Source organism: Geminocystis sp. CENA526 (assembly GCF_050753365.1).
In the GTDB taxonomy this organism is placed as follows: domain Bacteria; phylum Cyanobacteriota; class Cyanobacteriia; order Cyanobacteriales; family Cyanobacteriaceae; genus Geminocystis.
Genome location: NZ_JBLZFY010000002.1, coordinates 57,672 through 115,342, shown reverse-complemented (window position 1 = coordinate 115,342; position 57,671 = coordinate 57,672). Strand labels below are relative to the sequence as shown.

General features: G+C 32.1%; 50 protein-coding genes and 1 CRISPR repeat array (2 of these 51 cut by a window edge). Of the genes, 16 read left to right on the top strand and 34 right to left on the bottom strand.

Annotated features, from left to right (window positions below):
• Positions 1–491: the start of an AI-2E family transporter gene (locus ACN4EE_RS01295; RefSeq protein ID WP_431704586.1), read on the bottom strand. 532 nt of this gene lie to the left of the window's left edge; 491 of the gene's 1,023 nt are visible here — the first part of the coding sequence; it begins with the start codon at positions 489–491; its stop codon lies beyond the left edge, outside the window.
• Between the two features lie 311 nt (positions 492–802).
• Here ACN4EE_RS01295 and ACN4EE_RS01290 point away from each other — a divergent pair, with 311 nt between their 5' ends.
• Entirely contained in the window at positions 803–3,202 is a 2,400-nt protein-coding gene (locus ACN4EE_RS01290; protein WP_431704585.1) for an HD family phosphohydrolase, read from the top strand.
• A gap of 88 nt (positions 3,203–3,290) precedes the next feature.
• Here the strand turns inward: ACN4EE_RS01290 and ACN4EE_RS01285 are convergent, their stop codons facing one another.
• The 18 genes from ACN4EE_RS01285 to ACN4EE_RS01200 all read right to left on the bottom strand — a co-directional run bounded on the left by ACN4EE_RS01285 (position 3,291) and on the right by ACN4EE_RS01200 (position 21,056).
• Positions 3,291–4,091 (bottom strand): YdcF family protein, encoded by an 801-nt coding sequence (locus tag ACN4EE_RS01285; protein ID WP_431704584.1) that lies wholly within the window; start codon positions 4,089–4,091, stop codon positions 3,291–3,293.
• A gap of 5 nt (positions 4,092–4,096) precedes the next feature.
• Positions 4,097–5,810: a CRISPR direct-repeat array (repeat unit 37 nt; unit sequence GTTTCAATCCCTAATAGGTATTAATAATAGTTTAAAC).
• Between the two features lie 228 nt (positions 5,811–6,038).
• Entirely contained in the window at positions 6,039–6,311 is a 273-nt protein-coding gene (gene cas2, locus ACN4EE_RS01280; protein WP_431704583.1) for a CRISPR-associated endonuclease Cas2, read from the bottom strand.
• 22 nt (positions 6,312–6,333) lie between these two features.
• A complete protein-coding gene (gene cas1d, locus ACN4EE_RS01275; protein ID WP_431704582.1) occupies positions 6,334–7,341 on the bottom strand; it encodes a type I-D CRISPR-associated endonuclease Cas1d in 1,008 nt (335 codons plus the stop codon).
• Positions 7,342–7,654: 313 nt separating this feature from the next.
• Positions 7,655–8,245 (bottom strand): CRISPR-associated protein Cas4, encoded by a 591-nt coding sequence (gene cas4 / locus ACN4EE_RS01270; protein ID WP_431704581.1) that lies wholly within the window; start codon positions 8,243–8,245, stop codon positions 7,655–7,657.
• A 175-nt stretch (positions 8,246–8,420) separates the two neighbouring features.
• The gene (cas6, locus tag ACN4EE_RS01265) at positions 8,421–9,239 is read right to left on the bottom strand and encodes a CRISPR-associated endoribonuclease Cas6 (RefSeq protein WP_431704580.1); all 819 of its coding nucleotides are present in this window, start codon (positions 9,237–9,239) and stop codon (positions 8,421–8,423) included.
• Between the two features lie 232 nt (positions 9,240–9,471).
• Entirely contained in the window at positions 9,472–10,071 is a 600-nt protein-coding gene (locus tag ACN4EE_RS01260) for a hypothetical protein (RefSeq protein WP_431704579.1), read from the bottom strand.
• Positions 10,072–10,086: 15 nt separating this feature from the next.
• Entirely contained in the window at positions 10,087–10,836 is a 750-nt protein-coding gene (gene cas5d / locus ACN4EE_RS01255) for a type I-D CRISPR-associated protein Cas5/Csc1 (protein ID WP_431704578.1), read from the bottom strand.
• Between the two features lie 124 nt (positions 10,837–10,960).
• Positions 10,961–11,980: a type I-D CRISPR-associated protein Cas7/Csc2 gene (gene cas7d, locus ACN4EE_RS01250; protein WP_431704577.1), complete on the bottom strand. Its 1,020-nt coding sequence runs from the start codon at positions 11,978–11,980 to the stop codon at positions 10,961–10,963.
• Between the two features lie 50 nt (positions 11,981–12,030).
• Complete coding sequence (locus tag ACN4EE_RS01245; RefSeq protein ID WP_431704576.1) at positions 12,031–12,636, bottom strand: hypothetical protein; 606 nt, start codon at positions 12,634–12,636, stop codon at positions 12,031–12,033.
• 33 nt (positions 12,637–12,669) lie between these two features.
• Complete coding sequence (locus ACN4EE_RS01240) at positions 12,670–12,876, bottom strand: hypothetical protein (protein ID WP_431704575.1); 207 nt, start codon at positions 12,874–12,876, stop codon at positions 12,670–12,672.
• 49 nt (positions 12,877–12,925) lie between these two features.
• Positions 12,926–13,156 carry a hypothetical protein gene (locus ACN4EE_RS01235; protein WP_431704574.1) on the bottom strand — a complete coding sequence of 77 codons (231 nt, stop codon included), beginning with the start codon at positions 13,154–13,156 and terminating at the stop codon, positions 12,926–12,928.
• Positions 13,157–13,176: 20 nt separating this feature from the next.
• Positions 13,177–16,659, bottom strand: a complete 3,483-nt coding sequence (gene cas10d / locus ACN4EE_RS01230; RefSeq protein WP_431704573.1) for a type I-D CRISPR-associated protein Cas10d/Csc3 — start codon at positions 16,657–16,659, stop codon at positions 13,177–13,179.
• Positions 16,660–16,887: 228 nt separating this feature from the next.
• Positions 16,888–17,076 carry a hypothetical protein gene (locus ACN4EE_RS01225; RefSeq protein ID WP_431704572.1) on the bottom strand — a complete coding sequence of 63 codons (189 nt, stop codon included), beginning with the start codon at positions 17,074–17,076 and terminating at the stop codon, positions 16,888–16,890.
• 292 nt (positions 17,077–17,368) lie between these two features.
• The gene (gene cas3, locus ACN4EE_RS01220; RefSeq protein WP_431704571.1) at positions 17,369–19,549 is read right to left on the bottom strand and encodes a type I-D CRISPR-associated helicase Cas3'; all 2,181 of its coding nucleotides are present in this window, start codon (positions 19,547–19,549) and stop codon (positions 17,369–17,371) included.
• A complete protein-coding gene (gene hepT / locus ACN4EE_RS01215) occupies positions 19,542–19,982 on the bottom strand; it encodes a type VII toxin-antitoxin system HepT family RNase toxin (protein ID WP_431704570.1) in 441 nt (146 codons plus the stop codon). The genes cas3 and hepT overlap by 8 nt, the downstream gene beginning before the upstream one ends.
• Positions 19,979–20,431 carry a type VII toxin-antitoxin system MntA family adenylyltransferase antitoxin gene (gene mntA / locus ACN4EE_RS01210; protein WP_431704569.1) on the bottom strand — a complete coding sequence of 151 codons (453 nt, stop codon included), beginning with the start codon at positions 20,429–20,431 and terminating at the stop codon, positions 19,979–19,981. Before mntA ends, hepT begins: the two co-directional genes overlap by 4 nt.
• A gap of 5 nt (positions 20,432–20,436) precedes the next feature.
• On the bottom strand, positions 20,437–20,769 hold the full coding sequence (locus tag ACN4EE_RS01205; RefSeq protein WP_431704568.1) for a HepT-like ribonuclease domain-containing protein: 333 nt from the start codon (positions 20,767–20,769) through the stop codon (positions 20,437–20,439).
• The gene (locus ACN4EE_RS01200) at positions 20,766–21,056 is read right to left on the bottom strand and encodes a nucleotidyltransferase family protein (protein WP_431704567.1); all 291 of its coding nucleotides are present in this window, start codon (positions 21,054–21,056) and stop codon (positions 20,766–20,768) included. The genes ACN4EE_RS01205 and ACN4EE_RS01200 overlap by 4 nt, the downstream gene beginning before the upstream one ends.
• Positions 21,057–21,167: 111 nt before the next feature.
• Between ACN4EE_RS01200 and ACN4EE_RS01195 the strand changes: the two genes are divergently transcribed.
• Positions 21,168–22,040 (top strand): WYL domain-containing protein, encoded by an 873-nt coding sequence (locus tag ACN4EE_RS01195; RefSeq protein WP_431704566.1) that lies wholly within the window; start codon positions 21,168–21,170, stop codon positions 22,038–22,040.
• A 129-nt stretch (positions 22,041–22,169) separates the two neighbouring features.
• On the opposite strand, the gene ACN4EE_RS01190 is transcribed toward ACN4EE_RS01195, so the two are convergent.
• Positions 22,170–23,231, bottom strand: coding sequence for an Mrp/NBP35 family ATP-binding protein (locus ACN4EE_RS01190; protein ID WP_431704565.1), 1,062 nt, complete (start codon positions 23,229–23,231; stop codon positions 22,170–22,172).
• Positions 23,232–23,458: 227 nt separating this feature from the next.
• Positions 23,459–24,232: a type 1 glutamine amidotransferase gene (locus tag ACN4EE_RS01185; protein ID WP_431704564.1), complete on the bottom strand. Its 774-nt coding sequence runs from the start codon at positions 24,230–24,232 to the stop codon at positions 23,459–23,461.
• Between the two features lie 459 nt (positions 24,233–24,691).
• Between ACN4EE_RS01185 and ACN4EE_RS01180 the strand changes: the two genes are divergently transcribed.
• From ACN4EE_RS01180 to ACN4EE_RS01155, 6 genes are all read left to right on the top strand, one after another.
• Positions 24,692–27,859 carry a hypothetical protein gene (locus tag ACN4EE_RS01180; protein WP_431704563.1) on the top strand — a complete coding sequence of 1,056 codons (3,168 nt, stop codon included), beginning with the start codon at positions 24,692–24,694 and terminating at the stop codon, positions 27,857–27,859.
• Positions 27,860–27,958: 99 nt separating this feature from the next.
• Positions 27,959–28,252: a nucleotidyltransferase family protein gene (locus ACN4EE_RS01175; RefSeq protein WP_431704562.1), complete on the top strand. Its 294-nt coding sequence runs from the start codon at positions 27,959–27,961 to the stop codon at positions 28,250–28,252.
• Positions 28,249–28,581, top strand: coding sequence for a HepT-like ribonuclease domain-containing protein (locus tag ACN4EE_RS01170; RefSeq protein ID WP_431704561.1), 333 nt, complete (start codon positions 28,249–28,251; stop codon positions 28,579–28,581). The genes ACN4EE_RS01175 and ACN4EE_RS01170 overlap by 4 nt, the downstream gene beginning before the upstream one ends.
• Before the next feature lie 1,025 nt (positions 28,582–29,606).
• Positions 29,607–33,293, top strand: a complete 3,687-nt coding sequence (locus tag ACN4EE_RS01165; protein ID WP_431704560.1) for a helicase-related protein — start codon at positions 29,607–29,609, stop codon at positions 33,291–33,293.
• Positions 33,294–33,915: 622 nt separating this feature from the next.
• Positions 33,916–35,001, top strand: a complete 1,086-nt coding sequence (gene ruvB, locus ACN4EE_RS01160) for a Holliday junction branch migration DNA helicase RuvB (protein WP_431704559.1) — start codon at positions 33,916–33,918, stop codon at positions 34,999–35,001.
• Between the two features lie 253 nt (positions 35,002–35,254).
• Positions 35,255–36,199 carry a glutathione S-transferase family protein gene (locus ACN4EE_RS01155; protein WP_431704558.1) on the top strand — a complete coding sequence of 315 codons (945 nt, stop codon included), beginning with the start codon at positions 35,255–35,257 and terminating at the stop codon, positions 36,197–36,199.
• A 77-nt stretch (positions 36,200–36,276) separates the two neighbouring features.
• Here the strand turns inward: ACN4EE_RS01155 and ACN4EE_RS01150 are convergent, their stop codons facing one another.
• On the bottom strand, positions 36,277–39,219 hold the full coding sequence (locus tag ACN4EE_RS01150; RefSeq protein WP_431704557.1) for a response regulator: 2,943 nt from the start codon (positions 39,217–39,219) through the stop codon (positions 36,277–36,279).
• Between the two features lie 521 nt (positions 39,220–39,740).
• Between ACN4EE_RS01150 and ACN4EE_RS01145 the strand changes: the two genes are divergently transcribed.
• The 5 genes from ACN4EE_RS01145 to ACN4EE_RS01125 all read left to right on the top strand — a co-directional run bounded on the left by ACN4EE_RS01145 (position 39,741) and on the right by ACN4EE_RS01125 (position 41,313).
• Positions 39,741–40,154, top strand: coding sequence for a hypothetical protein (locus tag ACN4EE_RS01145; RefSeq protein ID WP_431704556.1), 414 nt, complete (start codon positions 39,741–39,743; stop codon positions 40,152–40,154).
• Positions 40,114–40,335 (top strand): hypothetical protein, encoded by a 222-nt coding sequence (locus ACN4EE_RS01140; RefSeq protein ID WP_431704555.1) that lies wholly within the window; start codon positions 40,114–40,116, stop codon positions 40,333–40,335. Before ACN4EE_RS01145 ends, ACN4EE_RS01140 begins: the two co-directional genes overlap by 41 nt.
• Positions 40,336–40,411: 76 nt before the next feature.
• A complete protein-coding gene (locus tag ACN4EE_RS01135) occupies positions 40,412–40,660 on the top strand; it encodes a type II toxin-antitoxin system Phd/YefM family antitoxin (RefSeq protein ID WP_431704554.1) in 249 nt (82 codons plus the stop codon).
• Positions 40,653–41,087 carry a putative toxin-antitoxin system toxin component, PIN family gene (locus ACN4EE_RS01130; protein ID WP_431704553.1) on the top strand — a complete coding sequence of 145 codons (435 nt, stop codon included), beginning with the start codon at positions 40,653–40,655 and terminating at the stop codon, positions 41,085–41,087. Before ACN4EE_RS01135 ends, ACN4EE_RS01130 begins: the two co-directional genes overlap by 8 nt.
• A gap of 55 nt (positions 41,088–41,142) precedes the next feature.
• Positions 41,143–41,313, top strand: coding sequence for a DEAD/DEAH box helicase (locus tag ACN4EE_RS01125; protein WP_431704552.1), 171 nt, complete (start codon positions 41,143–41,145; stop codon positions 41,311–41,313).
• Between the two features lie 7 nt (positions 41,314–41,320).
• Here ACN4EE_RS01125 and ACN4EE_RS01120 read toward each other — a convergent pair whose 3' ends face one another.
• The 11 genes from ACN4EE_RS01120 to ACN4EE_RS01070 form a co-directional block, all read right to left on the bottom strand.
• Positions 41,321–41,518, bottom strand: coding sequence for a DNA cytosine methyltransferase (locus tag ACN4EE_RS01120; protein ID WP_431704551.1), 198 nt, complete (start codon positions 41,516–41,518; stop codon positions 41,321–41,323).
• A 144-nt stretch (positions 41,519–41,662) separates the two neighbouring features.
• Complete coding sequence (locus ACN4EE_RS01115) at positions 41,663–42,847, bottom strand: 5-methylcytosine restriction system specificity protein McrC (protein WP_431704550.1); 1,185 nt, start codon at positions 42,845–42,847, stop codon at positions 41,663–41,665.
• Positions 42,828–44,459: an McrB family protein gene (locus ACN4EE_RS01110; RefSeq protein ID WP_431704549.1), complete on the bottom strand. Its 1,632-nt coding sequence runs from the start codon at positions 44,457–44,459 to the stop codon at positions 42,828–42,830. Before ACN4EE_RS01110 ends, ACN4EE_RS01115 begins: the two co-directional genes overlap by 20 nt.
• Before the next feature lie 3 nt (positions 44,460–44,462).
• A complete protein-coding gene (locus ACN4EE_RS01105) occupies positions 44,463–45,545 on the bottom strand; it encodes a DNA cytosine methyltransferase (protein ID WP_431704548.1) in 1,083 nt (360 codons plus the stop codon).
• A 304-nt stretch (positions 45,546–45,849) separates the two neighbouring features.
• Positions 45,850–48,771, bottom strand: coding sequence for an amino acid adenylation domain-containing protein (locus ACN4EE_RS01100; protein WP_431704547.1), 2,922 nt, complete (start codon positions 48,769–48,771; stop codon positions 45,850–45,852).
• Positions 48,771–49,190 (bottom strand): ATP-binding protein, encoded by a 420-nt coding sequence (locus ACN4EE_RS01095; protein WP_431704546.1) that lies wholly within the window; start codon positions 49,188–49,190, stop codon positions 48,771–48,773. The genes ACN4EE_RS01100 and ACN4EE_RS01095 overlap by 1 nt, the downstream gene beginning before the upstream one ends.
• A 164-nt stretch (positions 49,191–49,354) precedes the next feature.
• Positions 49,355–49,672, bottom strand: coding sequence for an anti-sigma factor antagonist (locus tag ACN4EE_RS01090; RefSeq protein WP_431704545.1), 318 nt, complete (start codon positions 49,670–49,672; stop codon positions 49,355–49,357).
• Positions 49,673–50,707: 1,035 nt separating this feature from the next.
• The gene (locus ACN4EE_RS01085; protein ID WP_431704545.1) at positions 50,708–51,025 is read right to left on the bottom strand and encodes an anti-sigma factor antagonist; all 318 of its coding nucleotides are present in this window, start codon (positions 51,023–51,025) and stop codon (positions 50,708–50,710) included.
• Between the two features lie 80 nt (positions 51,026–51,105).
• Positions 51,106–53,226: a glycogen debranching protein GlgX gene (glgX, locus tag ACN4EE_RS01080; protein ID WP_431704544.1), complete on the bottom strand. Its 2,121-nt coding sequence runs from the start codon at positions 53,224–53,226 to the stop codon at positions 51,106–51,108.
• Positions 53,227–53,398: 172 nt separating this feature from the next.
• Positions 53,399–53,722, bottom strand: coding sequence for an STAS domain-containing protein (locus ACN4EE_RS01075; RefSeq protein ID WP_431704542.1), 324 nt, complete (start codon positions 53,720–53,722; stop codon positions 53,399–53,401).
• A gap of 142 nt (positions 53,723–53,864) precedes the next feature.
• Complete coding sequence (locus ACN4EE_RS01070; RefSeq protein WP_431704541.1) at positions 53,865–55,685, bottom strand: AGE family epimerase/isomerase; 1,821 nt, start codon at positions 55,683–55,685, stop codon at positions 53,865–53,867.
• Positions 55,686–55,738: 53 nt separating this feature from the next.
• Between ACN4EE_RS01070 and ACN4EE_RS01065 the strand changes: the two genes are divergently transcribed.
• The gene (locus ACN4EE_RS01065) at positions 55,739–55,876 is read left to right on the top strand and encodes a hypothetical protein (RefSeq protein ID WP_431704540.1); all 138 of its coding nucleotides are present in this window, start codon (positions 55,739–55,741) and stop codon (positions 55,874–55,876) included.
• Between the two features lie 65 nt (positions 55,877–55,941).
• Here ACN4EE_RS01065 and ACN4EE_RS01060 read toward each other — a convergent pair whose 3' ends face one another.
• A complete protein-coding gene (locus ACN4EE_RS01060) occupies positions 55,942–56,535 on the bottom strand; it encodes a DJ-1/PfpI family protein (protein ID WP_431704539.1) in 594 nt (197 codons plus the stop codon).
• Positions 56,536–56,977: 442 nt separating this feature from the next.
• Here ACN4EE_RS01060 and ACN4EE_RS01055 point away from each other — a divergent pair, with 442 nt between their 5' ends.
• Positions 56,978–57,115 (top strand): photosystem II reaction center protein K, encoded by a 138-nt coding sequence (locus tag ACN4EE_RS01055; protein WP_431704538.1) that lies wholly within the window; start codon positions 56,978–56,980, stop codon positions 57,113–57,115.
• 103 nt (positions 57,116–57,218) lie between these two features.
• Positions 57,219–57,671, top strand: partial view of a CHAT domain-containing protein gene (locus ACN4EE_RS01050; RefSeq protein WP_431704537.1) — the beginning only. Its footprint extends 957 nt past the window's final position; only the first 453 of its 1,410 coding nucleotides appear in the window; its start codon is at positions 57,219–57,221; the stop codon falls past the right edge of the window.

The window sequence follows — 57,671 nt, the reverse complement described above, 5'->3', positions numbered from 1 at the left end:
GGATTTAAAAGAAAAATTATTGTCAAAATTATGACAAACAATAATTGAAAAGTGAGATTAAAAAAGTTAGAAAATAAAATGATAAAATTATTAAAAATCTGAGAAGTAGGAAATCCATAATCACTTAAAATCTTTTCGATATTAATAGGTGGTATAATTTCTTTATATTCCCCAAAATCAAAACTATTAATCAGTTCATTTAATTTTTTAACTACTTTAGGTAAAAGATTAAGTAATAATTCAAATTGTTCTAAAAAAGGCGGTAAAATTAAAGTTAGTAATAAACTCAAAATTACCACAGCACTAGCAGAAATTATAATGACAGCTTTGGGACGACTAAAATTATATTTTTGTAATTTGACAACTAATCTATTTAAAACTACTGAAAATATAACTGAGGTAAAAATTAGTAATAATAATTGTCTTAATTGCCAAAGGATATATAAAGAAATTAAAAAAGCTAAAAAGCCTAAAGATTGACCAAAATTCATAGTTAAGAATTAGGAATTAGGAATGAAAACTAGGAGACTTGAAGACTAGGAGACTAGGGGAATTAACTACTCATTACTCATTACTCATTACTCATTACTCATTACTCATTACTCATTACTCATTACTCATTACTCATTACTCATTACTCATTACTCATTACTCATTACTCATTACTCATTATGTTCGATCGAGGTGATTGTTCAGAATCCCTAAGACGTTATATAATGGTATCAGGATTCAGTAGAGGAGTTGCAAAGAATAATTATCATTAACCACTTATAATTGGTCTTCATGGTCAAATTACAACAATATGAAAACGTTACAGTTAATTCGTCATAGTTTGAAACAATGGCAAAACAAATCCTCCCACAACTCTACGATCGAAAATACAAAGAAAAAACAACATTCTTCCTACACAGAAGAAAATAAACCCTTTATCTTTCAGTGGGTATGTAAAATTCATTCTCCCGTGATGGTATTGTTATCCATTTCTACCATTACAGGATTAGTTAGTTATCGCTTCTATAATCAACCCGAATTAGCCGTTGGCACTATTTCACCCACAAAAATTATCGCCCCTGCCGATGGGGATTTTTTAGACGAAAAAACCACCGAAGAATTGCGCAGAAAAACTCGCAGTGGTTTATTACCCGTTTTACAACAAGATGTTACTTTAACCCAAACCATACGCAACAAAGTTAATAGCAAATTAGAGGAAATTGACACTTTACGCCGTTTAATTAATCAAATTCCTGTGATTGATGGAAATATTCTTCCTGTGTCAACCCAAAGATATTTATACTCTCTCCCAGATTCTCAATGGGAAAAAATTGTTCCCGATAATGATAATTTTTCTTCATTTTTATCGGAAAATCCTCAACTAAAACCCCTATTAACTTATCAACAAAAAGTTAATGATGATGAATTTGCTCGAACTTTAGCTAGATTAGAACAATATCGTCGTCAATATCAAGATTCATTGAAAGAATTTAATCAACGTAATCTTAACATTTTGACAGAAGATGATATAAATGTTTTATTAGCAATGGATACCGCTACTTGGGAGACGACAAAAATAGTCATTCAAGACATTACCCGAAAAATTCTCACTCAAGGAATCTCCCCCGGATTACCAGAACAAATCAAACATAGAGCGATCGAAATTCACCTCGAAAACAATGTGCCGTCAGAGGTGAAAAATATCGCCTCTCAGTTACTATTAAAGAATATTGATGCTAATTTGACCATTGACGAAGAAGAGACGAGAATAAGAGCCGAAAAAGCCGCTTCTGCCATACAACCAGTAGTTATTTCTATCCGCAAAAATGACGTAATTGTGGACGCTGGAGAAGAAATTACTCAAGCTGATTTTGTCTTGTTAGATAATTTTGATTTGAGTCGTCGTAGTGTAAATTGGACTGGCGTTACTACGACATCAGTTTTAGTGACTATCTCTGTATTTTCTTTTATGGCGATCGCTAACAAGGTAAGAGGAAGATTGAGACGGCGAGATCAAGTCTTATTATGGTTATTAAGTATATCTGTACCAATTATCACCATTTTTGATGTAGGTTATAACTCTTTACCCGCATTAGGATTTTTAGTCAGCAGTTTTTACAGTCCGACTTTAGCCTTAACAAACGTCTCTTTAATGACTGGGTTAACCCTCTTTCAAACAGAAATGGTAGGGTGGAAATATTTAATTCCCTCTTTTGCCGGGGGTATATTAGCCTCTTTAATGGCAAGTCGCCTTCATTCCAGAGAAGAATTAGCCTTACTCGGTGCGGGGGTAGGATTAACTCAGGGTACAACTTTTTTTATTATTCAATTAATCACCAACACTGCTACGGGTACAATATGGTACACTCTTTTACCTGGGGCGATTTGGCATGGCACGGTGGGCTTAACTTATAGTATTCTCGCCTTGGGTATTTCTCCTTATTTAGAGAGATTTTTCGATCTGATTACCCCTATACGTTTAGCGGAATTATCTAACCCGAATCGCCCATTATTAAAAAGATTAGCCACAGAAGCACCGGGTACATTTCAACATACTATGTTTGTGGCTAGTTTAGCGGAAGCCGCCGCCCGTCAACTTCATTGCAATGTAGAATTAGTCAGAGCAGGTACACTTTATCATGATATAGGTAAAATGCACGATCCTCTTGGTTTTATTGAGAATCAAATGGGAGGACCGAATAAACATGATATGATCAATAATCCCTATGACAGTGCCGATATTATCAAAAAACACGTCAGCGAAGGCATTGTCATGGCGAAAAAATGTGGACTTCCTCAAGCCATTGTTGATTTTATTCCTCAACATCAAGGCACTTTGTTAATCTCCTATTTTTATTATCAAGCTAAAACTCAAACCGAAGGGGAGGGGAAAGATATTCACGACATCGATGAAACGATTTTCCGTTATGATGGTCCTATTCCTCAAACGAGAGAAACCGCTATTGTCATGTTAGCAGATGGTTGTGAGGCTGCCCTTCGATCTCTCAAGGATGCTACCCCAGATCAAGCTATGGCAATGGTTAACAAGATTTTTAAAGCCCGTTGGCGCGATCATCAATTAAGTGAAAGTGGTATCAAATACGAAGAATTGCCCATAATTGCGGAGGTTTTTGTCAACGTTTGGCAACAGTTTAACCATCAAAGAATTTCTTACCCTAAAGGTGCGTTAGAAATGAGGACAAGTAAATAGTGAATAGTGAATAGTGAATAGTGAATAATTGTTAATTGTTAATTGTTAATTCCCCCTCTTATCTTCATCATCTTATATCGAACTCAGGTTATATCCATCCTTTGAGACGATAAACTATCATGCCGATATATTCTTTCATCACTGAAGTTGTATTGTTTAAAGAGTTAGAATCTGGGAAAAGATTAATAATAAAATTTCCTAAGCTACCTTCTTCGGAAAAAGATTTTTCTGTCACTAAATAATCTGTAGGTGCTGGAATTACGTTAATATTTTGTCTTTCAAAAATTTTCACAGAGCGAGGCATATGTAATGCTGAAGTGACTAAAATGATTCGATCGATCTTTAATTCTTCTAAGATTTGACGAGTATTGATGGCGTTATCGTAGGTATTGAAAGAGTTACCCTCCTTGATAATAGACGATTCCGGCACACCCAAAAGTAAGAGTAATTCTGCCATATCCTCCGCTTCCGATGGAAAATTCTCATTGCCATGCCAAGGGATTCTGCCACCAGTAACAATTATTCGAGGAGATTTGCCCATTTTGTACAATTTAGCACCATAAATGACTCGATCGCCACTTTCAGAAACCTCAATCATTGGGCGAGGATAATCATAGGGTTTCACACTACCACCTAAAATTACTATTGCATCAGCCGTAGGCAATTCATCGGCTTGGGGAGTATATTGCCATTCCAAAGACTTAACTAATAGATTACTAATAGCATTATTTCCACTAATAAACAAAATAAAACAAGCCAAAATGACTGGAATAGGAAACCAACGGGGATATTTCCACCACAAAATGAGACTAATAATCAACAGTAAAAATATCAATCCCAAAGGGTAGAAGAAAAGAGGTAATAATTTTGATAAAAAGAGAAAATCCATGCAATGTTTTAATGCCAAATAGGTATTAATGATAGTTTAAACTTATCACTGATTAGCTCTCCTTTTCTGATTACCTGTTTCAATCCCTAATAGGTATTAATAATAGTTTAAACTTGAAATCGAAACTTATGCAGATCACGAAATCATCATAAGTTTCAATCCCTAATAGGTATTAATAATAGTTTAAACTATTATTTAGATGGTGTTAAAGAATTAAAGGGTAATGTTTCAATCCCTAATAGGTATTAATAATAGTTTAAACTATTATTCTCAGAATCATTGATTTTACTAGCTGTGTTTCAATCCCTAATAGGTATTAATAATAGTTTAAACAGATAGGATACAGTGATGTGGATGTAAGATTATTGTTTCAATCCCTAATAGGTATTAATAATAGTTTAAACAAATGTATTTTCTTTTTTATGAGTCTTTTTATCATGTTTCAATCCCTAATAGGTATTAATAATAGTTTAAACTATCAATCATCAAATGGATACAACCCTTTTTGCTTGTTTCAATCCCTAATAGGTATTAATAATAGTTTAAACTGTGCCAAGTTTTTAATTTTTAGCGTTTTTTTTTTGTTTCAATCCCTAATAGGTATTAATAATAGTTTAAACATGCTAGTAATAGTGGTAGTGGTATCACTCAAAGAAGTTTCAATCCCTAATAGGTATTAATAATAGTTTAAACCATTCAGCGCTAATAGGTTAATATCTTCTAATTTAGTTTCAATCCCTAATAGGTATTAATAATAGTTTAAACTTGGTCAAGCGGCCGATTTTACTATTCCCTCAGTGGTTTCAATCCCTAATAGGTATTAATAATAGTTTAAACACGATAAACTCAGGCAAGTAAAATTTAATTACTTCTTTGTTTCAATCCCTAATAGGTATTAATAATAGTTTAAACTAATTCTCAATGCTAGTAACAGTGGAAGCGGTATGTTTCAATCCCTAATAGGTATTAATAATAGTTTAAACAAATCATTGATATTATCATAGTTACCTTTCTTTGAGTTTCAATCCCTAATAGGTATTAATAATAGTTTAAACCTTGGGGTTTTCCATCTTTCCTAGCAGTAGTTATAAAGTTTCAATCCCTAATAGGTATTAATAATAGTTTAAACTAATGGTTGATCCAGCAATTCTTTCATTCTGTTCTGTTTCAATCCCTAATAGGTATTAATAATAGTTTAAACTAAGCTTCCAATTAAATCATACGCTAATAATGATTTCCCGTTTCAATCCCTAATAGGTATTAATAATAGTTTAAACATAATAGTTGAGTCATTTCTCATAGCTATTTTTTTCATTTTGTTTCAATCCCTAATAGGTATTAATAATAGTTTAAACATAATCATCGGTAAATTTAGGATCAATAGTTTTTGGATTTGTTTCAATCCCTAATAGGTATTAATAATAGTTTAAACTCTTTCTTTACTAAGCTAATCCCCAATTGCTCACAGTTTCAATCCCTAATAGGTATTAATAATAGTTTAAACCTAGACTGGTCTGCTGATAATCGCTTCCCGAAAGTGTTTCAATCCCTAATAGGTATTAATAATAGTTTAAACCGGTATTATCATCGCCATCACAATGGGCATCGGCGTTTCAATCCCTAATAGGTATTAATAATAGTTTAAACATAAACGCCTCCCCAATTAGGAATATAGAGTTGATGTTTCAATCCCTAATAGGTATTAATAATAGTTTAAACCGCCCACGATCGAACCCTTTGATAGATAAAGTTTTCAAGGTGCATTTGCGTAAGGTTAGTCATAATTATAAGAGATGCTCGATCGAAATGGCAACAAAATCGCTGAAATGCTTATGGGATAAGGTGCGTAAGGCTCTCAAAAAAAGAAATCCTCAAAACCCTTATCAGATAAAGGAAAGAAAGATTTTTGTTGAGATGGCAAATTTTACACCCTCCCCCTTCCGCAAATTAGACAAAGAAAATCGTATTATCTCTTGGTAGTTCACCACCAATACGCTCTATTTTACCCTGACAACATTTACACATAAAATAAAAACGGATATTATCCCCATCATCTTTAATTAATTTCGAGAGACGATGACGCAATTTAGCATATTGGGTTTCGGTTAATTCACACTCAAAAATACTGTATTGTACCCATTCGCCATAGGATTTTAAAATTTTGTGAATTTGAGTTCTTTTTTTATTATCGGTTATATCGTAACTAATAATAACATACATAATAGTTAATAATTAAAATTGATTATTTTTTGATAATTAAAGGTGGATATTGAGTAGTTTCTTCCATCAAATATTTAGCAAGAAAACGAGCTTGAATTTCAAAAGATTCTTGATAAGTACATTGTTTATTTAAGACAGGATGTTTGAATTTTGATTGTTTTTTTTCTTCATAAGCTCTCAAAAATATTTGCAGTCCTTCTTTAGTTAAAGAAACTGCATTACTGAGGGGTTCAGTGATAAAATCTTGAGGGCTTAATTTTTGATTATTAATCACATTTAAAACCACTGCATCGGTAATAATTGGTCTAAATTCTTCCATTAAATCTAAGGCTAAAGCTGGTCGTCCATAATGGGCTACATGAAGATAGCCTAAATAGGGATCAAAACCAACAATATTGACAGCACTTTGAATATCATGTCTTAATAAAGCGTAGCCTAAACTTAGTAAAGAGTTGACTGGATCAGTTGGTGGACGGCGATTTCGAGTATTAAAACTAAACTCATTATTTTTAATTAGAAGGTTAAAACAACTAAAATAAATAGCACTTCCTGCTCCTTCTAATCCTCTTAAAGAATCGACATTATTTTTTCGATCTAAACTATCGATAATATCTTGAATTTGCTCAATACTTTTTTCTAGTTTTTCATAATAATCTTGTCTATTTCTTAATTGAATAGAATTACGATAATTTTTTAATTTTCCTCTAATAAAGCCTCTGACAATATGGAGTGCTTTTTCTGAGTTATCTTCTACATTCCATTGAGCTTTTCTGACGAAGATATTTTTAGTTAATTCTGGTTCTAATCGTCCTAAATATTTGCCATTGTTAGTTAAAAAACTCATAGGAATTTTTCTTTCTAATAATTCAGCAACTAAGGCAGGTGAAAAGTTCGATCGACCTAAGATAACTAAACCATCAACTTTAATAAAAGGCACGTCTAAAATTTGTTTTTTGTCGGCTTTGACGTGGATTCTTTCGTCAGTTTTACCGATAAAAGCATCATCTTTTGTAATGTAAATAGTTCCCATTTTTTTAGTGTATTGTGAATGTTTGTAGTTACCCATTTTAGGGTTTTTTTATTTTGATTTAATCGCTTTAGCCGATTTTAGCTATTAGCTTTGTCAATTTATTGCAAAGCGAGTTATATTAACTTTATCAGCGTGCTAGGCGATTTATCGATGAAAACCTTTATCTCGCAAAGAAATAAATTTCATTGCTAATAGCTCAACTCTACTAAAGTGAGTTAAATTTTTCCGAAAAATCAGGTTTTTACATATTAATTATTAGTAAAAAACTTGAAAATTTTATACCTCTAGTGAGTTTTAGGAATTAACATTGAACCTATTTTTCTTCCTGATAACGATTGATTTTATCCCTCGCCGTCGGCATACAAGCTGAGTTAAGACTACAACCTTTACATTTTTTGCTGTATTCTGCTTTGGGTGTCTTACCTGTGTTGATAATCTCTTGAATGGCTTTGATGGTTTCGATCGCACTCTGCCGTAAACTAGAGTTAATGTCAACTTCTTGTCTTTGATGGGTTTGAGCGTAATATACATAACCAGTGTGAACATTAGTACCAGTCATTTCTTCTAAACAAAGAGCTTGAGCGACAACTTGTAATTCATCATTAAGCCATTCGCCTTTTTTGCCTCGCTTGTATTCCACAGGGTAAAAAGTGCCATTTTCTGCTTCAATTAAGTCTGCTTTACCTATTAATTTATACTGTTCAGATTTGAGATAAATTGCTCTAATTTGCCATGTTTCTCCTAAGTTTAAATCCCCTACGGTATGGACTCGATCGTGTAAAGTTGTGCCGTCTATGGTATATTGATTATCGGTAAATTCTGAGGCACAAAACATCCGCCAAAATCGATGAGGACAATAGGCATAATGGTTTAGTGAAGCAATAGAAATAAAGTCATTTTCCATAGGTAATAATTAATGATATAATTTGAGAAAATTGAGGTAATTTTTATGGGTTTAGTTTTCAGTGAAATTCAGTTAAGAAATCCCATTTATATAAAATAGACTTTGAAAATTATCTATTTTCTGAGATAGGTTAAAAGAATATAATTTTTAAACATGATATAGGATTGCTAAAGTATTAATTAAGTCTTTTAATAATGCCAAATCCCATAGTAGTTTTTCTGCCAAATCCACTATAAAAACTATAGTCTGCCAAGGCGTTAATTTGTTTAATTTTTATGGCTTCTATTTCTCCTAAAATTTTATAATTAATAGTACCGATACAACCGATAAATTTACTTTTATTGTCCATAATTATCTCTGTTTTTATCTCAAAATAAGATGGATATAATTCCTCAAAGTTAAGATTATTAAAAGGGATATTACTATATTTTTCCCACTTCCTTAATAAGCTATTAAATACCAATTCAGCAGTAGGTAAAGATACATCATATTTCCCTTGTCTAAATGCTGTCGGAGTATATATTTTTAAGTTGATATTTCTTTGTATTTCCGAAGCTCGATCGAACAATTCTTGATAACTCATAGCATTCGCCCAAGGGTGACTATCTGGGGTAACTAAAATACTGGTAATCAGCAATTCTCCACTACCTAAATGATAAGGTTTTTCTGGTCGTAAATTGAGCCATAATTTTGTTAATTGACTAAATAAAGTATCATCTAATAAAGTAATTCTCCACCAACAATTACTAGCTTTTTTAATAGTTTTTTGTTGTTGCCATTGCAAAAATTTATCTTGAGTTTTATTACTATGAATAACTTGTAAAGAAGACACCGTAAAACTTTTATTTGCTTCCGATTTATGGAAATATTCAGCTAATTGTGGATTGACGGCATTAACTAAGGTAAAAAATAAGCCGTGTAGATGTTTTCCAGATGTATAACCAACGGGAATATCGGAAATAGGGGTAAAATTTATAACTAAACTGTGAGGCATAATTAGTGAATAGGGTATAATGTATAGTGAATAGTTATTGCAATGAGGCTATTCTGTCATTGCGAGGCACGAAGCAATCTCAATTACCTTTATTTAACGTTTTGGTGACATTTTAGGTAGTGCTTCTCCATCAATTAATTCATAAGTATAGTCATCATTAGGTAAAGCTAAAAATTCAGCTAAAGTTAAAGATTTTTTAAGTAAACTTGTCATATTTTTACTCCATAATTATTTAAGATAATGCTTGAACTAAAATACGCATTAAAGGCTCTAAATCATCGGGTACTCTGTATAAATCTAATCCCTGTTCGATGTGTTTTTGTTGTCGATTTAAACGCCCAAATTGCCAAATATTGCCCGTCGTTATCGCACCTATTAATACTTCTTGATCTCCCATTTTTTCCCATTGATCTAAAGCAATTAATTGAGAAGTAAGTTGAGTAAAACCATAGTCTAAATCTCCTTTTTTAGCTTCAATTACTAATAGTTCTTTTTCAATTAGATAATCAAAATAACCCTGTAATTGCTCATTTACTTTTACTAAATACTCGATTCTCACTTCTGATTTTGTATAGTGAATCAAATCAAAAATAATAGGAGAAATTAACATTTCTCTCCTTGCAGTTTCACTATTGAGAGAGACATAGGGTAAAACTTCTTTTATTCTTTCTTTTGTCTCCTTAATTCGATTTAATTCTCCTTGAAATTGTGGTAAATTAAGTTGATTTCGAGAAAAATTGTAACCAAATTCTTCAGCTAAATCTCTAACATCAATTTTCATATCAAAGTATTTGCTAAAGGTGTAAGATTGAGTTCGATCGATTATTTTCATAGTTATTTTTTTAGATTATTCAAAGCGATAATTCATATTTACTGGTATATTAATTAACTGTTTAGAGTTTTCATTAAGACTGATTTGATAATAATCCCCTCTCATGGTTACATTTTTTATTAAACTCACAGGAGGCATATTAATCACATCATAGGAAATTAGTTGATTAGTAAACATTACATCTAAAGGATTCAGTGGATAAGTACAAGTAAAATTAGTATTTTTTCTTATTTTATACTCTAATTTTTTAATCTTGATTTCTGCTTTACTCATCCATTTTCCTAAACGAATAAATTTTGGTATTTTCCATTGCCAAATATTAGATATATTATCTTTTTTTAAAGAATTTTTACTGATAATAAAACACTCAAATTTACTTTCTGGACTAATTTCTTTATTTCTGCCAAAACTAGGAATGTTTTTTTGGGTTTTTTCCATCTTGACATGATAGTTATTGTTAGCATATTTCCATGTATTTAAAACAGAATTATGATTAATAGTTCTCGCAGGAGTGATATAAATTCCTTGTTCATTTAAACGAGTTAAATGTTGTTTATATTTAGGGATTTGTTCTTGGCAAAAATAGTTATAAGAATCTTCATCATTAACTGTTGTCTGATACTTTTCACTGTCAACAAATCCCAAAGCATAGCAAAGGCTATAATTGTGCAAAATAGCTTCTGTTTCATATAATCTTCCTATTTCACGGGTGGCATAGTAAAGATTATCATGGAGTTCAATTTCACATTGATAAATATTTGTCATAATTGTTATGTTTTATTTTTTCCCTCAAAATTTCCAGTATCAATAAATATTTTGGTGCGTTACGACTTTTTTCTAAAATTTAAAGTTTATTTTTATAAGTTATGTCTAACGCACCCTACTTTATTTATTTTTTAGCTGATTTTTTCTTATCGTCTTGTTTGCCTTTGATATGTTTTTTAGCGTATGCTTTAGCTTCATCATCAGCTTTTTTTAAGACGGCTTTTAGTTGTTCTTCATTGCTAGTAATTGTTTTAATTTCTGCTAATAATTCTTGAAAAGAATCACCGATAAAATCTGTGTGAACAATAAATTCATCTCTCATTAAAGTTTCGATCGAACCTTGAGCGTGTTGAATAACATCATCTTCATTTAAAGGATCAATATCATTCAATTTATTATCATTTTTCAAAGTATCATAAATGGCTTGTGTCCAACGTAAATTACTAAAGATTTCACCATCACCAAATATTACCCCAATTAACTCATTTCTGACTTTACCTGTGCGAGTCGTTTGCGCCCCATAATGACGAGTTCTTAAGATATTATTAAAAACATATAAAAAACTCGCTTCTGTGGGGTCTTTTAAAGTAATAATACTAGGGAAAAATATTTGTGGTTTAATATGATCTTGTTGATTAATACGACTTGTTACTTCCCCCGGTTTACTTCCTTCTTCTCCTTTCGATGTCATTGTGCCGTTTTCATAGGGGGCATTAAGAGTAAAGGTTTCATGGGATTCGTCAAAAGAAGTGATAGAAAAAGCAGTGTCAACTACAACTTTTGATTTCTCTGAACCAGAATCACCTATAGCAAATCCATAGATAATAGAATCAGGGTTATCCATAGCAAATTTAACGTTATATTCGCATTCTTCTGCTGTCATAAAACCATAATTGCGCATCAATTCACGCCCCATTAAACGCTCAGGAGATGATTGTTTACGCTTAAACATGGCAAGGCGAGTAATAGGAGTTTTATCTTCAATACCTGCACTAACTCTGGCTTTATTTAATTCTTCATCAGTTTGAAATAAAGGATAAGATTCTGTGATTCGGATAGTAAGAAAATGAACGTATTTTCCCATGGGTTTATAGGGAATTTCGGTGTGAAAATTTTTAGGTTCGATCGATTTTAAAAAAGACATAATTGATACTCCTTAATGTGTAATTGGTTAATAAAAAAGGGTTAAATAATTTAGATTAATGCTTGAATTAAAATTCGCATTAGTGGTTCTAAATTATCAGGAACAACATATAAATTCAAATCTTGTTCTATGATTTTATGTGAACGGTTTAAACAACCAAATTGCCAAATATTACCGGTAGTAACAGCACCTAATAATATTTTTTGCTCACCAGTTTTTTCCCATTTGTCTAAGGCAATTAATTCCGCCGTAAGTTGAGTAAAACCATTAACTAAATCTTCATTTTTAGCTTCAATAACAATAAAATTATTTTTGCTATAAATTAAATAATCTAAACTACCCTGTAACTGTTCAGAAACTTTCAAAGAATATTCTATTCTTAATTGAGCATTGGTATAATGAACTAACTCCGTCATTACACGAGAAATTAAAATTTCCCTTCGAGAAAGTTCACTGCTTAAACTAACATAAGGTAAAATTTCTTCAATACGATCTTTTAATTCTTGAAGACGATCTAATTCTCCTTTATATTGAGATAAATCAAGTTTTTTGCGCTGAAAAGAAAATCCAAATTCTGCAACAAATTCATCAGTTTCCGCTTTGAGTTCAAAAATTTTACTGAAGGTATAAGATTGATCTTTTTGGATTATCGTCATAATAAAAACTCCTGAATATTGTTTATTTGTCGTTTAGGAAATAGATGAAGATGATTGATATTTGTTAATTAGTTCAAGAATAGTTGGCACTAATTCTGTAGGAACTTGCATTAAGGTTTGTTGGGATGAGACAGTTTCATCTTCGGCTACTGCTTCATCTTCACTTTGGTTTTCATAATAATTGATGAGCTTTTTTACTCGTTGTTCATTCCATCCTGGCGGAAATTTATTTTTGCTCATGGTTATTTTCTCCTTTTACGTTTACGATAAGCATTTAAAGGTTTACCTGTTAATTGATAGGCGGTGATAATAAAGGCACTATCCGATTCGGTTCGGGAACATAAATAATTTTTAAATAACGACCTGATTGAGTTTGTCCGATCGCAACTCGTGATCCATCTCTACCTGGTCGATCTTCTCCTAAGTTATAGAAAACTTCTTCTATTTCCTTTTCAAGAACATCATGGTTATAGATATGAGGTAAATCCGTTTCAGGATCAATGTAAAATCTGAGATTCATAAATTAAATAACTAACCTAATTATTCCTCCTCTGAATTATCATCAGTTTTGATTAATCCTTGAGCTTTTTTTTCTTGAAATTCTTTATCATTTTCTAGGCGATAAAGAAACTCACAAGTATCTCGAATAATGTTTAATTGTCGTCCTGCTAAACGAGATCGATCGCCCTTAAATGCCCCCATAAAAACCTCCTTAACAAAGTAATTTGCAAAGTCTAAAATTGCCTGTCTTTCTTCATCTTTTTTGGCAATTATCCAACGCCCTTCAGCAGTAGATGAATGTACTCTTTCCATTAATTTAAAAATTCTCGCCCCCACTTGATAAATTAAGGCTTCTTCATTTTCTGAGATAGCTTTATCGACAGTTAAAATAACATCGGCGGCTTCATCAATGGGTTTAAGAATTGCATTAGCTTTAATAGGATTTCCTTTACTAGATTTAGCTCGATAAAATTGACGATATAGTAAGGTTAAATTAAGGGGATGATTGAGGGGTGATTGGGAATTAGTCATAAATTTTTCCTCATTAAAATTAATAGTAATATAAGGGTCAAAACAGGGGTAAAAATGATAAGCATAGAGCTTAATTTTCTTAATTCCTGCTGTGTCTAATTTTTGTTTACGAACCCATTTATTGAGATAGGAAAAAACCATTAAAGGAGTGGTTTCTAAATCCCTTGTAAGTTCTGTTAACTTACCCCAATTTGGGTCATAACCAGTTTTAGTTTGTTTGGCATTAACATCAAGATGAATAGCATAGGAAGCCGTGAGAATATTTAAAGGAGAAGCATAATTTTTATTATTTTCTTCCCAACCTTCTAATATATAATCGAGACGAAATCTATCTCTTTTTACTAAACTTTTAATGCTAATGGGTGGACTATCTAAAAAGACAGTTTCATCAAATTCCGTACCATCAATAAAGGGTGGAATTGGTGACTCTGAAACGGCAACTTTTACATCTAAAATCATGGGAAAAGCAAAACCTAACCATGTTGGCATAATCCATGATTCTGTATCCGTTACTTTTTTATCTTTACCTTTTTTTTCTGGTGGTAAAGCAATGAAATAAAACGTTAGTGGCTGACTTTCAGGATAAGATAATTTGAAAGTTTTATCTATAATTTTAGATTCCTGATTATCTAAATGAAAAATGTCCACAGTTTGATAATTTTCTAAACTAAAATCTGCTTGTAAATCTTTACTAATAAAATGATTACGAATGCCAGTATCAAAACGAGTTTGTCTGATATTATCATAAGCCTTATGTAAAAATATATTAGTTTCAGGAGTACAATAATAAGTGGGATAAAAGTAAAGATAACGATATTTTGCTTCTTCAAAATTTTTGCCAATAGCTTGAGTTTGACTCATTAAAATTTGCCTTAGCATCATTTCTAATCCTGCGATACTAGATATATTTCTAGTGGCATTAGAACCTCCTAACATTTGTTTATTAGTATAAACTTGGGGCATGAATAAAACTGCTGATTCTCTTTGTTCTGTCACTGTATAAGCTGAATGAGAAATAGAACAAATTTGTTGTCTGCCTCGTCCTTGTTTTTTTGCTAATTGATAGTTATTTAACTCCTCTAAAAATTTATGATTAATTATATTTTTTTGCTCTTTTTCAGGTAACATTATTACTTGTGAAACCCATGATTTTAAGTCTTGCCAACCATCATCAATATTGTATTGTTTTATGACAGGTTTAATTATAGTTTTTAAATATTCAATTAATTCTAAACAAGGGTTTATAATGTCTTCTATTCCTTGATTCTTTTCTAAATATTTAACAGCTAAATAATACCATTCATAAGGAACACCTCCTGTATTTCCTTTTAAGTTTTTATCTTTAAGTTTTTGGTTAATATTTTGAATACTATTAATCGCAGGTAAATGCTCAGATAAGTGCCAAAATTCAGCAATTTTTTGAATTAATATTTCGGAGGTTAACTCAAGAGGTAGGAGTGTTAATAAATCTTGATTTTTTTTCTTTTGAGCTTTATTATCTTTAATTAATTCTGTGATTTTTTCTACTTTTGTTCCCCAAATTTTACGAGTTACAGTATCTCCAAATTCTGCAATTCGATCGATCCTAATATCATCAGCAAATTGAAAGTTATAATAACCAGGTAAAATTTCTTGTTGCTGAAATTTAACTAAATTTTCACTACGACTAGCGGAAACAGGCGGTTTTTTGTCGTTAAGAATCTTAATAGTGGCTTCGAGGGCAACTTCCATTAGACTAATATCATCAAAAAATAGCTCATAATAATCGGGATATTTAATACCTTTACCATCACGGTTAAATCCTGTTTGACGTTTTTTTAGCTCATCCCGACAAAGAGATTTAATCTTATCAACGACTAATATAGGAATATCATCTTTATTGACATTCGGTGCATGGCGATCGCACAAATAAACTACTCCTGTGGGTAAATAAAGTAAAGGATAATAGTATTTTTGTTCGTCTGTATTGAGATTAATATGGGCATCAATTAAAGCATTATTTAGGATATTGGTTAAAACCCCTCTATTTTCAGCAATACTATGATAGGAAAGTTTTAACTGTCTGTTACTAAGTCGCCCGACTAAATCATTAAGACTGGGTTGTAATGCGTCTTGGGGATGTTTTATGATTGACGCAAAACGATCGGCTAAACAGGATAAATAGGCGAGGGAGTTTAATTTATCTCCTGTTAATTTGGGCGTTAAATCACTATGACAAGATAAATTCCAGTTAGTGTCATAACGAGTTTGAGTATTATAAGCAATGAATAAAATATCGTCTAAATATTCTAAGTAGCCGTCTGGATTTTCGGGATCGATAAGTCGATCGAGATTAAGATATTTAATGATAACGGTAATAATCTCTCGATGTTGAGCAACAGATAAACCTCTAATTTTACTTTCATCTTTTTGCAAGTCGATATATTTTTGAGGCATTTCGGGGAAGCGACTATAATCAAATTTTTCAAAGTCATGGAGAATAAAACCTGCGGTGGATAATCGTCTTTCTTTTTCTTTGATGACTCGTCTAACGGTTGTATCTAATTTTTGCAATTCTTTTTGAATCAAATTAGCGGGAAATAAGCCATTTAAAAGATGAGTATTGAGAGATTGATCACCTAATGCCCTTTTACTTTTAATTCCTTCGGCTAACTTCTTCTCAATCCATTTTCCGCCTTTGGCAGTCACACCGATGGCAACTTTTAATAAATTGGGTAAGACATATTCGGCAAAGTCTGCCATGACTACATCATCAGGATTTTGTTTGATAATCGCTTCTTGTAAGAGTTTAAGGGTAATTAATTCTCTTTTTGGCGGTGCAATGGTATGGTCATTTTCCCAGTCATCACCTAAATTAAAGTCATCATCATCATAGTCATAATCTTCAAATTCATCATAATTCATTAATTCTTCCTTTTGACTGTGATTAGTGTATAAATTAAGTTCTAGTTGATTAGATTCTGAGTTAGGATTTTTGCTTTTTTTAGCCATAATTTTAGATTACGAAATTTATTGTTTTATTTAGAACAGAAGAGAGAAAAGATAAAGTAATTAATACTCTTCAATTTGTCGTGTTTTGTTGATTAGTGACTTCACCAGCCATATTTAGGGGCAAAGACTACCTATATCTATACTTAACGGCGCAAACTATCAGTAATTTTCTCTCTCCTTAATCAAGATTCTGAACTACGAATTAAGAACAGAATCTGAAAAATCAATTTAACTTTGCTTCATGACCATTTGATACATGAAAGTATTGTGAGCGACTTTGATTGTTTTAATTTTGTAATCTTCTTTGCGAAGTTTATGAATTATATCTCCAAATCTATAACTAATTTGAGCTAATTCATGTGCATTATGAAGAAATCCATCTGACAAAAGATTAAAAACTTGTTGTTTTTTGCTCATTTTTGTTCTCCTTCTGTTTATATTGAGTGAAGTTTATTATTTAACATTAACCCACTAAAAACTAAATTATCAAGGGGATCGCTCAAATATTTTTAGTAAATTATAAATTTAGACTTATTTAACCACTTTAATATTTTGTTCCCAACTAATGATAAAATAAGTAAGAGATAATGTTTGTAGTAAATTAGCTCAACTGTTTCTAAATACCTATGAGGGATTGAAACAAATAAGTCTAAACTTATGGGCGTAAACTTTATCGTCTTCTCATTAATACCTATTAGGGATTGAAACTCTAACAAATCCATGATTCACCTCCTTTACTTTTTAAACGATATGCTAAAGTATCGAGAAGTAACGCAGATTGCCCAAAAGCGATCGAATAAGGGGGTTTTTCATCTCTGCCGACTTCATCAATAGGATAGATTTCAAAGTGCATGGGTAATTGTAAACGTCTTTTAACCTCCGACATGGGATAAGGCACAACATAGCTAACCAATCCTTGTATTTTCAGTCGTTTATTAATCTCATTAATCCAACGGTTGTCGGGTTGATAAACTTCAATACCTGATAAAACCGTTACTTTCCAAGAATCTGCGATCGCTTTTAACTCATCACCATAGGTAAATTTCCAATTTAATCTTTCCTCTCGATAACCATTTAACTTCATAAAACCTAAACAGTGACGAAAACGCCCTTTAGGAATAGGTATATTAGTGTTAGCTTTAGTTTGCTCGAAAATTCGCTTAAATTCAGCTTCGGTTATCGGTTCGATGTCTAAATTGCTTAAAATACTAGGTAAATTATAGGTTTTAAATCGATCGCACTCTTGAACTTCTGTTAAGTCATATAAACCACATTGAAGGACGCTTGAACCTCGAAAACTACTGGCAGATTCTATGATAGGATTTCCTTTTTTACCTGATAATTGTTGCCATTCTTCACCCCATTTTCTCATACAAAAAGCAGTTTTTTTAAGACTAAGATTAAATACTGTTTCACAATCTTTTTTAAATGCGTCTTTACTACCTGCAAATTGTTGTTCAATGGTTTTATGTCCTAATCCAGATTTACCACTAAGCATTACCGATAAAACTCCGCCCCAACGTTGATAATATCCTTCAAAGTTATTAATTTTGCGATAATTATTTCTAATTTGATTGTGAAAAAAAGGTCGATCGTAAATCCCATTTTGCTCTAAATTTTTATCTTGTTCATTGAATAGTCTTTCTACTAAAAAATTAGGAGTTAAAGTATAAGCTGTAAAATTGTCAAAATTAATTGTTTTCCCTTCTTTTTCATAACTTTTATGTCTAGCTAATCTACCTAATCTTTGAATAAAACTTCCGGCATCTGCCGATTCAAAAATCAGAAAGTTAATTTTAAAATCCACCCCAACATCGATCGTGCTAGTACCAATAACTAAATCAGCTTCTAAAGATTTTTCCTTGTCTGTTTTACCCGTTAAACTGGTATTTTCTTGAACTTTTAAAGGAGATAAAAATTCTTGTAATAAAGGTGTTAAACGTTTAACAGAAGCGATAGAATTAAGAATAATTGCTCCTTTACATCCTTGATGTTTTTGAAAGTGAGATAAAATGATATTTTTATTTTCTTTAAGCCAATTTTCAGACGCATGATAAGCAGATTCTAAAGAAATAAAATTTAAAGATATTTCACCCACAACTTTACGCCATTTATTTGCTTCTAATTCTTGGCATTTTTCGAGAGTATCAGGAAATTGATATTTTTGTTCTTGATAAGGATCAATTACCTTACAATTAAACCCTACTTTTTGCAATCTTTCAATTATTTGGGTTTCTGGAGTTGCCGAAAGAAAAAGATATTTTTTATCTCGATTAGTGTGACGTACTAATAACATGGTATTGATAATATTAGCGATTTGTGGAGCATTAAAGATATGAAATTCATCGAAAACAAAAAACTTGAATTTAGTATCAAGAGGACTCCATAATTTATCAGGACGATCTTTGGGCATTAAATAAGCCCCTTTTCTGAGATAATGTAGAATGTCGGGATTAGTTTGGATGATTTCTGACTCTTGAATTTTAGTTGCGATCGCCTCTTCTTTTCTGATGTCTTCGGTTTCAGCATAAATTTCTAAATCTGCACCACTTAAACGAGTGATACGGGGTTCGTTATTAGGTTGAAATAAATCAATATAATGATTAATTTGTGCCTGTTGATCTCTGGCTAATTCATTAGTAGGATACAAAGCTAAAATATAACAAAATTGATCGTTTTTCTCTCCTTGTAAAGTGTCTAAATAAGCGGCTAAACTTTTACCATCTCCTGTCATTGCTATATTAAAAATAACATCAATATTAGGATTATTGAGGGCTTTAAAAGTTTCTAATTGATGCCAAGATAGTGACCAATTTTTAGGTAAATTAATATCTTGATAAATATCATCCGCAGGAGCTGAATAAACAGGTTTTAATTTGATGTTATACATTATTTTCTAAAGTGTCTAAATAATTTAAAATTTGTCTTTGATATAAAGGATAATCTCTCAAGGTTTCTTTAATAGCAGAATGTACAAAAGTTGGTTCAATTATTTCGTAAAGATGCACTAATAAATTACGCATTTTTCCTGACTTTTTTAACTTCAATGCTAAGTCATCATCAAGGATTTTTAATTGGGCTAATTTAATGAAAGTTTCTGCATTTTCTTCGGGTTGTTTAATCAGTAATGACTTGAATAAATAACGGTTTACATCTAGGGCAACTTCTATTGTTAATTGTAGTAAACGCTCGATCGCCCTTTGGATTAAATCATCTGCTAAAAAGTCATCTAAAGAGATATTTTCATAGACTTCTAACTGTTCTAAATAAGAAGTTTGAAACTCAAATTTACGGATAATTATACTAGAGTCAATTTTTCTCATACTCCTCTTTTCGTTAAAAATTTTTCAACTTTATTTCTCATTAAATTTCTTGCAAGTTTAATGTCTTTTTCAGTTTTTAATTTCTGTTGTTTAAAATCCTCAAATTCTCCTTTATTTTTTTCATATATCAAAACACCATCACGAGCAATATAATGAGCGATAAAATCAGAACAAACATTCAAATCCACAATGTCGATACGATCGGTTTTAAGCTCAAAAATATCATTCAAATCAACGGAGTAAGCAAACCAACCAGATGCTTTATTTTTCATAGTTTTTTCAACTATTTCTCTGTCATAGGAAATAGCAAAATCCCAATCACTTCGATCGTGAATATCACCCCTTGCCCTTGAGCCAAATAGAATTATCATCTTTATATAAGGCATTTTTTCGGGTATTTGTTGCGATAATTTTTGCAGTTTTTCAATATCATTATTTTGATTATTCATGAGAGTTATATCTCCTTTAAAATATTGTTAATTTGTTGCTTTAATTTAGGTAACTCATTTTTGACAATTTCCCAAACAATGCCTAAATCAACTCTAAAATATTCATGGACAATTAAATTTCTAAAATCTGCCATATCTTGCCAATCAACTTGAAGGTATTTTGCTTTGAATTTTTCAGAAGTTGCTCGACTTGCTTCTCCGATAATTTGTAAATTATGAATAATCCACGTCTGTAGCAATTCATCTTCATAAAATTCCCTTTCTCCTCTAACAATATATTTTTCTATTTTTTCAATATATTCTTGAATATCCTTAATTCTTTCTGTGTCGTCTCTCATAAATTAATTGCCTCCTGTAAAACCCGCTCTTTAATACGTTGTTTCAACCCGTTAACGGTGACAACATCAACTTTTTTACCTAAGAGATTTTCCAATTCTCGAATTAACCTTACAGGAAACCAAGGGGTAATTTTATCTATGTCATAATCAATTAAGAAGTCAATATCACTTTTTTCGTCTGCCTCTCCCCTTGCAACTGAGCCAAATACACGCACGTTATAAGCACCGTGTTTAGAAGCAATGTTGATAATTTCCTCTCGTTTTCCTTTCAGCAATTCTAAGTTCATAGTTTCCTTAAATTCTGTCCGTAAATCACTTACTTTATCATCATAAGCTATTAAAATAAAAATTAACTAGAACTTAACAAAAATATACATTAAAAATGTCCGTATAAAATAATGACAAGAAAAAATCAAGCTATAACCCTATCTATTTCAGAAGACAATAAAAAAGCCTTAGAAAATTTGGCTTTAAAATTTGGTAAGACTTGGGGAGATAAACCTAATGTATCGAAGTTGATAAAGTCGATCGCACTCAAAGAATTAAAAATAACTGTGAATGACGATTGGAATAATCAACGAATTGAAACCTTAGAACAAGCAAGGAAGCTACTATTAGATCACGGATTTATTCCTGAAGCGGAAGAAATAGCTAAAATTCTCATAGAAAGAAGCGAGTTAAAGCTGAAATCAGTTTGTGACGAAATTCAAAAATTTTTGGCAAAACCAAAACCCTTATGGCGTAAAAATATCGAAAACTTTATTAAACAACAACAACCTTTTAAATTGACTTATCAAGACGCTTCGGAAAACTTATGGAATTTTATCGTTATTCATGGAGAGTTACGAATTATTGAGAAACATCAATATTTAGTTTGCACCTGTGAAGAAACCGAAGGCAATCAAGATTTACCCGAATTATCTCATAATTGGACGTTTAGGCTCGATCGAATTCAAGAAGCGGTAGTCAATCCTGTACAATTATCTTGGCAACCCCATTTAGATATGATGGAGGTAGAATTTAAACTTTATGGTAATTTAGCTTTTGCCTACGGGAAAGAAGAAATCAAAGAAGATGACATTTATCAAGGAGAAATAGAAGGTAATCCTCCTTATAGATTAATTAAAAGAAATGTGTGGAGTAGTTTTTGGTTTTTCCGAGAAATTGCTAAATATTGGGATGATTGCGAAATAATCTCCCCTAATTCTCTTAAGGAAAAATTTTGTCAGAAATTATTTAATCTTAATCAACTTTATTCAATAGAAGACTAATATTTCATCACAAAAGAAGTCAGGATATTTGGAAAGATTACTGCGAAAAAATCAGGTACAAATCCGCAATTTCCCCTTCTTCCTGTCTTCTTGTCTTCGGAGTTTCTGTTTCTTCTTCCTCTTTGCCTTTTATCGCAATGCCATGACAGAAACTTTACCTGCAATATTTTGAGCTATTTTTGTAAGAGCGATCGAAGATGCTGAATCAGGATGACTGACAACGATAGGAATCCCCTTATCTCCTCCCTCTCTTAAAGAAATTTCAAGGGGGATGCAACCAAGTAAAGGCACATCTAACTCCTTCGATGCTTTTTCGCCTCCTCCAGAACCAAATAAGTCATAATTCTTATCAGGCATATCAGGAGGGATAAAATAACTCATGTTTTCCACTAAGCCTAAGATATTTGTACCTAACTGTTCAAACATTTTCAAACCTCGACGAGCATCCTGTAAAGAGACGGTTTGAGGAGTGGTAACGATAACCGCCCCTGCAAGGGGAACAGCTTGTGCTAAGGTTAATTGAGCATCTCCTGTACCGGGGGGCATATCGACAATTAAGTAATCTAGCTCTCCCCAGTTGACTTGATACAAAAATTGGCGTATAATACCGTTTAACATGGGTCCTCTCCACATTACTGGTTGATCTGGATCGATCAAAAAACCCATAGATACCATCTTGATACCATGATTAAAGGCAGGTTGTAGAATATCTCCCCCTGCGGATTTTTCTACTTCGATGGGTACATCATTTAAACCTAACATGGTAGGGGCATTAGGTCCATAAATATCTGCATCTAATAAGCCTACTTTAGCACCAGTTTTCGCAAGGGCAACGGCAACATTTACAGAAACGGTACTTTTTCCTACTCCTCCTTTTCCACTGGAAATAGCGATAATATTTTTGACTTGGTTAACGGATTGTCTATCGGGTAACGGTTTTTGTTGAGGAGTTTCTGCTGTAATTTCGATCGAAACAGACTCCACTCCCTCTAAGGTTTTAACGGCTTTTTCGCAGTCTTCCCTAATAAATTCTCGTAGTGGACAAGCAGGGGTAGTTAAGACTAAAGTAAAACGAACATTACCATCTTTGACCGCTACATTGCGGATCATGTTTAATTCTACTAAACTTTTTTGCAATTCTGGGTCTTGTACTGGTTTTAATACTTCTAAAATAGTTTCGATCGTTAACATAGTTTATAAATGAGTAATGAGTAATGAGTAATGAGTAATGAGTAATGAGTAATGAGTAATGAGTAAAAAAGATTTTCGGTGTTAATTAAACCTTTTTTATTACATTCACAGTATATAGAATTTTATCTATAAATCAACTTTAATCTATTATTAAATATCAATGACCAATGGTCAAGAATTTGTTATGTAGGCATTACTCAAAAAATCAATCAATTATTCACTATTCACTATCCACTAATACGTTTAAGCATGGTTTTTCTACCTTGTTCGGCTAAACTATCATCTAAGGGAGTTAAAATAATCTTTTCTTGGTACTTATGTTCGATCGACTTAATAATTAACCAATCAGCGAGAAAGGGATTTTTAGGCAAAAGAGGTCCATGGGCATAAGTTGCGATGGCATTATGATAAAATGCACCCTCAAAGCCATCCTCCCCATTGTTACCATAACCACTAACTACTTTACCCAAAGGAGAGACATCCCCTAAATAAGTCCTCCCCCCGTGATTCTCAAAACCAATTACCGTAGGAGATTCCCCTAACATTTCTTCTAAATCCTTTCTTAAAGGTTCGGCTACAATATCAAAAGCGACATTTCCGATACAACGAGGCACATTTTGCCCAGGGTGTTTTGTAACTAAATCTAAGATACCCAATCCATCGATTTTTTGACCAAGGGCTGGTTCGTAGTATTTCCCTAGTAGTTGAGGAGAGCCACAAGTAAATACCCCCGGAATACCTGCATTAATTTTTTCTTTGATGATTCGTGCTTTTTCTCCTTGTAAATCTCGCATCACGATTTCCTGTTGTCTATCCTGCGCACCTCCTCCTACAATGACATCAAATTTTGCAAAACTTTCTATATCTGTATCTTGATCTAAGGGTAAAATAGACACATCTAAATTGCGCCATTGACATCTTCTCTCTAAACAGATAACATTACCTCGATCGCCGTAGGTACTCATTAATTTAGGATAAAGCCAACCTATCGTTAAGTGCATACTGATTCGCTGATATATAAGAAAAAAGCAACTTTATCGTACCGCAAAACCTCATCGATCGCAATTTCTTTAAAAGTAACATGGTGCGAGGGACAACCGTACCTTAAAATAGTAACATGGTGCGAGGGACAACCGTACCTTAAAATAGTAATATGGTGCGAGGGACAACCGTACCTTAAAATAGTAATATGGTGCGAGGGACAACCATACCTTAAAATAGTAATATGGTGCGAGGGGCAATTATACTTTAAAATATCGATCGAAAATAGAATCCATGATGAATTATCGATCGAACTTGCTATATAGAGAAAATTAGTAGTATCATATTAAATAAAGTTAACAACAAATACTAAAAATCACTCATATAAAAAACAAACTGATAGTTTTATCTAAGAAATAAAATTTTGTTGTTGAAAAAATAACCTTTATTTTTACTATTATTTACTACTAATTATTATCATGGTTAATCGTTTAAGAGAGGAAGATTCTTCATTAACAACTGTTGATTATAGTCTGTTATTTGACCAAATTTTAGAGCATTTAGATAAGGTTACTAATCCTTTTCAGTTTTCTGAGGATAACAAAAGATTAAAGATTGATATGGACTCGATCGCCTATAATATAGCTTTATCGGATCAAATACAATTACCCGCAGATTGTGATAAGTTCGATCGAGTTGTTAGTGTTAATTTTAGTAGTAAAAGTATCGATAAATTTCCCGAAAAAATTAGACAAATCAGAGATAAGCTACGAGAATTATTGTTATTAACGCAAAATAATAATCCTTCATTATTAGATTCAATTATTCAAAACTTATTGACAGATATAAATAAGTGGAAATCAGAGGAGATAATTAACCCAAAAGATAATAAAGTGAGAGGTTTTAAATTTAATTTTAATGATATTAATGAGATAAAAAAACAAGAATTAAGTTTGCCTAAAATACCTGATAAAAATGGAGATAAATCTATCTTAAAACTTCATAGATTAACCATTAACGTCAGTAAAATTAACGAATTTGAAGCGGAAATTAAGAAAAGTTTAGAGACATATGTTAAAACAAAATTTAGTAATCTTGACTCTGATGCTAGAGAAACTTTAGAAGAAAAATTAGAGGATTTTATTAACTATAAGCAAAATCGAAGAAATAATGAAAAATCGGAAATAAAAAACTTAATTGACTTAATCAAAAATGAAACTGTTGCTAGGCTTAAAAAAGAGGCACAAATTCATTATTTACGATATATTTTGCAACAGGAATATGTGAGAAAACAATCTGAATCTATTTATTTAGAAGACTTAATTCGGCGAATCAAATTATTAGAAGATTATTTGAATGATAACAACAAAAGTGATACTGATTATCAAGCTAATTATGAAGGTTTCCAACTCAATTATAAGGATTTATTCGCAAGGGGAGATGCTTATGATAAATTACCAGTTATTCCCATCATCGAAGGATATTTAGGCGAAAGTAGCAACGAAATTAAAGGAGAAAAATCTTTTAGTTTTGCCTTAAAACTTAAGTTAAATGGAGAAGTAAAAAATCAAGGAGAGGAAACAAATTCTAGTTTTGAATATTATCTAAATTTACTTAATCCCTATAGTAGTCAACACAAGGAAGAATTAAAGAAGGGTGATACGGGTAAAAGAAAAATTTTACGCATCGCTTTATTGTTTACCTTTATTTTTGCTTCTTGTCTTGATGCAGAAGTGTCAGATTCTGATAATGATGATGAGTTGGCATATAATCCCATGGAATTTTGGGAAAATGATGTGATGAAAGTTTTACAAGAAAATGATGACGAAAAGAAAAAAGAGATTTTCAATACTATCTATGAAAAGATTGGTACAATTAAGGTGAAAGATAAAATTGAAAAATTAGTAAACTTATTAAAGAAATTTTTAACATATAAATCTCAGATTCCTTCTTATCCCTACAGTTTACAAATTGGCATCCGTAAAAACATTTTAGAAACCGATGTCGAGACGATTAATACCAGTAGTGATAATAACTTTTTCCGTCAATCGATAAAGACGAAGGATTGCTTAAAATACTTAGTCATCGGGGAAGCCATTGCCAGTGATGATTATTTATACCATTTACCTGTCAGTTTTACTATTGAGGATATTCGTTATTATGACACTGAGAAAAGTCAAACCCTGAAACTGGCTTATAATTTGACTAACATTAAGGCTTTACCAATTTTATTTGTACCTATATTAGATAAAAATGTTGCGACATTATATCAAGATTCTTTTGTAAAAAATGAAAGTGATGAGACAAATGAAAATGATGAGAAAAATGAAAATAGTTTAATTCTTATTGTTTATAATCATCTCCATCTTTCTAATGTTGGTATTTCGGCAAATAATCCTAGAAAAAAAACTAAAATTATTTTTGAGGATTATAAGTCACCCAAAGCCTTTGTCTATCGTTTTGTCTTTGCCTTATTAATTTATCTTGCCATGGAGGTTATTTTAGAATCGGTATCGAAAAAGATTTTTATTCCCATTATGCGCTTACATATTAAAGATAAGGATTTACCCTATAATGAAGAATATTTTATTCGATCGTACTCAAAAATTCTCGCTCATTTATTAAGAAAGAAACATTTAGCCAATGCGCAAGGATTAGAAATCACAGAAAAAGGTAGAGGTTATCGTTTAAGAAATGGTTTAACTTCTTTATATTCCGTTTTACCCAAAAGTTTTACGATTAGCAAGACTAACTATCAACCCAAATTAGAGAAATTGGCTTTAATCATTGTTTCCAGTCGAGAAGCTGATGTTAACGGTAAAGATGGAAACACAGGAAACCGCCTCACTAATTTATATGGTGAAACTATCCGCATCATGAAAGAAGGCAATAAAGTCACGGTAAGAAATGACCAAACTTTTAATGAGAACTATAATAAAGAGGATATGTATCAAAATCCGACTATTTTAGTTGAAGAAGTAGAAAGATTATATAAAAAGGGATTTCGTCATTTTCTTTACATCGCAAAATCTCCTTATTCGAGTAACCTCAACGTTACCCATGAAGACAAGGATTTATATTTCATGTCAAAGGCAATATTGAAAAAGATGAAAGGGGAAGGAGAAAACGAAAAAAAAGATATTCGCATTTATCCCATTTTCTTCGATAAATATTATGTTGTTTCCTTAAAATATAAAACCAACCCTCCCAACTCTTTTTATATTCAAAATACCGAAGACTTAGGCAACTTATTTGAAGATGAATCCCAAAAATCTGTCGTCTTCTTCAACTTATTCAATGGCTTATCTGTCGGGAAAACCGAAGAAAGAAATTATCGAGGGGTGATGTCTTATTCCACTTTACTCAATACCTATCAGGGAATATTAGATAACCAAGATATTACTCAAGGTTTGATTTACGATAAAGAAGACAACAATCTCAAGGATGATATTTTGCAATACCTTACTTTATTCCATTTTTCTCGATATGAACAATATAAAAGTAGTGGTATCAGCTTAAAACTTAATCCCTACGAAAGTATTATTGGCGAATCATCGATCGGCAAAGACAGTATTTTACCTTTTAATAACAAAACAGAATTTAATCTTCTTGCCTTTCTCTCTGATGTGAAACGTGCTTTATTTTAAGTCAAATTTAGAGAAAAATTTTAGGAATTAGGAATAAATCATAAAGTGATTTTTATTCCACAATTAAACTTAAAAAGTTCTAATAAAACTAGAAAAAATATGATGAATCAATCGCAAGTTATTATAGACAAACAAGAAGGAATTAAAGCCATAGCTTTAAAATATAAAGCCGAAAATATTAGAATTTTTGGCTCGGTAGCAAAGAAAAATTTTCATTCAGATAGTGATATAGATTTTTTAGTAGAATTACCTGATGAGTGTAGTTTATTAGAGTTAATAGAATTTAAACAATCCTTAGAGGATTTATTAGGTTATTCAGTGGATATTGTAGAAGAAAATTGTCTTCACTCAATGATAAAAAAAGAAATATTGGAATCAGCAGTAAGATTATGAAAGACGATAAACTTTATTTAACTCATATAAAAGAATGTATAGAAAAAATAGATTCTTATACAGTTGAAGGAAAAGCAATGTTTGAGAAAAGTTCAATTATTCAAGATGCTGTCATTCGTAATTTTGAAATTATTGGTGAAGCAACGAAAAGATTATCACAAGAATTAAGAGATAATAACCCAGAAATAAAATGGAGAGAAATGGCTGGTTTTAGAGATGTTTTAATACATGATTATCAACTTGTAAATATAAATAGAGTTTGGTTAGTAATTGAAAATAATTTACCAATTTTAAAACAAAAAGTGAATGATTTACTTTCTGATAATTAGTTGATGTTATTTGATTGAAAAAAGCCTTCAATTATGAGACGATAAAAAACAAGTGATAGGGTATCTCGATCGAAATTTGGCTTTTAGGGATTAAATATAGATAAAGGAGAAAATCTGTCTGTCTTGGGGGGATAAAAAATATGGTGATAGAGTATCTCGATCGAAATTTGTCTTTTAGGGATTAAATATAGATAAAGGAGAAAATCTGTCTGTCTTGGGAAGGGATAAAAAATATGGTGATTAGGTATCTCGATCGAAATTTGTCTGTTAGGGATTAAATATAGATAAAGGAGAAAATCTGTGTGTCTTGGGAAGGGATAAAAAATATGGTGATTAGGTATCTCGATCGAAATTTGTCTGTTAGGGATTAAATATAGATAAAGGAGAAAATCTGTGTGTCTTGGGAAGGGATAAAAAATATGGTGATTAGGTATCTCGATCGAAATTTGGCTTTTAGGGATTAAATATAGATAGAGGAGAAAATCTGTGTGTCTTGGGGGGATAAAAAAACAAGTGATAGAGTATCTCGATCGAAATTTGTCTTTTCGGGATTAAATATAGATAAAGGAGAAAATCTGTGTGTCTTGGGAAGGGATAAAAAATATGGTGATTAGGTATCTCGATCGAAATTTGTCTTTTCGGGATTAAATATAGATAAAGGAGAAAATCTGTGTGTCTTGGGGGGGGGATAAAAAATATGGTGATAGAGTATCTCGATCGAAATTTGTCTTTTCGGGATTAAATATAGATAAAGGAGAAAATCTGTGTGTCTTGGGGAGATAAAAAATATGGTGATTAGGTATCTCGATCGAAATTTGTCTGTTAGGGATTAAATATAGATAAAGGAGAAAATCTGTGTGTCTTGGAGGGGATAAAAAATATGGTGATTAGGTATCTCGATCGAAATTTGTCTTTTAGGGATTAAATATAGATAGAGAGGAGAAAAGTTAAAGGAAGGCATTTGACTAACAAGTAAATATTATCAAGACAGGAAAAGACAAGATAAAGAAACGATAACAACGACAATGGATAAAACTTCAGCAAACTTCGGCAGATTATTTGAAATCGGATTTAATATAGGTATCCTTTCCTTTATTAATCAGGAAAAGATTAAGCATAATTTTAAAAATATCTATCAAGATGACTTAGAAAAAATCAATCTTAGTAAAATTGAAACAAAAATCCTTGAAGATTCTAAAGTTATTGATACTAAGGATAAACAGATTATCAAAGATTGGATATTGATGCTATTGCAAAAGGGTTTCTTGTCGGGTTTTAATTTGTTTCGAGAATATGTCGATACTATTGTGGATAATCAAAACTATCATCGTTTAGGTATTGTTTATTGTCAGTGTAATTTTGTGGAGGAAAGTAGCTTTAGTATCGTTAAACATAAAAGCGAAAAAGAAAATTTCTCTTTGATTCTCTCTCAGTTGGGTGAAATGGAAATAGATATTGATAGATACCTGAAGGAAGGGGAGTTTTTACGCGCTGATACTCTCATCCTGATTAAACGCCGACAAAAATATTATCTTTTAGTGGTGGATTTATCTATTTTTTCGGTTAAGTCTTTTCAGGATGTTAAGGATTTACAAGACATCGAAAACTGGAAGCAAATTTTGCTGACGGAAGTTAATTATTTACGATCGAAAAGTGTATTTTCAGCATTAAATATAGATACGGGGGAAAAAGGGGATAATTTAGGAATCGATTTTACTAACGACTTAACTAAATATTATCAAGGCTTCAAAAGACAGGATAAAGAAACGATAAAACTAATTCAAGCTGGTAGTTATGGTTATAGTTTCTATCAATTTTTATCTCGACATAAAATCATCAATGCCGATACTGATATTAAACAAATCAATATTATGGGTTATAGCGACAGAAGTGTAAATGCTATTACCGTTACTCCCGATAACATTAACTTACTGGAAACTTGTCAAAAAATTTATCGTCAACATCTTAAAAAAGACATCTCGGAGGCGAAAAGCAATATTGTCGAGGTGATTAAATATAATGCTAGAAAAAGTTTTCTCGATGGCAAAAGTTTTATTAACAATCTGTTTAATCTCTCCCCCTCTGCAAAACCTTACATCAAGTCAATTTCTCATACAGAAAAGATAACAGAATTTGTTAACTCGATCGAACCAATTTCTCCCGAATTAGCAACTACTCTACAACTTCCTCCCAATCTTACTCTAAGAAATGCCCATAGTCATCTTATTACCCAAGCCTTGAATCAAGAGAAACTCACTTACTTATTTCTGACAGGCAACCCCGGTATCGGCAAAACCACCGCCATTGTCAAATTTTTAGAGAAATATTTTAACGATGGTTTTCTCTTTTTATATATTAGCCCCCGCACTCAAGTTAATCTCGATATTATTAATAAGTTTAATGACATTGAAAAACAAGAGTTAGTCGCTATCAATAGTAATGCCAATTTAATTAAAAATAATGGCGGTAAACCAACGATTCAATATTTTACTTCTGCTGACAATGATGACTGGCAAAAAAAATTTACTCTCAAAAATGTTAACTTTATCGATGGTAATAATCCGACTCCCCCTCAACCCAAAATTAATTCCCAAATTCAGCAACAATATCAAGATACATACCAAAATGCAGAAAATAAAAGTGTCGGAGTTTTAAATAGTCTTTGTCAAGGAATTTCCGCTATCATCCAAGCTAAAAATACCCGTCATTTAGTCGTCTCTGTTTCCATTCAATCTCTAAAAAAGTTAAATGAAAATGATGATACTCTCAAACATCTCGATCGAATTTTTGAATCCGTTTATAATGCTAGACAGAATAAAATTATCGACTCAAAAATGACTGCCATTGCGAAAAGATTTAAACACTTTTTTGTCATGATTGATGAGATAACTGGAGATAGTAGTGGTGTGGAATTTTTATCAGGAATTAATCGCTTTTTTGATAAATATAATCTGACTAATAATAGTTATGGTTTTAATCCTAAAATTATTATAGCCGATGCCTCGATCGTGGATGAACAAGTAATTAATCAACACTTAAAAGATAATAAAACCGAACCTGATAAAATATATTATCGTGGAGTCACCTCGAAAATTTTACCTCTATCCGTCACCAATTTTGACTTTAAAGGAAAACTCGCCCAAATTATTAATACTAACTCCTATCCTGCCCAAAGTTTAACCATTAATTATCAAATTTTGATTGAAGCTAAAAAATATAAAGAAAATCTTTATCAAGAAAAAACGAAAGATATAATTAAGCAGTTGCAAACAAAAATTATCGATGAGATAAAATCTATTCTAAGTAATCCTGAAAATCAACAAATTATTGTTTATATTCAAGACAAAAATCGCCTCCGAGATGTCATTACCCAATTAGAAAAAGTTTATCCTGACTTTAGCGAAGATAAAGACTATTTACAAATTCATAGTAATAACTCTGAAGAAGATAAACAGAGAATAAAACAATTTCAAAATCAAGCAAAAATTATCTTTATGACGGCTTCAGGAAGTCGAGGTTTATCTTTTCCTAAATCAAGACATATATTAGTTGATATACCTCGTTTCAATATTGAACAAAATTTAATGGAAATTATCCAAGTTATCTATCGTGGTAGAGGTGAATTTAAAGAAAATGATGTTACTGATACTAATGATAATAAAGATAAATTTTTGTATTTTTATATATGGGAAGAAGCTATTTTTTATGATGAAGAATCTGCTCAATTATCTTTGCAAGAAAAGGTTTTAAACGTTGTCAATATGCTGATTTTACTTAAAGCCTCGATTATGACAAGAATTAATGGTTACGGGAAAATTGGTAACAATAATTATTTAATTATCCCTATTGGTGGCAAATCTGTGTCTTCAGTTGGTGAGACTTTTAGCGCCAAAATGAAAAATTTAATTACTTTATTAAACAAAGAATATTCTACTAACTATAAGGCACAATATTTAAAGGAAATAGCTGAAGAATTAACAAATATTTTAGATAAGACAGATTTTTTATTAAAATGGATAGCTAATGATGAAAATGATAAAAAAAATAACCCTACTTCTTATCTAAATATCAGAGAATCTTTTAGTGATAAATTTATTAAATCTGTGAAAAATAACCTTTATGGTTTATTAAATATTGGCAAAATTGAGCCTAGTTTTATTAGTGGGAATATGTTAATTATTCCTTTAAAAAATCGTAAAATTAAAGAAACTTATGAATTGAAAGTTATTAAAGAAATCTATAAAGATTTGTTGGTAAAACTTAAATATATTAGTAATAGTGATAAATTTAATCATAATTTAATTACTGCTAGTCACGGTGCGATCGAACTCTTAGAAAAGATGAATAATGATGATATAATGACTAAATATATTCAACAAACAAGTCAACAATTTGATCAATATTATGCTTTTCCTTTCTTTATATTAATACATCCTCAAATTATTAAGGAATATTTAGAGAAGGAAACAGAAAGAAAAATAGATGAAGACAAAAGTTTTCGATCGATTTTAGAGACTTATTTAAGATATATATTTCCCTTGCAAAATGTTCTACCTATTGGTTCATATTATCATGAATTTCCTTTTTTGTTATTTAATAGTTATACCTTTAACTTATTAAGATATAAATTATTCACCGATAAACAAATTTTTTCCTCATCCCAGTTAAATATTCTTAACTTAATTCTCTGTCAGCAAAATAATGAAAATTAATAACAATTTTTGTGCTTTTACTTTGATTGTGATAAATTATAGCATTCCTATATAAGTTATAAAAATGTTATATCCTCAGACTTGAGGGCGTTTTCATTGTCAAAATTTGGTTTAATTAAAAACTATAATTGGTAAGAAATCTAGGCATTTTTTCTGATTAGAAAATAAATTGTTATGAAAAACTCTGATATTTTTCGTTAAAATTGAGTTAAATTTATTTAACAGTATCTATTAGAAGTCAGATTGCTGATATGCCTCGCTGATTGCTGCACGATTTATTACACGTTGGGATAATGGTTTTAGCTTAGCAAGATGATAAAGTTAACATAATTCGCCTTCCATGATGACAAAGTTAACAGTTTTCGTTCAATAAATTGAACTAATAAAATGTAATTTTACCTCGACTTTGACAAAACCCTGCTTAAACAAAAGGTAAACTTATTTTCAATTTCTCACGAATGATTTAGGATTGCTATATTGATGAAGATAGGGAAAAGTGCTTTATCAAATAATCTTAGATAAGATTTTAATTTTTATTGAATAAAGATTATAGCTTTTATTTACTCTTAATTTATTATAAAAACTGTCAAAAAGTTACTATTTTTAAAATCAATTTCTCATTATGGCAATAAAACGATCAAACTCGAATTTACCACAACAAAAAAACAAAAAAATTTCTGAAAATCAAGAGGAAAAAAAATTGTTATTACCCACTCAAATAGTGGAAGATATGACAGAAAATGAAGACAAAATTCGCCCCCATCGTTTTCAAGATTATATCGGGCAAAAAGACTTAAAAGGGGTGATTTCCATTGCTATTGAGGCGGCTAAAAAACGAGGTGAACCATTAGATCATATACTATTATATGGTCCTCCGGGGTTAGGTAAAACTACCATGTCTTTAATTCTCGCTCAGGAAATGGGGGTAAATTGCAAGATTACCTCTGCACCAGCTTTGGAGCGTCCGAGGGATATTACAGGGCTATTAGTGAGCCTTCAAGCAGGGGATATTTTGTTTATTGATGAGATTCATCGCCTTAATCGTATGACAGAAGAGCTACTGTATCCTGCCATGGAAGATGGTCGTTTGGATGTAACTATTGGTAAGGGACAAGCTACCAAAATTCGCAGTATTCCTTTATCTCCCTTTACTCTCATCGGAGCGACTACAAAAATAGGCTCTTTGACTTCACCTTTGCGCGATCGATTTGGCTTAATTCAACGGTTACAATTTTATGAGATAGACGATCTAACGGAAATTATACTTCGATCGAGCGCCATTTTAAAAGTGGAAATCGATCGAGGTGGTGCGAAAGAAATAGCTAGTAGGTCAAGAGGTACACCAAGAATTAGTAATCGTTTACTGCGAAGGGTAAGGGATTATGTGATGGTAAAACATCAATGCGCCATCACTCAAGAGTTAGCAAAAGAAGCCCTAGATTTGTATAATGTCGATGAATTGGGCTTAGATTGGACAGATAGACTGGTATTAAACACCATGATAGAACAATTTAAAGGAGGACCAGTAGGATTAGAAGCCATTGCCGCCGCTACGGGAGAAGATACGAAAACCATCGAGGAGGTATATGAACCTTATCTTCTGCAAATAGGCTTTGTCCATCGCACCCCAAGAGGTAGAGTCGTGACAGATAAGGCTTATAGTCATTTAAAAATTAATTTTCAGCTACCCCTTGACAAACTTTTTTAAAAAGGATATACTGTTTATCATAAAGGATCAAAGTATCCGATGTGGGTGTGAGGAATCAAATAGAGAAGCCTTTGGGGTCGAAACATGGCAAGACTCCCAAGGGCTTTTCTTTTTTAGAGTTTTTTGTCTGTGATGTGAATTTGTCAATAATGGGAAATTGTGATTGAGTATCCCTAATTTCTTAGAGATTGCTTCGTTACCTCGCAATGACAGATAATAAAAATATTCTTTACAATATCAAGTTTGATCTTAAATGAGTAAACAAAATAAATCTTTACCAACTTCGTTTCTCATAGTTTTTGCTAAATTTGTCTGGAAAAGTTTATGGTTAGCCATGATGTCACAGTTAGCGCCTAGTGAAAAGGGTAGTTATCAGCGTCCGTCTAGTCAATTTCGTCATCAAATTAATGGTGATAATAATATTTATACATCAGAAGTCGATCGATATTGTTTATATGTTGGTATAAGTTGCCCTTGGGCGCATCGTACTCTTATGGTAAGAGTATTAAAAGGATTAGAAAATGTGATAGATGTCAATATTGTTATTCCCTCTGTCAATCAAGGGGGATGGGAAATGCAAAAAATTTCAGAAAATTGTCACAATTTAAGACAACTTTATCAACTATCTCAACCTGATTATAAAGGGCGTTGTACTGTACCTGTTTTGTGGGATAAAAAGACTAAAACTATTGTTAATAATGAGAGTGCAGAAATTATTGTTATTCTCAATAATCAGTTTAATGAATATGCTAAAAATCCTGATTTAAACCTTTATCCTGATGAGTTTAAATCTGAGATAGACTCATGGAATGAGAAAATTTATCACCATGTTAATAATGGCGTTTATCGTTGCGGTTTTGCTCAAACTCAAGAGGCTTATGAGGAGGCTTGTCTTGGTTTATTTACTGTTTTAGATGAAATTGAGGCTCATTTAACCCATAATCGTTATTTATGTAACCATCAATTAACTTTAGCTGATATTCGTTTATTTACTACTTTAATTCGTTTTGATGCTGTTTATTACACCTTATTTAAGTGTAGCTTAAGATCGATCGAAAGCTACCCGAATTTAAGTCGATATATGAAAGATATTGATACTCTTGCTGGAGTAAAACAAACTTACGATTTAAAAGTGATTAAAAAAGATTATTTTGGCAATTTATTTCCCCTTAATCCCAGTGGAATTATACCTTTATAGTGAATAATGAATAATGGATAATGAATAATGAATAGTGAATGAATAATTGTTAATTGTTAATTGTTAATTCTTAATTCTCAAGTGGCTTTTTCAATTAAAGAATGAATTTCTTGGAGCAAAAGTTGTCGATCGTACGCTCCTTTTCTGATAATATCTTGGGCATAATGATTTAAGTTTTGTCGCTCTTGTTCACTCAAGTCTTTTGCTGTAATAATAATCACGGGAATTTTTGCCCACTCAAGATTTTGTCGTAAAAGATTAATAAATTGAAAACCGTCTATTTTCGGCATCATTAAATCTAAAAGAATTAACTGTGGTGCATGGATTTTGACTTTATTTAATCCATCTTCGCCGTTTTGGGCTTCCACTACTTCCCAATCTTCTTTTTCTAATAGTCTGCGCATCATTTTGCGAGTAGTTTCATCGTCATCGATGATCATGATGGTTTTCTCAGAAATTGTGTTATATTTTGCTAAAATATCTTTTAGCTGATTTTGATTTAAGGGTTTGCTTAAATAATCTGTAGCACCTAACGTATAACCCATCGATCGATCGCTTAAGAAAGTTGCCATAATCACAGGAATTGAAGCTAATTCGGGGTCAGCTTTCAGTTGACTCAAAACAGACCAACCATCGATTTTAGGCATCACCACGTCTAAAATAATCACGTTAGGTTTGATTTTTCGAGCTAACTCTAAAGCCTTATCAGGCTCTGTAGTAGAAGTAATCTCAAAATTGCCGTTAGCTAAAAAACGAGTAATAACTTCATGGGTACTAACATCATCATCTATGACAAGGATTTTTTTCATAGATGTTTTGCCAGAAGATTCATCTTGAGAGATTTCTGATGTTACCTGTTTTATTTCTGATTTGATGTCTTTTACTTCGGCAGGGAGATGAATCGTAAATGTTGTGCCTTTTCCTTCCTCACTGTCGAGAAGAATATAACCCCCCATCATTTCCGTAAATTTTTTGGTGATGGTTAAACCTAAACCTGTACCGCCATATTTTCTAGTGGTAGAAGCATCCGCCTGAGAAAAGGCATTGAATAATTTAGCTTGTTGTTGCGGATTCATGCCAATACCAGTATCTTTGATCTCAAATTTTATCCAGTCTCGATCTTCTTTGGTATATCGATCGATCGTCATAGTAATAGTACCATTTTCAGTGAATTTACTGGCATTACTCAACAAATTAAAAGTATTTTGACGAATTTTAGTCACATCCGCCGTCATAAATCCTAAATCATCAGGATAATGAACTTCAAGGATATTATTATTTTTTTCGATGAGAGGTTGAATAGTAATAACAATTTCTTTAATAACTTTACTCAACTCAAAATGTTCTAAATATAACTCCATTTTTCCTGCTTCAATTTTAGAAATATCTAAAATGTCATTGATTAAGCCTAATAAATGCTTTCCTGCACCTTGAATTTTTTTCAAATCTTCGACAAATTCTTCTTCCCCCATGTCTTCGGCTTCTTCTTGTAATAACTCACCATAACCGATAATGGCATTTAAAGGTGTGCGTAATTCGTGACTCATATTCGCCAAAAATGAACTTTTTGCTTGGTTTGCTTCTTCGGCGGCTTCCTTGGCGTTTTCTAATTCCTGAGTGCGTCTTTTGACTCGACTTTCTAATTCCTCATTGCTTTTTGCTAAAGAATTAAAGGACATTTGTAATTTTTGAGCCATATAATTAAATAGATATGCTAAATGTCCTAACTCATCTTTACGATTAACTTCAATCTGAAAATCTAAGTTACCATCGGCAACGGTTTCGGTAGCTGACATTAATTCTTTAAGGGGTTTTTCAATGTCATTTTTGATTAAACCATAAAGTATTAAAATAATGGTAGTTAAGGATAAAAAACCAACTAGAATCATACTTCTAGCGATCATAAACACTTGATTATTTAACCATGATTGAGGTACGATCGTCACCCAATACCAATCGGGTCCGTCTATGTGACTGACAACGTAATACTCTTGATTTTTTTCACTATGAACTACAACGGAAGGTGCAATGGGACCGTCAATATCAATAGATTTCATCAGTTCCAAATATACTTCCCAATCGTAACCTCTAGGAATGTTCTTGTCTATCATGTCATTGATGCTAATGTTTCCGTCACTTTCCTTAATTTCTTTCATCAAATCAGGATGGACAATAAATCTACCCTCTCGATCGAATATGATATTTTCAGTACCATTAATTTTTTCTTGTAAAGTACTGGTTTGTAACTCTTGAATCAGAATATCATGACCAATAGTACCAATATGTTCCCCTTGTTCATTGTCAATGGGAGTCACACTAGAAACCATCCAATCTTCTTGAGTCGCATCATAATAAACGCTACTCCAAACGGTTTTTCTTTCGGGGTTATTTTCCTTCGTCGTGATTTGAAAAGACTCATCCGTAGTAACGATTTTATCAGACTCCGCTTTTTCTGTCCAAGGGTAACTAGGCATATAAATTACAATGCCATTTTCAGGAATTTGAATATAGGTATTAACGAAGTTTTGTTGCCACGATAAACCATAGGATTTAACTATATCAAAAAAGTCAACTATTCGCTCTTTTATTTCTTCAGTAAGAACGACATTTTTTCCTAAGAAAACACCGGGTACATATTCATAATTAAAGGGAAGAATATTGCGAATTGTTCCATCAGGTCTTTTTGCTACTATATCATCAAATTTATCAAGATATTGAAAGGTAGGATTTTTTAATTCTCTTGTTAAAATCTTTTTCATTGCATTGTTATTAATTTCAGCTTGTAAAAAGATTTCACTTTCTTTTTTGACTATCACATTAGTATAAGTTTGAACATTTTTTATAGTATTTTCCTTGACTTTTCTCATTAAATATAGAAATCCTAAACCATTACATATAAGGGTAATTATTCCGACCCAAATAAACGTTTTAATGAGGGTTTTTCTGGTTAAAGATTCATAAAAAATCGGCTTAGATTTAGATTTTTGAGAGTTAGGATTTTTTAAGTTTTTTTTCTTCATATTTTTATCAAGTATGTTATCTTGTCGATCGATTTAACATGAAAATTAGATTATTTTGTATCATTTCTTACCAACAGAGTTCTAAAACTGCTTTTAAATTTTTATATAATTCATCTAAATTTTCTCCTTAGTTATGGACACCTGAAATACTTGGTACAATGCCGACATATAGCGTTGTTTCTCGATCGTATTCAATATAATCTGTAAAAACTCTAATCATAATTTGTCTATCTCATAAATATTAACACGAAAAAAGTTATGCTTTTTTAACAAATTCAGGAAAACTTACTAAAATACAATTCTATCAATCTTTTAGTATTCCACAATGTTCGATCGAAATACCATATTTAGTAGTTTCATTACCTATCCTATTCATAACACTTTTTAAATTTACCTTTTCTTCAAACCATAATCATTAAAATTCACTACAATATATTCTTTTCTTAATGTCATATTGACTACTTTGATATTAAAATAAAGTATAGCAACTAAAAAACTTTTATGGTGTCTAAGTTATTGATATGAAAAAAATCACCAAAAAAATTATCACCTTTATTCGTGCAGTCTTGGCAAATTTGATCTATCTTATCTTAGGAAGAAGTTCGATCGTACAAGAAGTCAAAACACTAAAACGGCAGGTTGAGGATTTATCGAGAGAGAAAGAAATTCTTGATTCAGAAATCAAGGTTTTAAGTGATAATTTTGCCGAGTTAGATGTCATGAGAAAAAACCTGCAAAATGAGCTTTATAGCCTAGAGAAAAACAAGGTAAATTTACAACCCAACATTGAACAAGAAGAAGCAATATTATTAAATTTACAACAGCAGATAAAAGAAATAACACAAATCAAAGAAACTCAAGAAATTTTAGTTGCAAAATTAAAGCAAAAAATTATTGAATCAGAAGATACATATAACGTTACAAATATCCCTTGATGAAACCAAAGAGGGATTTCAATTATACTTGCAAAAAGTATTTATTCCCTATAGTTATTATAAACTGGTATATGGATTATCTAAACCTGCGGATAAAAGCCAGTATATCAGAATGTTTGATCATATTTATCGACAATTAATCGAACAAGTATTTATGCGATTAGGGTGTAAACTTGTTTAAATATTCCCAGTTAGATAATTAATTTGTCTATTTTGTCTATAATAGAATTATCAAAATTTGACACTCAAACTAAATTATGCAATTTGTCTCTGCCACAGAAGCCAAACAAACTTTTGGCACAATCATAAATCAAGCACAGCGTGAACCTATTGTAATTCAGAAAAAAAATCGTGACGTTGCAGTTATTTTGTCTATAGAAGACTATCAAAGAATAACTCGAAGTAATATTCGAGAATTTCAAGAATTTAGAGCAAATATTGGACGTAAAGCAGAAGAGAGAGGTTTAACGGAAGAAAAATTACTAGAATTATTAGAAGATGATTAATTCTTCAATGCGTCTAGTTTTAGACACCAATATTTTAATTAGTTCAATTCTTGCCCGTAAGTCTATTCCTGCACAAGTGTTAAATTGGGCAGAAGATAATGGAATTATTTTATATTCTACAGATACTTTAACAGAATTATTCTCAGTCTTAAATAGGAAAAAGTTTGCCAAATATATTAAATCAGAAGAGATAGAAGGATTCTCTGAGCGCATTAAGACAACGTGGCATCATGTCTCGATTATACAAAGAGTTAATCTTTGTCGAGATAAAAAAGATGATAAATTTATTGAATTAGCGTTAAATGGTAATGCTTCACATCTTATTACGGGGGATAGTGATTTATTAATTTTGCATCCTATTCAAGATATTTCTATTCTTAATCCCCGTGATTTTTGGAATTTAATTAATCATAAATTAGACACATAAATTAACAAAACATAGTACAGATATGAGAGACAATATTTAATGTTAGTTTGTCGTGATGGCTTTAGCCATTAAAACCGTAGTTGAAGACAATCAAAATATAGTTGTAGCAACGGGTACAGGTTCAGGAAAAACCGAATGTTTTTTGATACCTATGATGGATTATCTCCTCAAAAATCCCCATGCAGGAGTACAAGCATTAATACTATATCCCATGAATCTCGTTTAACTTGATTTTAAGCACATTCAAGAATCAAATTTTGACTTTTTTCCTGTGCTACTAAATGAATGACCTGTTGAGAAATATACCACATTAAAATAGGAGGTACAGCATTGCCGATCGCTTTATATTGACGATTTTCAGAAACCACATCTAATCTAAAATTATCAGGAAAAGATTGTATCCTAGCTGTTTCTCGTGGGTAATTGATCATAAGTTTTGTTTAAATATTTAAAATTACCTAATATGCCTAAATCCATTTCTCCACAACCACTAAAAAGCGATAATATCCTTAATATTTCCATAATTTTTAAAATTTTTTATCATATATATTTACAATTTTTATCATAAAAATTTTTTATCCATATTTAAAAATCTCTCCGATATTTTCCCTAAAATAACTTTGAGCTTTCTTTATATCAGAAATTAAAAAGTTAGTAATATCAATTCCCAACCCATAAATTCTAATTTTCTCATCAAAGATTGGATTAATTATCACAGGTTCAATATTCTGATAATAGGGATAAATTAAAACTCCCGTGTCACTATTTAAGGCTTTACAATAAGTATAAATTTGATAAAAATCTGCATTGATGACAGCACGATCAAAATTTTTATTTTTGATGTCAATAATAACTGTATGACTTCCCTGATAAACTATATCAGGCTCGATCGAAATTTGTTCTTGATTTTGCTTTTTATAATTCGCCACTTTTATTGAATCTTTATATTTAAAAATATCGTTAGGAAAACTTTGTTGCAGAAAATTTACCATATATCTTTCAAACAAAAGATTACTATTAATAATTAAGCTAAAAGATAAATCATTCCCTATATTTTTATAAGACATATTTTGTAGAATTAAACAAGCAAATTCAAAGGCATTAGCTAAATATTTTTCTTGTTTATTAAAATTTAATCTAATATTTTTTAATCTCTCAACTCTAATAGATTCATTAGTGATATAGTCAAGAGTTTTTGTTATCTCAAATTGTTGATAATTTGGGAAATTAGCTATTAATTTTTGATATGCCTTTTTAATAACTCTCATAGCAAAATAATCCATTTCTATCTTTTGAGTATAAGTAATGAAATAAGGCTCAATTCCTAATTTAATTCGTAAAAATGATTCAAAAAAATTAACATTTCCTTGTAAGTATTGACTGATAATTTGTGTATTTTTATATTGAGGCGGAATACCTTGCTTCACTAACTTTTGTAAGTTGTCTAAAAATTGATCAATAATAAACTTAGAAATATCAATATTTTTATCATAACTTAAACTATTATTCTGGGAATCTGCTAATTTATCATTTAAAATTAATCTTAAATAATCAATATTTGTCAGATAACTAATAGAAGGTTCAATAATAATTTCTAAATTTTTGGTTATTATTTTACCAACATAACCTTGAGGTATAATTAAATAATTAGCATCTAATAAATAGTCTGAATTTAATGATTTTAGTAAAATGTTTAAATCATTCAGTTCACTATTATCTACCCATATTTTTGTACCTGATTTAATCTTTAGTATCTTCATTTAAAAATTCTTTAATAGATTCTTCTAATTCAGATGGTGATGTTAAATATATTTTGTTACCCAAAATATTAGGAATAACACTTTTATCCCCATGAGCATATTCAACTAACATCGGAATTATTTTATATTGGATAATTTCATATAAATCCTCTGATGTCCAATTATAAATTTTGTCTTTTGTGTCTAAAGTTGGAATAAAATAAGAATGACCTATTTGATAGTCTTCAGAATTAAAATAATTTTTGATATTGTTATTAATTTTTTGTAGAAAATCACCTAGTAAATGTTGGTTATTAAAGGTAGATAATTGATCTATTAATTCATAATCTGGTTGCATTTCTATAAATAAAAATCTTCTCCTAATAGCAAAATCTACTAAAGCAATACTTCGATCGGCAGTATTCATTGTGCCAACAATATGCAAATTTTCAGGTATAAAAATAGGGTAGGTATCTCCGCTATCTCCTAATATTATATTGATTGTTTTGTCTCGATCTAAGGCATACAATAATTCACCAAAAATAGCACTTATATTTCCTCTATTTATTTCGTCAATTACTAATAAATATTTATGCTTACTTTTATTTTTTGTGTCTTGTTCTATTTTCCGCAATAACTGAATTAAAATCCCTTCTACATATTCAACATTATTATTTTTAATCGTTTTCCCAATAACAAAATCTTGATAAGAATAGTTTTGATGAAATTGAATTTTGACTGTTTCTTTATATTTTTCCGATAGTTGATCAATTAAAAAGGATTTTCCTGTACCGGGTACGCCTGTTAAGATTAATTGTTTATGTTTTTCTAATAGAGTAAAAAGTTTATTTTTATCAATTTTCATATAATTTTTTACATAAGTTGAATCAGTGGTTAATTGTATTTTATATTCTTGATCAATATTTGATGATTTATCTTGTTTTTGAGTAAATTTAACTAATTTATCAATGTTTAAATATTGACGATATTCTTCTGCTTTAGTTTTTTCTCTACTAAATTTTAATATTATAGACTCTTGTAAATTAAAAAGTTTTTTAGCTAAATCATAATTCATTTTATAATCTTGATAAAAGTATTCCCTTATTTTTTTAATATTAATATTAACATTGTCTTCTTCAAATTCATAACTTCTATATAACCAAATAATCAGAGCATCTAAAGGATATTTTTGCTCATACATATTTAAAATATTGTTGACAAATACATTTTTTAGTCGATATTTTTTTTCTTTTCCTTTGTCTAAAAGATGATCACTAATACTATTATCGATTGTGTCTTTAACACGAGAAAAAATTTGACTAAAATTACTTTTAGGATTATAAAATTGTCTATTTGACTCAGAAAATCTAGTAAAAAATAAACACCATTGAGTTTCTACTTCTTCTGTTTCCAGATCAAAACATCCCCCCAGTTCATAAATTGTTTTTTGTCCTAAATCTTTGTCACTATAAAGTTTAGTTGAATCAATCCAAGTATCACCATTAATACCTAGTTTAGATAAAAATAAATAAATCGGGAAAGTATCAATATTACCTTGTTTGCCACCAATATATTTAATATTAGATAATTGATTGATTGCATTAAAAATAGTTTCTTGAGAAAAATAAGGCATATTTTAATTATCAGAAAAATACTGTAATTTAATACTTTTTGCTAAGTGAAAAGCTAATCGACAAGGCACAGCATTTCCAATCATTTTATATTTTTGAGCAGTGGTACAACCCACAAATTTAAAATCATCTGGGAAAGACTGAAATCTAGCTATTTCTCGCACAGAATAACGTCTATTTTCAAGAGGATGAAGAATGCCTGAATGTTCAGGAGTAGCGGCGGCGGTAATTGTTCCCATAATTTCATCTAAATTAAATCTACGATAAAAATTGGGCGATCGATATTTTTTTATATTATTTCTGATTTCTGTTAATCTTTCTGGTAATTCTTCATCAGGAATATTTTTCCACGAACCACCGGGGGGGATAAATTGAGCTAAATGTAGTGCTTGGGGTGATAAATCCCAAACTTCTTTTTCTTCGTCTAATGGTAAAGGTTTTTCTATTACTTTTTTAACAACTAAATTAGATTTTTTAGAAAGAGGAAAAGGGAAATTATAGGCTAAACTTAAATCATTGCGAACACCCACTAAAAAAACTCTATATCTATTTTGAGGTACTTCATAATCGGAAGCATTTAATAATTGAAAATATAGTTTATAACCAATTTTTTTTAATTCTAAGGAAATTCGATCGGGCATTTTTAAGCCATTTTCGTCTTTAGCAGATAAAAAACCCCTCACATTTTCAAATACAACTATCTGGGGATTTTTGGCTTTCAAAGTTTCGATAACCTGCTGAAATAAGCCCCCTCTTTCATCATTGACTGAGTTTCTATTTCCTGCACTGGAAAAGGGTTGACAAGGAATACCTGCTAAAATTACATCACAATCTGGTAGAGAATTTTTATCAATATTTTTAATATCTTCAATTGTTATTTCTCCTAAATTTTGTCTATACGTTTTTTCTACGGCAGGATCAATATCATTGGCAAAAACTATCTCATAACCTGCTTGATGAAATCCATAATCAAAGCCACCACAACCACAAAAAAGACTAATAACTTTAGGTTTAGTAGTGGGGATTTGCGTAATAAGATTAGTATTATTATATGTAAAAAGTTCAAACTGACTTGTTGGTAGAATCATTATGTTGTCATAATTGGTTAAGTTAGCAAGGAAATATAGTTAATATTATATAGCAGTCCTAAATTATTTTATATATAAATATCAAAATAATAAGATTATAAAAGAAAAACATCGACTGTGTAAATTCTGTCGTAAAAATTTAAGAGATTTTTCATCATCAGCTCGATCGAGCTTTTATTATAGAATTTTTAAGAGAAGTTATCATAAGCGAATAAATTTAATAAATGGACAATCTATTATGTTTATTTACCTTCTTACTTGACTTTTTAAAACAAAACAAATATTTGAATTTGCATAATGTCAATTAGTGAAAATAATCTTGAAAATAAGTTTTTAAGAGTTGGTTTTCTATACAAGGACAAGCAATTATATTGAATAAATTTTCTAAGGTTTTATCTTGTTCAAAATCAAATGAACCTAACGATCGTTGTAAAAAATTTTCCGATTTTAGTAATGTTAAAAAGGGCGTTAATTCATTATCTACTTTCGATCGAACTGTTTGCTGTAATTGTGCATACCATTGCTCATAGGATAAAACTTTTATAGTGGGATTATTTTTTTCCATCCATTGTAATAAAGTTTCCCATTTTATGGGGTGAGGATTAACTAAATTAAAACTCTTATTTAAAGATAATTGTTGTTGAGATAAATAGACGATCGTTTTACTGGTATAATCAACAGGGACAAGATTAACAAGAGCTTTCATATCTGGAAAAGTAGATAATTGCCGACAACCTTTTAGCATTCTAGGAATAAATTCAGCGTTGAAAGATGAGGCAGGTTGATTCAAATTAATGATATTACTAGGTCTAAAAATTGTAACAGGAATTCCCCTCGATCGAGCTTGTAATAATAATTTTTCTGCCACATATTTACTCTTAGCATAACCACCACATAAAAAGTGTCCATCGGGAATTTGTTCGGTTTTAATAAAGGTAATTTTTTCGGAAGAAAAAACATCAGTGGTAGAGATATAAAAAATAGATTTTGCTTTATTTTTACAGGCTAATTTGATAATTTCTTTTGTACCTTGTACATTAGCATTTCTTAAAGAATTATAGGGATAAACGATATTTACCCACGCACCACAATGGAAAATTATATCTATTTCTTCGGTTAATTGTTCTATTTTTGCAACGGATAAACCTAAATTTTTCTCTGCTAAATCTCCCATAATGGGGACAATTCGATCGAGATATTTCTCTTGCCAAAGATTATTATTAATTAATTTATTTTTGATTCTATGTAAGGCATCTTCTTCATTTTTTCCTCTTACTAAACAATAAATTTGATAATCGGTATTGATTAAAAGTTCTGATAATAAATATACTCCTAAAACTCCCGTTGCCCCCGTCAAAAAAGCATTACATTTTTGTTGATTATAAATAAAGGAATTTTCAGGAAAAATATTTAATGGTAAAATAGCATCGAATTTGATTAAATTTAATTCATCTTTAGATAAGTTAATCGATTTTTTGAGAGGAATATTTTTTGCTAAACAATGAATAGTAGGATTTTGTAAAAATTTGTCAATAGAAATATTTGCATTAAAATAAGTATTGATTTCATCAATAACTATAATCGCTTTTAAAGAATCTCCTCCTAAATCAAAAAAGTTATCATTAATGCCGATATAATCCACATTAAAAACATTTTGCCAAATATCAACTAACTTAATTTCTATGGGATTTGTAGGTTCGATATAAGGGGTTTTACGGGGATTTTCTTGAGGGGGTAAAGGGAGAGATTTTCGATCGATCTTACCATTGAGAGTTTGAGGAAATTCCGTTAAAACGATAAATTTAGAGGGGATTTCATGGAGAGGTAATTTAGTTTTTAAATAGGTAATTAAAGAGGGAATAATTTGCTCATTTTCTGTGGGAATTTTTAAAGTTATATAAGCAATTAATCTTTGATCTTCTTCACTAAATTTGTGTAAAATAACAACGGCTTTATTAATATTAGGATGCTTTTCTAAAGTGGCTTCGATTTCGCCTAATTCGACACGAAAACCCCTAATTTTAACTAATTGATCATTTCTACCGACAAATTTTAACTGTCCATCAGGCAAATATACCCCAATATCTCCCGTTTTGTACATTTTTGAGTCAGAATTATCACTGAAAGGATTTACTAAAAATCTCTCGGCGGTTAAGTCGTCTCGGTTACGATAACCTCTAGCAATACCAGCACCTGTCAAATATATTTCTCCTAAATCCCCTTCTTTGACTATTTGTAAATTTTCATCTAACAAAAATATTTCGGTTTGACTGATAGGCTTACCAATGGGGGGAATATCATTATAGCCTTTGGGAATGAGCGCAACGGTGGAAAAAGTAGTATCCTCAGAAGGACCATATAAGTTAAAAACCTGTTGAACATTACTACATTTATATACTTCCTGTACAATGTTGTTAGATAAGGCTTCCCCAGCAAGGTTGACGGTGGTGACGGATTCGGGAATACCATTGATTGCACAAATAGATGCGATCGCACTGGGTACAGTATCAATGAGGGTGACTTGCTTGGCGTGAGAAGATTCGGGCAAGTGTAAAATATTATCGACTAAAATAACTGTACCGCCAACGCTAAGGGGGGCGAAAATTTCAAAAATGGATAAGTCAAAACAAATGGAAGTGGAAGCTAAGACTCCTTTTAGTTGTGAAAAAGAGTAAAAATTTATTGCCCAATTAATAAAAGCTACGGTGTTTTTGTGGAGAATTTCGACACCTTTAGGGATACCTGTTGATCCAGAAGTATAAATAATATAAGCTAGTTTATTATTATCTGATAATAACTCTAATTTTTGACTAGAAAATTGTTGTATTTTAGTTCGATCGAGTTCTAAATTAATAGTAATAGCGGAAGAAAAAGGGAGTTTATCTTGTAAAGATGTTTGGGTAATTATGACTGATAATTGAGCATCATTAATCATAAATTCTAACCTTTCTTTAGGATAGCAGGGATCAAGAGGAACATAAGCAAATCCTGCTTTTAATATCCCTAATAAAGTAATGATTAAACTTGCCTTTCTTTCTAAACAAACTCCAACAATAACTTCTTGAGTTTTGTCTATATTTAAACTGTGTAAATAATGGGCTAATTGATTGGATTCTTCTTCTAATTGTTGATAAGTTACTGATTCAGTATTCGTTAAAATTGCAGTTTTATTCAGATTTTGTTCTACAGTATTTTCAAAAAAATTTTGAATATAAGTAATAGTCATTATCGATAAATAATTAGAGTGTTAACATTTTGATCATCAATTCTTTCGTAGGAAAATTCATCAACTCCATCAAAGGCAAGAAAAATACCTAAACCGCCAATTTGTCTTTCTTCCAAAGGAATATCGATCGTTTCTTCTTCTGATTCTAGTTTAGTTCTAGGGTCAAAAGCTATACCACAATCAATAATTTTAAATTCGATCGAACTTTCCGAGATTTGACACTCTAAAATAATATCACCAGTAGCATTAGATTCTTTATAGCCATAACTAATAATATTAGTCGCTAATTCATCAATAGCAAGACGTAATTTATAGAGCTTTTTTTTGTCTAAATTAGCGGATTTTGCCAAATTTACCACAAATTCCGTGATAGTTTTGAGAGAATCTAACGTAGCCGAAACCGTCAATTTTTCCATCATAATAACTATAAAATAAGTAGGTTGGGTTGAGGCACGAAACCCAACAAAAATTAAAGTCAAAAAACTATAAAATCAGTAGGTTAAGTTGGGGCATCGAAACCCAACAAAAATTAAGCCAAAAAACTGTGGGTTGCACTTCGTTTAACCCACCCTACAATTTATTATTATTCGTAGGTTTCTTGAATAATTAAACTGTGATGAAGTCCAGTTTTTTCGATCGTATCTATAATCATTTCATCAGCGCCAACTACATAAACATCAACCCCAGCGCCCATTTTTTGTTTAGAAAAGACTAATACCCTTAAACCAGCACTAGACATAAATTCTAAATCATTCATCACCAATACTAATTTTGTAGGCTCGGAAGCGGCGGCTTCTTCAATTTTAGTTTTAAAATCCCCCGCATTACTACCGTCTAATTCTCCGGCTAAAATAATTTTTGCTACGTCATTTTCGATGACTAAATTAATATCTAATGCCATTGTTTTTACTCCTTTTTTTATTGTTTAAATTCAATATTTGCAATATTCCTAATTCTTAATTCTTAATTCTTAATTCCTCATTATTTTGCTACTAGAATGATAGTCGATCGATCTCCCACTAACACTCCTTGCTGATTGTCTAACAAAGGCTCACCTCCCACAGTATAACTATCATTAGGGGAAGGCATACCAGTATTCACAGATAAGTACCATTTTGTGGGTGCTGGAGGTTGGGGTAAGTCAAACCAAAGGGCTTCCCAATGAGCATTAATGGCTACATAAACNAGTAGGTTAAATTGGGGCATCGAAACCCAACAAAAATTAAAGTCAAAAAACTATAAAATCAGTAGGTTAAATTGGGGCATCGAAACCCAACAAAAATTAAAGTCAAAAAACTATAAAATCAGTAGGTTAAATTGGGGCATCGAAACCCAACAAAAATTAAAGTCAAAAAACTATAAAATCAGTAGGTTAAATTGGGGCATCGAAACCCAACAAAAATTAAAGTCAAAAAACTATAAAATCAGTAGGTTAAATTGGGGCATCGAAACCCAACAAAAATTAAAGTCAAAAAACTATAAAATCAGTAGGTTAAATTGGGGCATCGAAACCCAACAAAAATTAAAGTCAAAAAACTATAAAATCAGTAGGTTAAATTGGGGCATCGAAACCCAACAAAAATTAAAGTCAAAAAACTATAAAATCAGTAGGTTAAATTGGGGCATCGAAACCCAACAAAAATTAAAGTCAAAAAACTATAAAATCAGTAGGTTAAATTGGGGCATCGAAACCCAACAAAAATTAAAGTCAAAAAACTATAAAATCAGTAGGTTAAATTGGGGCATCGAAACCCAACAAAAATTAAAGTCAAAAAACTATAAAATCAGTAGGTTAAATTGGGGCATCGAAACCCAACAAAAATTAAAGTCAAAAAACTATAAAATCAGTAGGTTAAATTGGGGCATCGAAACCCAACAAAAATTAAGCCAAAAAACTGTGGGTTGCACTTCGTTTAACCCACCCTACAATTTATTATTATTCGTAGGTTTCTTGAATAATTAAACTGTGATGAAGTCCAGTTTTTTCGATCGTATCTATAATCATTTCATCAGCGCCAACTACATAAACATCAACCCCAGCGCCCATTTTTTGTTTAGAAAAGACTAATACCCTTAAACCAGCACTAGACATAAATTCTAAATCATTCATCACCAATACTAATTTTGTAGGCTCGGAAGCGGCGGCTTCTTCAATTTTAGTTTTAAAATCCCCCGCATTACTACCGTCTAATTCTCCGGCTAAAATAATTTTTGCTACGTCATTTTCGATGACTAAATTAATATCTAATGCCATTGTTTTTACTCCTTTTTTTATTGTTTAAATTCAATATTTGCAATATTCCTAATTCTTAATTCTTAATTCTTAATTCCTCATTATTTTGCTACTAGAATGATAGTCGATCGATCTCCCACTAACACTCCTTGCTGATTGTCTAACAAAGGCTCACCTCCCACAGTATAACTATCATTAGGGGAAGGCATACCAGTATTCACAGATAAGTACCATTTTGTGGGTGCTGGAGGTTGGGGTAAGTCAAACCAAAGGGCTTCCCAATGAGCATTAATGGCTACATAAACATAGTTATCTTGAACCGTACCTCCTTTAGCGTGTTTACCACAAAGCATAAATGCGATCGTCTTACTCAAAGGCGACCAATCTGCATACCAAGCCTTGACACCGTGCCAACTAATATCAGGGTAGCCACTACCCACATAATCGAGGTTGTGAAAATGCCATGTATTTCTTAACACGGGGTGAGCGTTACGAAAACCGATACAATTCTTGGTAAATTGGAATAAATCGTTATTTTGCTTCAATAAATCCCAATTCAGCCAGTTTAACTCGTTATCGTGACAATAGGTGTTATTATTGCCGTGTTTCGTGCGTCCCATTTCATCCCCCATGAGAAGCATTGGCACTCCTTGAGATACCATGAGAATGGCGATGGCATTCTTAATCTGTTTACGGCGTAAAGCATTAATGCCCTCATCGTCGGTAGCCCCTTCCCAACCGCAATTCCAACTGTCATTATCGTTACTACCATCATTATTATTTTCCCCGTTGGCTTCGTTATGTTTATAGTTATAAGAAACCATATCCATCAAAGTAAAACCGTCATGGGCGGTAATAAAGTTAATGGAAGTAGCGGGCGCTCTACCTGCTGGGGCATACAAGTCGGGTGAACCTTGTAACCTTTGAGCTAACTCTCCTACCGTGCCATCTCCTTTGAGGAATTTGCGCACTCCATCTCGATATTTCCCATTCCACTCACCCCAACGTCCGTAGGCTGGAAATGAGCCAACTTGGTATAAGCCACCAGCATCCCACGCTTCCGCAATGAGCTTACATTTGGCTAAAATAGGGTCAAATGCGAGGCTTTCTAAGAGGGGGGGATTGGCAAGGGGAGCTCCCCAAGGATCGCGTCCTAAAATAGAGGCTAAGTCGAATCTAAAGCCGTCTATATGGTATTCTGAAGCCCAATAACGAAGACAATCTAAGACGATACCTCGCACGATGGGATTATTACAGTTAAGGGTATTACCGCAACCGCTAAAGTTGAAATAATAGCCTTCAGGGGTGAGCATATAATAGGTTTTGTTGTCGATACCTCGAAAGGAAATAGTCGGTCCTTTTTCGTTACCTTCGGCGGTATGATTGAAAACTACGTCTAAAATAATCTCAATGCCGTTTTTGTGTAATTGTTTGACAAGGTTTTTCAATTCGTCAACCTGCATCCCGAATTTACCTGTAGCGGCGTATCCTGCTTTAGGTGCAAAAAAGCCTACGGTGCTATATCCCCAATAGTTATAAAGGGTTTCTCCTGTTTCGGGGTTGGGGCGACTGTTTTCAAATTCGTCAAACTCAAATACGGGCATGAGTTCGATCGAAGTCACCCCTAATTCTTTGAGATAGGGTATTTTATCAATAATCCCTGCAAATGTACCTTTATGACTTTCTTTGATGCCTGATGAAGCGTGTTTAGTAAAACTACGAACGTGCATCTCGTAGATTATTTGATCTTCTGGGGGAATTTCTAAAGGTCGATCGTCCTCCCAGTCAAAATCGTCGAAAGCCAGTCTAGCTCTATGATGGTAGATGTCATCCCAGTCGGGAGTAACTCCCCATACATCCCTACCACCGATAATTTTAGCATAGGGATCGAGTAAAACTTTGCTTTTGTCGAACCAGTGTCCTTCTCGAAAATTATTAGCGCCATCCATGCGATAACCATATTCCAGATTGTCATAATCAAGATCGAAAACCATCATGGAATAAACGTTACCGATGCGAAACTCATCAGGAAAAGGAATTTCTGCGAAGGGTTGGGGGGCGTGTTTTTCAAATAAAACGAGGGTGCAAGAGGTGGCATGACTAGAAAAAATGGAGAAGTTAACGCCACCGGGTACAAAACTAGCACCAAAAGGGTAGGGATTACCCCGTCTCAGCTTATATTTTTCGTGGGTGTGGGTAGGATGAATGTCGATTCTTTGCATGGTTTTGCCAAAATAGGTGGTATTTCATTAACCGCCAAGAAATAAATTTCATGGCTAACAGCGAAAGTCTGCTAAAGCGACTAACCGATTTAACAGTCATTGCGAGGTACGAAGCAATCTCCGAAAACTCGATCTGGGGTTACGTTATCACGCTTCCCAACCTACGCAAATGCTATGCAAGGGCGTTTTCTACGGAGTCGCTGACGATGAAAAAGTTTAAAAATCCTGTCACTGCCATGGTGTCTTTGATGTCTTCCGATAAGCCAACTAGGGTTAGTTTTGCCTCTTTGGCTACGGCTTGGCGGTGGATTGATAATAATGTCCTTAATCCTGCACTAGACATATATTCTACCTTTGTCATATCAAGGATAATGTTGCTTTTTTCGGTGGCTAAAGGGATGATGGTTTCTGTTACGTCAGGGGCGCTCGATGAGTCTATTTCCCCTTCTATTACTACTATATGACCATTTTCGATCGAGTTTATCTTAATTTCCATAATTTTTTTGTGGTTAACATTTTTGATCCCCCTAAATCCCCCTTAATAAGGGGGACTTTTTTCTGACTTTTTTTGATTCCCCCCTTTTGTAAGGGGGGCTAGGGGGGATCAAGTTTTTGTAAGGGGGGCTAGGGGGGATCGACTACACAGGCTCGATCGTAACTTTAACCTTAACTCTGGTGTCAGTTTTAGGTAACTTAACGGTTAAAGCGTCTGCATCGAAGTCGCTGTAAGGTTCGCCGTCAATTTCGACTTTACTAATTTTGATGCTACCTTGAGGTAAAATGTCGGGAGATACCCTTAAAATATCGTCTGCAAAACCGCCGGGTATGGGTTTAAAGTAGAAATCCATAGGTTGCTTAGTGACGAGCAAGTTAGTATAAACTGCCGCTAAATAGCATAACTCGAAGGAATGATAACCACTCATGGAGTGACTACCTTTTCCTCTTTCGTTGCCTCCTGCTAGGTAGGGAATACCATTGGCTAAAACGTTGAAGTAAACCCCGCCGTCTTCTAAGTCTAAAAACCATGCATTATAGAATGCCGCCGATTCCCGCGCTAAACGGTGATATTCTTGATCATCTAATACCCCTGATAAAATGAAGTAGGCTAAGATCATTTGTTCTTGTTGCCACCAAGGTTTGCGATCGTGCCAAACGTAACGATGATATTTTTCACCTTCGGGAACAATTCTTTCTACCACATCATAGCATCCTCCCCGTTGTCGATCGGCACCGTGTTCGTTCATCAAATCAGCAATTTTCTTCGCTAATTCTACATACTCAGGTTTCGATTTGAGGCTTTGCATCCGCATCAAATTCCAAGCGATTTTATAGTTATGCCCAACTACTCCTCGATTTTGTTGCCATCCCCAAGTTCGATCGGGTGTCCAATCTTGATAGAATTTTTCTTGTACAAAGGGGCTATTGTCAAAATCAGGGAAATGCTTGGCGATCGTATCAAAGGTATCCTCTAACATATCAGCATACTCCTGTTTGCCCGTAGCTAACCAGAGATTGATTAAATAGGCGGGAGCGTGATCCCCTACGGAGTTCCAGTTTTTCCGCCCTTGATTGCGTCCTAAAGTGTCGCTGAGGGGGTCTAACATGATAGGATCGAGGTGAGAGAAATAACTACCGTGTTCGCCTTTGTCTAGGAAAAATTCGTTAAACAGTTTGATGGTTTTTTCGGTATCTGCCATGATGCGAGGATCACCGGTACAACGGTATGTTTGTATTGGTCCTGCGAGGGCGTAAATTTGTTCGTAGGCGGGAATTGCGTCGTAGTCATCCCCAAATTCTGAGGCGAAAATCTTTTCTTCTCGATCACCGTTAACATCGATACCATGATACCAGTAAACGATGCCTTCGTCTAAGTCTTCAAATTTCATGTGTTCTCTCAAATATTCTGTACCGTTTTCGGCGGCTTTGAGAAAACTATCGTTACCTGTCATTAAAAAGGCGGTGGCAAAACCATAGACTAAACGGGAGATGGTGTCGGTTTCTTGACGGAAGTTGGTTTGAGATTGGATGCCACTTAAGTTAAGGGTAGTGCGATATTTGCGGTAGTCAAATTCACCATCGCCAAATTGCGCCTTAATGTAAAACTTACCTAAAGCGTTGATTTGATTAATCCACCAGTTTTGTTTTTCAAAGACAAATTCGTGTTTTTTGCGTCCTGCAAATACAATTTGTTTTGCATCGAAATATTCACTATCGGGATAGAAAACTCCGTACACAAAAAGAAATCGATCGACTTCCAACATCGATCGCATACTTCCAGTAGCATCGGGATAGCCTTCATCAAAATTTTGAATGACTTTAGCATAAGCCATAGGGCTAATTAACACCTTAAACTCTCTACCATCAGAGGTTTTGAGGGTGAAAACGTCCTTGTCTTTATCGTAACTGGTGACATAACCAGCGATTAAGTCGGAAAAGGGAAAATCGATCGAAATAGTCATTTTTTTGTGATGATGTGTTAAATATTTATGATTGATCTAAATATGTTCGTAGTATGGGCTTTAGCCCGTTATCTGGGAATTATGGAAAAAACCTAACAATTTTTGTCATGGCGAGGGGATTGTTTCTCTTAAGATTTGATTTTTTTCCTGATTCTCCCGAAGCCATCTCTAATTATGTTGTCATTGTTTAATAACTTTATAAGATTGCTTCGTTACCTCGCAATGACACTGAAAACCCGATTATCACGTCAGAGAATTAAGCCTTTTCTATTTCCTCCACAAACGCCACCATAAATTCTTCCACAACCCCCGGATGTTTACCCGTAATTAAGTTGCCATCGATAACTAAATCAGCCGTAACATCACCGTCATAAATAACATCAGCTCCTGCATTTTCTACATCACAGATGATATTATGGGCGCAAGTAACTTTTTTATCTTTGATTAAATCTGTGTCAGCACAAAATAACCATAAACTATGGCAAATTGTGCCTAATTTTACTTTATTTTCATTAACGGCTTTGCGTAAAAATTCCACGGCTGGCGCTTTATTTTTTTCTCCTTTTTTCACTGTTACCTGATAACGTAATCTATCCATAGCATAAGCACCGATGCAGATTATGCCTTTATAGTCGGAAGGAGAAACATCGTTAATTTCTGTGGTGACATCCACATGAAACTCGATTATATCATTTTCAGGATTTGAGCCAAATCTGAGGGAATCATTACCCCATAAATGAGAAATATATTCTACTTCATAACCCTTTTCGGGGAAAAACTCATTAAAACGCTTATATTCTGTAGCGTCGAAATGTTCTTCAATAAGTACTGCGATTTTACCTTTAGACATTTGTTTTGAGAAAGATACCTTTCTAATGGGTTAGACTATTTGAGTTTCATTCTAGTTAAGCTCTCTATTTTTCCATCAATTAATTTACAATTATTAACTATTATTTCTGTTATTTTCTTGTCTTTTGTATAAGTTTTGTCTTCATAAGCATCATCTTAAAATATGTAATATTGCTTAAGTGACTTTGAAAAAAAACTATGTTAATGACATTTACTAAATAATCGTGCAAAATAGATGGTGAATTTTAAAATGAAAGTAATTTATCTCTTTGTTGCCTCTTGCCTTTTGCCTACCACCATCAGTAAAATTGAATGCAAACTATATATAGCTCTTAACTAAACTTAATATATTGTTCATTTTTTCAGTTCTTAAAGATAAAAGTATCTGATAGTATAAAATACTAAGTTAGAAAAATCTGTTTAGTAAGGAACTATTTATTATTATGGAAGCCATGATGTTATTTGCCCAATTACCAGAGGCTTATGCTATTTTCAAACCTTTAGTGGATGTTTTACCTGTTATTCCCTTATTCTTCTTACTCTTAGCCTTTGTATGGCAAGCGGCGGTAGGTTTCAGATAAGGATTAAAAGACATTATAGGAAAACAAGAAGAAAGGAAGATAAGTTGATTATAAAAAAATCTCTTATCTATTGCTATTAAGATTTTTACTGATTTAGGGTGTAATGGGGAAAAAATTAATCATTTTTAAGATAGGAGAGGGTAGTTTCGAGAAAGGCTTTTCCGTTACTATCCGTTTGAGTGACGATGACTCTAAGGAGTTGTTGGTAGAAACAGAAGGAAGATTACCCCCTGCACCAAATCTTTATCAGAGTTATACTGATTGGCAATCGAGTTATCGTAGTTTAGCTATTTCTTTACGTTTAGGCGCAAATTCGGCTCAAGTTACCAATGTAGCGGTTAGTCAGTGTTTAGAATATATTAATGTTTTACAAATTAACCTGAATCAATGGTTAGAAAATACTGCGGTACAATCTCTATTATTTGATCTTTTTCCTCATTTACATCAACAAGATTTGATTCGTTTTGTGATTCAAACGGCGGATGTGCGTTTATGGCAACTGCCTTGGCATTTATGGAGTGTTTGGCATCGTTATCCGCAAACGGAGATAGCTTTA

Bases quoted from the DNA above. Each gene is read 5' to 3' on its own strand.
- ACN4EE_RS01290 (WP_431704585.1), top strand. From the start codon at position 803: ATGAAAACGTTACAGTTAATTCGTCATAGTTTGAAACAATGGCAAAAC.
- ACN4EE_RS01285 (WP_431704584.1), bottom strand. From the start codon at position 4,091: ATGGATTTTCTCTTTTTATCAAAATTATTACCTCTTTTCTTCTACCCT.
- cas2 (WP_431704583.1), bottom strand. From the start codon at position 6,311: ATGTATGTTATTATTAGTTACGATATAACCGATAATAAAAAAAGAACT.
- cas1d (WP_431704582.1), bottom strand. From the start codon at position 7,341: ATGGGAACTATTTACATTACAAAAGATGATGCTTTTATCGGTAAAACT.
- cas4 (WP_431704581.1), bottom strand. From the start codon at position 8,245: ATGGAAAATGACTTTATTTCTATTGCTTCACTAAACCATTATGCCTAT.
- cas6 (WP_431704580.1), bottom strand. From the start codon at position 9,239: ATGCCTCACAGTTTAGTTATAAATTTTACCCCTATTTCCGATATTCCC.
- ACN4EE_RS01260 (WP_431704579.1), bottom strand. From the start codon at position 10,071: ATGAAAATAATCGATCGAACTCAATCTTACACCTTTAGCAAATACTTT.
- cas5d (WP_431704578.1), bottom strand. From the start codon at position 10,836: ATGACAAATATTTATCAATGTGAAATTGAACTCCATGATAATCTTTAC.
- cas7d (WP_431704577.1), bottom strand. From the start codon at position 11,980: ATGTCTTTTTTAAAATCGATCGAACCTAAAAATTTTCACACCGAAATT.
- ACN4EE_RS01245 (WP_431704576.1), bottom strand. From the start codon at position 12,636: ATGACGATAATCCAAAAAGATCAATCTTATACCTTCAGTAAAATTTTT.
- ACN4EE_RS01240 (WP_431704575.1), bottom strand. From the start codon at position 12,876: ATGAGCAAAAATAAATTTCCGCCAGGATGGAATGAACAACGAGTAAAA.
- ACN4EE_RS01235 (WP_431704574.1), bottom strand. From the start codon at position 13,156: ATGAATCTCAGATTTTACATTGATCCTGAAACGGATTTACCTCATATC.
- cas10d (WP_431704573.1), bottom strand. From the start codon at position 16,659: ATGGCTAAAAAAAGCAAAAATCCTAACTCAGAATCTAATCAACTAGAA.
- ACN4EE_RS01225 (WP_431704572.1), bottom strand. From the start codon at position 17,076: ATGAGCAAAAAACAACAAGTTTTTAATCTTTTGTCAGATGGATTTCTT.
- cas3 (WP_431704571.1), bottom strand. From the start codon at position 19,549: ATGTATAACATCAAATTAAAACCTGTTTATTCAGCTCCTGCGGATGAT.
- hepT (WP_431704570.1), bottom strand. From the start codon at position 19,982: ATGAGAAAAATTGACTCTAGTATAATTATCCGTAAATTTGAGTTTCAA.
- mntA (WP_431704569.1), bottom strand. From the start codon at position 20,431: ATGAATAATCAAAATAATGATATTGAAAAACTGCAAAAATTATCGCAA.
- ACN4EE_RS01205 (WP_431704568.1), bottom strand. From the start codon at position 20,769: ATGAGAGACGACACAGAAAGAATTAAGGATATTCAAGAATATATTGAA.
- ACN4EE_RS01200 (WP_431704567.1), bottom strand. From the start codon at position 21,056: ATGAACTTAGAATTGCTGAAAGGAAAACGAGAGGAAATTATCAACATT.
- ACN4EE_RS01195 (WP_431704566.1), top strand. From the start codon at position 21,168: ATGACAAGAAAAAATCAAGCTATAACCCTATCTATTTCAGAAGACAAT.
- ACN4EE_RS01190 (WP_431704565.1), bottom strand. From the start codon at position 23,231: ATGTTAACGATCGAAACTATTTTAGAAGTATTAAAACCAGTACAAGAC.
- ACN4EE_RS01185 (WP_431704564.1), bottom strand. From the start codon at position 24,232: ATGCACTTAACGATAGGTTGGCTTTATCCTAAATTAATGAGTACCTAC.
- ACN4EE_RS01180 (WP_431704563.1), top strand. From the start codon at position 24,692: ATGGTTAATCGTTTAAGAGAGGAAGATTCTTCATTAACAACTGTTGAT.
- ACN4EE_RS01175 (WP_431704562.1), top strand. From the start codon at position 27,959: ATGATGAATCAATCGCAAGTTATTATAGACAAACAAGAAGGAATTAAA.
- ACN4EE_RS01170 (WP_431704561.1), top strand. From the start codon at position 28,249: ATGAAAGACGATAAACTTTATTTAACTCATATAAAAGAATGTATAGAA.
- ACN4EE_RS01165 (WP_431704560.1), top strand. From the start codon at position 29,607: ATGGATAAAACTTCAGCAAACTTCGGCAGATTATTTGAAATCGGATTT.
- ruvB (WP_431704559.1), top strand. From the start codon at position 33,916: ATGGCAATAAAACGATCAAACTCGAATTTACCACAACAAAAAAACAAA.
- ACN4EE_RS01155 (WP_431704558.1), top strand. From the start codon at position 35,255: ATGAGTAAACAAAATAAATCTTTACCAACTTCGTTTCTCATAGTTTTT.
- ACN4EE_RS01150 (WP_431704557.1), bottom strand. From the start codon at position 39,219: ATGAAGAAAAAAAACTTAAAAAATCCTAACTCTCAAAAATCTAAATCT.
- ACN4EE_RS01145 (WP_431704556.1), top strand. From the start codon at position 39,741: ATGAAAAAAATCACCAAAAAAATTATCACCTTTATTCGTGCAGTCTTG.
- ACN4EE_RS01135 (WP_431704554.1), top strand. From the start codon at position 40,412: ATGCAATTTGTCTCTGCCACAGAAGCCAAACAAACTTTTGGCACAATC.
- ACN4EE_RS01130 (WP_431704553.1), top strand. From the start codon at position 40,653: ATGATTAATTCTTCAATGCGTCTAGTTTTAGACACCAATATTTTAATT.
- ACN4EE_RS01125 (WP_431704552.1), top strand. From the start codon at position 41,143: ATGGCTTTAGCCATTAAAACCGTAGTTGAAGACAATCAAAATATAGTT.
- ACN4EE_RS01120 (WP_431704551.1), bottom strand. From the start codon at position 41,518: ATGATCAATTACCCACGAGAAACAGCTAGGATACAATCTTTTCCTGAT.
- ACN4EE_RS01115 (WP_431704550.1), bottom strand. From the start codon at position 42,847: ATGAAGATACTAAAGATTAAATCAGGTACAAAAATATGGGTAGATAAT.
- ACN4EE_RS01110 (WP_431704549.1), bottom strand. From the start codon at position 44,459: ATGCCTTATTTTTCTCAAGAAACTATTTTTAATGCAATCAATCAATTA.
- ACN4EE_RS01105 (WP_431704548.1), bottom strand. From the start codon at position 45,545: ATGATTCTACCAACAAGTCAGTTTGAACTTTTTACATATAATAATACT.
- ACN4EE_RS01100 (WP_431704547.1), bottom strand. From the start codon at position 48,771: ATGACTATTACTTATATTCAAAATTTTTTTGAAAATACTGTAGAACAA.
- ACN4EE_RS01095 (WP_431704546.1), bottom strand. From the start codon at position 49,190: ATGATGGAAAAATTGACGGTTTCGGCTACGTTAGATTCTCTCAAAACT.
- ACN4EE_RS01090 (WP_431704545.1), bottom strand. From the start codon at position 49,672: ATGGCATTAGATATTAATTTAGTCATCGAAAATGACGTAGCAAAAATT.
- ACN4EE_RS01085 (WP_431704545.1), bottom strand. From the start codon at position 51,025: ATGGCATTAGATATTAATTTAGTCATCGAAAATGACGTAGCAAAAATT.
- glgX (WP_431704544.1), bottom strand. From the start codon at position 53,226: ATGCAAAGAATCGACATTCATCCTACCCACACCCACGAAAAATATAAG.
- ACN4EE_RS01075 (WP_431704542.1), bottom strand. From the start codon at position 53,722: ATGGAAATTAAGATAAACTCGATCGAAAATGGTCATATAGTAGTAATA.
- ACN4EE_RS01070 (WP_431704541.1), bottom strand. From the start codon at position 55,685: ATGACTATTTCGATCGATTTTCCCTTTTCCGACTTAATCGCTGGTTAT.
- ACN4EE_RS01065 (WP_431704540.1), top strand. From the start codon at position 55,739: ATGGGCTTTAGCCCGTTATCTGGGAATTATGGAAAAAACCTAACAATT.
- ACN4EE_RS01060 (WP_431704539.1), bottom strand. From the start codon at position 56,535: ATGTCTAAAGGTAAAATCGCAGTACTTATTGAAGAACATTTCGACGCT.
- ACN4EE_RS01055 (WP_431704538.1), top strand. From the start codon at position 56,978: ATGGAAGCCATGATGTTATTTGCCCAATTACCAGAGGCTTATGCTATT.